The sequence below is a fragment of the Vreelandella aquamarina genome (genome assembly GCF_020075495.1).
GTDB classification, from domain to species: Bacteria; Pseudomonadota; Gammaproteobacteria; order Pseudomonadales; family Halomonadaceae; genus Vreelandella; species Vreelandella aquamarina_A.
The window spans coordinates 57672-104870 of the sequence record NZ_JABYQT010000010.1; the positions used below are offsets into that span (position 1 = coordinate 57672).

The 47199-nt window shown below is 56.6% G+C and carries 39 protein-coding genes and 1 pseudogene (1 of these 40 cut by a window edge); 39 read left to right on the forward strand and 1 reads right to left on the reverse strand.

Annotated features, from left to right (window positions below; all coding sequences use genetic code 11):
- The 11 genes from murJ to HW452_RS14410 form a co-directional block, all read left to right on the forward strand.
- Window positions 1-155, forward strand: the 3' end of a protein-coding gene (gene murJ, locus HW452_RS14360) for a murein biosynthesis integral membrane protein MurJ (RefSeq protein ID WP_224106783.1). The gene continues 1435 nt to the left of window position 1, outside the view; only the last 155 of its 1590 coding nucleotides appear in the window; its start codon lies off the left edge, out of view; the stop codon is at window positions 153-155.
- 125 nt (window positions 156-280) lie between these two features.
- Complete coding sequence (gene ribF, locus HW452_RS14365) at window positions 281-1348, forward strand: bifunctional riboflavin kinase/FAD synthetase (RefSeq protein WP_224106784.1); 1068 nt, start codon at window positions 281-283, stop codon at window positions 1346-1348.
- 7 nt (window positions 1349-1355) lie between these two features.
- A complete protein-coding gene (ileS, locus tag HW452_RS14370; RefSeq protein WP_224106785.1) occupies window positions 1356-4187 on the forward strand; it encodes an isoleucine--tRNA ligase in 2832 nt (943 codons plus the stop codon).
- The gene (gene lspA, locus HW452_RS14375; protein ID WP_224106786.1) at window positions 4180-4725 is read left to right on the forward strand and encodes a signal peptidase II; all 546 of its coding nucleotides are present in this window, start codon (window positions 4180-4182) and stop codon (window positions 4723-4725) included. The genes ileS and lspA overlap by 8 nt, the downstream gene beginning before the upstream one ends.
- A gap of 66 nt (window positions 4726-4791) precedes the next feature.
- Window positions 4792-5238, forward strand: coding sequence for an FKBP-type peptidyl-prolyl cis-trans isomerase (gene fkpB / locus HW452_RS14380; protein ID WP_224106787.1), 447 nt, complete (start codon window positions 4792-4794; stop codon window positions 5236-5238).
- Between the two features lie 37 nt (window positions 5239-5275).
- Window positions 5276-6253, forward strand: coding sequence for a 4-hydroxy-3-methylbut-2-enyl diphosphate reductase (ispH, locus tag HW452_RS14385; RefSeq protein WP_224106788.1), 978 nt, complete (start codon window positions 5276-5278; stop codon window positions 6251-6253).
- A gap of 34 nt (window positions 6254-6287) precedes the next feature.
- A complete protein-coding gene (locus tag HW452_RS14390; protein ID WP_224106789.1) occupies window positions 6288-6692 on the forward strand; it encodes a type IV pilin protein in 405 nt (134 codons plus the stop codon).
- Window positions 6693-7112 (forward strand): type IV pilus modification PilV family protein, encoded by a 420-nt coding sequence (locus HW452_RS14395; protein WP_224106790.1) that lies wholly within the window; start codon window positions 6693-6695, stop codon window positions 7110-7112.
- A complete protein-coding gene (locus HW452_RS14400) occupies window positions 7112-7570 on the forward strand; it encodes a PilW family protein (protein ID WP_224106791.1) in 459 nt (152 codons plus the stop codon). The genes HW452_RS14395 and HW452_RS14400 overlap by 1 nt, the downstream gene beginning before the upstream one ends.
- The gene (locus tag HW452_RS14405; protein ID WP_224106792.1) at window positions 7567-8076 is read left to right on the forward strand and encodes a pilus assembly PilX family protein; all 510 of its coding nucleotides are present in this window, start codon (window positions 7567-7569) and stop codon (window positions 8074-8076) included. Before HW452_RS14400 ends, HW452_RS14405 begins: the two co-directional genes overlap by 4 nt.
- Window positions 8077-8140: 64 nt before the next feature.
- Complete coding sequence (locus HW452_RS14410) at window positions 8141-9163, forward strand: tryptophan--tRNA ligase (protein WP_224106793.1); 1023 nt, start codon at window positions 8141-8143, stop codon at window positions 9161-9163.
- 71 nt (window positions 9164-9234) lie between these two features.
- On the opposite strand, the gene HW452_RS14415 is transcribed toward HW452_RS14410, so the two are convergent.
- On the reverse strand, window positions 9235-9753 hold the full coding sequence (locus HW452_RS14415) for an Hcp family type VI secretion system effector (RefSeq protein ID WP_126950157.1): 519 nt from the start codon (window positions 9751-9753) through the stop codon (window positions 9235-9237).
- A gap of 626 nt (window positions 9754-10379) precedes the next feature.
- Between HW452_RS14415 and tssB the strand changes: the two genes are divergently transcribed.
- From tssB to HW452_RS14555, 28 genes and pseudogenes are all read left to right on the forward strand, one after another.
- Entirely contained in the window at window positions 10380-10883 is a 504-nt protein-coding gene (tssB, locus tag HW452_RS14420) for a type VI secretion system contractile sheath small subunit (protein ID WP_224106794.1), read from the forward strand.
- Window positions 10884-10939: 56 nt separating this feature from the next.
- Complete coding sequence (tssC, locus tag HW452_RS14425; RefSeq protein WP_224106795.1) at window positions 10940-12418, forward strand: type VI secretion system contractile sheath large subunit; 1479 nt, start codon at window positions 10940-10942, stop codon at window positions 12416-12418.
- Between the two features lie 15 nt (window positions 12419-12433).
- Window positions 12434-12865, forward strand: coding sequence for a type VI secretion system baseplate subunit TssE (tssE, locus tag HW452_RS14430; RefSeq protein ID WP_224106796.1), 432 nt, complete (start codon window positions 12434-12436; stop codon window positions 12863-12865).
- An 18-nt stretch (window positions 12866-12883) separates the two neighbouring features.
- Entirely contained in the window at window positions 12884-14647 is a 1764-nt protein-coding gene (gene tssF, locus HW452_RS14435; RefSeq protein ID WP_224106797.1) for a type VI secretion system baseplate subunit TssF, read from the forward strand.
- A complete protein-coding gene (gene tssG / locus HW452_RS14440) occupies window positions 14611-15633 on the forward strand; it encodes a type VI secretion system baseplate subunit TssG (protein ID WP_224106798.1) in 1023 nt (340 codons plus the stop codon). The genes tssF and tssG overlap by 37 nt, the downstream gene beginning before the upstream one ends.
- A gap of 3 nt (window positions 15634-15636) precedes the next feature.
- On the forward strand, window positions 15637-17016 hold the full coding sequence (gene tagH, locus HW452_RS14445) for a type VI secretion system-associated FHA domain protein TagH (RefSeq protein ID WP_224106799.1): 1380 nt from the start codon (window positions 15637-15639) through the stop codon (window positions 17014-17016).
- Window positions 17013-17564 carry a type VI secretion system lipoprotein TssJ gene (gene tssJ / locus HW452_RS14450; protein WP_224106800.1) on the forward strand — a complete coding sequence of 184 codons (552 nt, stop codon included), beginning with the start codon at window positions 17013-17015 and terminating at the stop codon, window positions 17562-17564. The genes tagH and tssJ overlap by 4 nt, the downstream gene beginning before the upstream one ends.
- Window positions 17564-18898: a type VI secretion system baseplate subunit TssK gene (gene tssK / locus HW452_RS14455; RefSeq protein ID WP_224106801.1), complete on the forward strand. Its 1335-nt coding sequence runs from the start codon at window positions 17564-17566 to the stop codon at window positions 18896-18898. Before tssJ ends, tssK begins: the two co-directional genes overlap by 1 nt.
- 3 nt (window positions 18899-18901) lie before the next feature.
- A complete protein-coding gene (gene icmH / locus HW452_RS14460; RefSeq protein WP_224106802.1) occupies window positions 18902-19744 on the forward strand; it encodes a type IVB secretion system protein IcmH/DotU in 843 nt (280 codons plus the stop codon).
- An 8-nt stretch (window positions 19745-19752) separates the two neighbouring features.
- Window positions 19753-22407: a type VI secretion system ATPase TssH gene (tssH, locus tag HW452_RS14465; RefSeq protein ID WP_224106803.1), complete on the forward strand. Its 2655-nt coding sequence runs from the start codon at window positions 19753-19755 to the stop codon at window positions 22405-22407.
- 3 nt (window positions 22408-22410) lie between these two features.
- Window positions 22411-24015: a sigma-54 interaction domain-containing protein gene (locus HW452_RS14470; protein WP_224106804.1), complete on the forward strand. Its 1605-nt coding sequence runs from the start codon at window positions 22411-22413 to the stop codon at window positions 24013-24015.
- Entirely contained in the window at window positions 24012-24665 is a 654-nt protein-coding gene (gene vasI, locus HW452_RS14475) for a type VI secretion system-associated protein VasI (protein ID WP_224106805.1), read from the forward strand. The genes HW452_RS14470 and vasI overlap by 4 nt, the downstream gene beginning before the upstream one ends.
- Before the next feature lie 10 nt (window positions 24666-24675).
- Window positions 24676-26139: a type VI secretion system protein TssA gene (gene tssA / locus HW452_RS14480; RefSeq protein ID WP_224106806.1), complete on the forward strand. Its 1464-nt coding sequence runs from the start codon at window positions 24676-24678 to the stop codon at window positions 26137-26139.
- A 37-nt stretch (window positions 26140-26176) separates the two neighbouring features.
- On the forward strand, window positions 26177-29824 hold the full coding sequence (tssM, locus tag HW452_RS14485; protein ID WP_224106807.1) for a type VI secretion system membrane subunit TssM: 3648 nt from the start codon (window positions 26177-26179) through the stop codon (window positions 29822-29824).
- Window positions 29808-30395, forward strand: coding sequence for a GNAT family N-acetyltransferase (locus tag HW452_RS14490; RefSeq protein WP_224106808.1), 588 nt, complete (start codon window positions 29808-29810; stop codon window positions 30393-30395). Before tssM ends, HW452_RS14490 begins: the two co-directional genes overlap by 17 nt.
- Before the next feature lie 36 nt (window positions 30396-30431).
- Window positions 30432-30749 carry a type VI secretion system PAAR protein gene (locus tag HW452_RS14495; protein ID WP_224106823.1) on the forward strand — a complete coding sequence of 106 codons (318 nt, stop codon included), beginning with the start codon at window positions 30432-30434 and terminating at the stop codon, window positions 30747-30749.
- A gap of 1 nt (window position 30750) precedes the next feature.
- Complete coding sequence (locus HW452_RS14500; protein ID WP_224106809.1) at window positions 30751-32838, forward strand: type VI secretion system Vgr family protein; 2088 nt, start codon at window positions 30751-30753, stop codon at window positions 32836-32838.
- The gene (locus tag HW452_RS14505) at window positions 32835-33608 is read left to right on the forward strand and encodes a DUF4123 domain-containing protein (protein WP_224106810.1); all 774 of its coding nucleotides are present in this window, start codon (window positions 32835-32837) and stop codon (window positions 33606-33608) included. Before HW452_RS14500 ends, HW452_RS14505 begins: the two co-directional genes overlap by 4 nt.
- Entirely contained in the window at window positions 33605-37150 is a 3546-nt protein-coding gene (locus HW452_RS14510) for a toxin VasX (RefSeq protein WP_224106811.1), read from the forward strand. Before HW452_RS14505 ends, HW452_RS14510 begins: the two co-directional genes overlap by 4 nt.
- Complete coding sequence (locus tag HW452_RS14515) at window positions 37143-38138, forward strand: hypothetical protein (RefSeq protein WP_224106812.1); 996 nt, start codon at window positions 37143-37145, stop codon at window positions 38136-38138. The genes HW452_RS14510 and HW452_RS14515 overlap by 8 nt, the downstream gene beginning before the upstream one ends.
- 262 nt (window positions 38139-38400) lie before the next feature.
- Window positions 38401-39840 (forward strand): annotated as a pseudogene (gene tssI / locus HW452_RS14520) (type VI secretion system tip protein TssI/VgrG); the annotation flags it as partial.
- 14 nt (window positions 39841-39854) lie between these two features.
- Window positions 39855-40703, forward strand: a complete 849-nt coding sequence (locus HW452_RS14525; RefSeq protein WP_224106813.1) for a DUF4123 domain-containing protein — start codon at window positions 39855-39857, stop codon at window positions 40701-40703.
- Window positions 40703-41932 carry a LysM peptidoglycan-binding domain-containing protein gene (locus HW452_RS14530; protein ID WP_224106814.1) on the forward strand — a complete coding sequence of 410 codons (1230 nt, stop codon included), beginning with the start codon at window positions 40703-40705 and terminating at the stop codon, window positions 41930-41932. Before HW452_RS14525 ends, HW452_RS14530 begins: the two co-directional genes overlap by 1 nt.
- Window positions 41929-42318 carry a hypothetical protein gene (locus tag HW452_RS14535; protein ID WP_224106815.1) on the forward strand — a complete coding sequence of 130 codons (390 nt, stop codon included), beginning with the start codon at window positions 41929-41931 and terminating at the stop codon, window positions 42316-42318. Before HW452_RS14530 ends, HW452_RS14535 begins: the two co-directional genes overlap by 4 nt.
- Window positions 42319-42594: 276 nt before the next feature.
- A complete protein-coding gene (locus tag HW452_RS14540; RefSeq protein ID WP_224106816.1) occupies window positions 42595-43365 on the forward strand; it encodes a hypothetical protein in 771 nt (256 codons plus the stop codon).
- 44 nt (window positions 43366-43409) lie between these two features.
- The gene (locus HW452_RS14545) at window positions 43410-44588 is read left to right on the forward strand and encodes a hypothetical protein (protein WP_224106817.1); all 1179 of its coding nucleotides are present in this window, start codon (window positions 43410-43412) and stop codon (window positions 44586-44588) included.
- Between the two features lie 94 nt (window positions 44589-44682).
- Window positions 44683-45876 carry a hypothetical protein gene (locus tag HW452_RS14550; RefSeq protein ID WP_224106818.1) on the forward strand — a complete coding sequence of 398 codons (1194 nt, stop codon included), beginning with the start codon at window positions 44683-44685 and terminating at the stop codon, window positions 45874-45876.
- A gap of 94 nt (window positions 45877-45970) precedes the next feature.
- On the forward strand, window positions 45971-47167 hold the full coding sequence (locus HW452_RS14555) for a hypothetical protein (protein ID WP_224106819.1): 1197 nt from the start codon (window positions 45971-45973) through the stop codon (window positions 47165-47167).
- The last annotated feature ends 32 nt before the right edge of the window (window positions 47168-47199 follow it).

The following is a 47199-nucleotide window of genomic DNA, read 5'->3' on the forward strand; positions in this document are numbered from 1 at the left end:
ATGTCGTCTCGCCGCCATGGCAGGTGTGGCTGGACTTCAGTCTGTGGCAGCGCGTGGGCTGGGTGGCCATGCTGGTCGGCCTGGGGGGCTCGCTCTACTTTATCTGGCTGGCAGCGCTTGGCTTGCGGCTGCGCCATTTCAAGATGCAGAGTTGAATCTTGCGGTTGATGCAGAGAGAGTTGGACATTTAGTGCGGCGGGTTCGCTATAATCAGGGGTTTTTACGCTTCGCCAACGCCTGAAGAGGCGGGAAAGGGGCAAACTACAACGGCTGAGGTGCCATGCGCGTCATTCGAGGTCTGCACAATCTGGCAGCGGTCAACCAGGGCTGCGTGGCCACCATCGGTAATTTCGATGGTGTGCACCGCGGTCATCAGGCGATCCTGCAGCAGTGCCGTGAGCACGCTGCCCGCCTGGGCGTGCCGTTAACGGTGGTAGTGTTCGAGCCCCAGCCGCGTGAATATTTTGCCGGTGATCAGGCGCCCCCCCGACTGACGCGCCTGCGCGAAAAGGTGCGCCTGCTGGGTGAGCATGGTGCCGAGCAGGTGGTGTGCCTGCCCTTCAACAACGCGCTGCGTAGCCTGACCGGACGAGAGTTCATCGATCAGGTATTGATCGAGGGGCTGAACGTCAAACATCTGGTGGTCGGCGATGACTTTCGCTTTGGCTGTGATCGCCAGGGTGATTTCGCGCTGCTGGCAGCGGTGGGGCGTGAGCGCGGCTTCGGGGTGGAGCATACCCGAACCTTTACGGTCGAAGGCGAGCGCGTGTCGAGTTCACGGGTGCGCACGCTGCTTGCCTGCGGAAACTTTGCCGCGGCGGCAACCCTGCTGGGCCGCGCCTATTCGGTAGGTGGGCGCGTAGTGCGCGACCAGCAGCTGGGGCGCACCATCGGCGTGCCCACCGCGAACCTGCCGCTGCTCCCCAAGCCCCTGACCCTGCGCGGCGTCTACGCGGTAGCAGTCTCGCTTGAAGACGGCAGGCAGTACCAGGGCGTCGGCAATGTCGGTTTTCGGCCTACCGTCGGTTCCAGGCGGCCGACCCTCGAGGTTCATCTGTTCGATTTTCAAGGCGACCTCTATGGTCAGCGCATGACGGTATATCCCTGTGCGCGCCTGCGCGGGGAGGTGAAATTTGACGACTTCGACGCGCTGAAAGCACAAATCGAGCGCGATCAGTGCCAGGCGCATCGCTACTTTGCGACGGCAGTGACTGACCGTAATCACGCGCTACCGCTGGCCTCGGCCCCCCTTGGGCGTGAGGCGGTGGTTGCCGAGAAAGTGGCTTTCAAGACAACTTCTTCTGATTCTTCTTCGGCGGATGACGCTGCCGATGCTAACAACGGCTGACCGAACCATGGACTATAAGCACACGCTAAACTTGCCTGAAACCGACTTTCCCATGCGCGGCATGCTGCCCAAGCAGGAGCCGGGGCGGGTGTCCCGCTGGCAGGACATGAACTTGTACCAGCGCCTGCGCGAAGCGCGTGCGGGCGCGCCGCTGTTCGTTCTGCACGATGGCCCTCCCTACGCCAACGGCAGTATTCATATCGGTCACGCCGTCAACAAGATCCTGAAAGACATCATCGTCAAATCGAAGAACCTGGCGGGCTTCGATGCCCCCTACGTGCCGGGCTGGGACTGCCACGGCCTGCCGATCGAGCACAAGGTGGAAACGACCCACGGCAAGCACCTGGCGCCGCAAAAAGCGCGTGAGCTGTGCCGGGAGTACGCGAGTGCCCAGGTCGAGACGCAGCTGGCGGATTTCGTGCGCCTGGGGGTGATTGGCGACTGGAATCACCCCTACCGCACCATGGAGTATGCCAACGAAGCGGGCGAGATTCGCGCACTGGCCGACATGGTCGATGCTGGGTTTGTCTTCAAGGGTCTGAAGCCGGTCAACTGGTGCTTTGACTGCGGCTCGGCCCTGGCCGAAGCGGAAGTCGAGTATCAGGACAAGAAATCCGATGCAATCGATGTTGCCTTCCCGGTGGAAGACGCCGAGAAACTTGCCGCCGCGTTCGGCCTGAGCGCACTGTCCAAGCCCGCCGCTGTCGTGATCTGGACCACCACGCCCTGGACCATCCCCGCCAACCAGGCGCTTAACGTGCACCCCGAGTTCACCTACGCGCTGGTGGATACCGGCGAGCGCTTGCTGCTGCTGGCCGAAGAGCTGGTGGAGAGCTGCCTTGAGCGCTTTGGCCTGGAAGGCGAGGTCATCGCTACCACCCAGGGCGAAAAGCTTGACCTGATCAACTTCCGCCACCCGTTCTATGATCGTCTGTCGCCGGTGTATCTGGCGGATTACGTCGAGTCGGAAGTGGGCAGCACCGGTATCGTTCACTCCGCGCCGTCCTACGGCCTGGACGACTTCACTACCTGCCGCGCCCACGGCATGAGCTTTGACGACATGCTGAACCCGGTGCAGGGCAACGGCGTGTATGTCGATGACCTGCCGTTCTTTGGCGGCCAGATGATCTGGAAAGCCAACCCCAACATCATCGAAAAGCTTGAAGAAGTGGGTGCGCTGATGGCGCATAAACCCATCGTGCACAGCTACATGCACTGCTGGCGCCACAAGACCCCGGTCATCTACCGTGCAACGGCTCAGTGGTTCGTGGGCATGGATATCCAGGGCAAGGATGGCAAGACCCTGCGCGAGCGTGCCCTGGAAGGCATCGAGGCCACGCAGTTCACGCCTGCCTGGGGCCAGGCACGCCTGCACAGCATGATCGCCAACCGCCCGGACTGGTGCATCTCGCGCCAGCGCAACTGGGGGGTGCCGATCCCGTTCTTCCTGCACAAGCAGAGCGGCGAGCTGCACCCGCGCACCGTCGAGCTGATGGAAGAGGTGGCCACGCGCGTGGAAGCGCAGGGCATCGATGCCTGGTTCAGCCTCGACCCTGCTGATCTGCTCGGCGCCGAGGCGGCGGAGTACGACAAGGTCACCGATACGCTGGACGTGTGGTTCGACTCCGGCACCACGCACCGCCACGTGCTGCGCGGTTCGCACCCACACGGTCACGAGAGCGGCCCGCGTGCCGATTTGTACCTGGAAGGCTCGGATCAGCACCGCGGCTGGTTCCACTCGTCGCTGCTGACCGGCTCGGCCATCGACGGTCATGCACCCTATCGTCAGCTGCTGACCCACGGCTTTACCGTGGACGCCCAGGGTCGCAAGCAATCCAAGTCGCTGGGTAACGTGGTAGCGCCGCAGTCGGTGATGGACAAGCTCGGCGCGGATATTCTGCGCCTGTGGGTAGCCTCTACCGATTACTCTGGTGAAATGGCGGTTTCTGACGAGATTCTGAAACGCACCGCGGATGTCTACCGGCGTATCCGTAACACCGCACGCTTTCTGCTCTCCAACCTCAACGGCTTCAACCCGGCAACGGATCAGGTCGCCTTTGGCGATATGCTGGCGCTGGATCAGTGGGTGGTGGACCGCGCGGCCCAGCTTCAAGGACGCATCGACAAGGCCTACGAAGAGTATCGCTTCCTGGATGTCTACCAGCAGGTGCACGGCTTCTGTGCCCGTGAGCTGGGCGGCTTCTATCTGGACGTGATCAAGGACCGCCAGTACACCACCCAGGCGGATTCGCTGGCACGGCGCAGCGCCCAGACCGCGCTTTACCATGTGGTCGAAGCGCTTTCCCGCTGGGTCGCGCCGATTCTTTCGTTCACCGCCGAAGAGATTTTCGAGCATATCCCTGGCGCGCGCGGCGACAGCGTGCTGCTGGAAACCTACTACACCGGCCTGGGTACCCTGGAAGAGGGCGCCGAGCTGGGCCGCGCGTTCTGGGAGCAGGTGCTCGAGGTCAAGCACGCGGTCAACAAGTGCCTGGAAGATGCACGTAATGCCAAGGTGATCAAGGGCAGCCTGGCAGCGGAAGTGACGTTGTATGTCAGCGATGAGCTCAGCGCTACCCTGGCCAAGCTGGGCGATGAGCTACGCTTTGTGATGCTGACCAGTGAAGTGCATCTGGCACCTTTGAGCGCGGCGGAAAATGCGGAGAGCACCGAGCTTGACGGTTTGAAAGTGGCAGTCAGTGCAAGCGATCATCAGAAGTGCGAGCGCTGCTGGCACCACCGCGCTGATGTCGGCACCCATGCAGATCATCCGGACCTGTGTGGCCGCTGTATCTCCAACCTGCCCGAGGGCAACGGTGAGACGCGCTACTATGCCTGATACGCTATCGAGCAGTGATGAAACCCTGAAGCGCCCGCCCATGCGCCAGCCGCTGCGCTGGCTGTGGGTGGCGGTGGCCGTTATCGTGCTGGACCTGGCCACCAAGGCGATTGCCAGCAGTCAGTTGGGGTATCTGCAGCCGGTGGAAGTGCTGCCGTTTTTCAACCTGACGTTGATGCACAACACCGGGGCGGCGTTCAGCTTTCTGGCAAGCCACCCCGGCTGGCAGCGTTGGTTTTTCGCCATTATTGCCATAGGGGCAAGCGTAGGCCTGACCATCTGGCTTTCGCGGGTCAAGGCGGATGAAACGTTGCTGGCCATTTCGCTGCCGCTGATCATCGGCGGAGCCTTGGGCAATCTATATGACCGCCTGATGCATGGCTACGTGGTCGACTTTCTGTCGTTTCATGTTGCCGGCTGGTACTACCCGGCATTCAACGTGGCGGATATCGGCATTACGCTGGGCGCCATTGGTCTGATCTGGGAGTCGGTAATGGGCGACCGGCGGCGCAGAAAGGCCGCCCGCGCGAGTGTCTAGGCACCCTCATCATTCAAGCCCCGGTGCTGGTGCTGGCCGGGGCGTTACCCTACAGCGAGCAGTCTCATGAGTGAATACCTGATTGATGACGGCATGGAAGTGACCCTTCACTTCACCCTGAAGCTTGAAGATGGCACGGTGGTCGACTCCACCAAGGAGAAGGCGCCAGCCACCTTTCAGTACGGGGATGGCAATTTGCCGCCAGGCTTCGAGCATCCCATCAAAGGCATGGCCGCCGGCGAAACTGGTGCCTTTGAAGTGCTGCCCGAGCACGCCTTTGGCCAGCATAATCCGCAGAACATCCAGACCCTGAAACGGGCCGACTTTGGCGATGAAACGCCAGAAGTCGGCATGGTGATGTCGTTTGCCGACAAGGCAGGAACGGAATTGCCCGGTGTGGTCAAAACCATCGAGGGCGAGCGGGTCGAGGTAGACTTCAATCACCCGCTGGCCGGGCGTACCCTGACGTTTGAGGTCGAGGTACTCGACGTCAAGCCGGTCACCACGCATTAATTCACCAAGCGATGCCCTTGCGCATCAAGGCGCTACTATGCAACCGACGCAAGCACAGCCCATTCAGATCAAACTAGCCAATCCGCGTGGTTTTTGTGCCGGCGTGGATCGCGCTATCGATATCGTCAATCGGGCACTGGATGTGTTCGGGCCGCCCATCTACGTCCGCCACGAAGTGGTTCATAACCGGTTTGTCGTGGAAAGCCTGCGCGAACGTGGCGCGGTGTTTGTCGAAGAACTCGACGAGGTGCCGGATGACGTGATCGTCATCTTTTCCGCCCACGGCGTCTCCCAAGCCGTGCAGGCAGATGCCGAGCGGCGTGGCTTGAAAGTGTTTGATGCTACCTGCCCGCTTGTCACCAAGGTGCACATGGAAGTGCTGCGCTACGCCAAGCGTGGCCAGGAGTGCATCCTGATCGGCCACGAAGGCCACCCGGAAGTGGAAGGCACCATGGGTCGCTACGACACGACCCACGGCGGGCATATTTACCTGGTGGAGGATGAGGAAGACGTGGCCAAGCTTACGGTCAACGACCCTTCGACCCTGGCCTTCGTGACCCAGACTACCCTTTCCATGGATGATACGGCCAAGGTGATCGATGCGCTGCGTGGGAAGTTCCCCGAGATCAGCGGGCCGCGCAAGGATGACATCTGCTACGCCACACAGAACCGCCAGGACGCCGTGCGCGAGCTGGCAGCGGACAGTGACCTGGTATTGGTGGTGGGTAGCCCCAACAGCTCCAACTCCAACCGCCTGCGTGAGCTTTCCGAGCGCATGGGGACGCCCGCCTACCTGATCGACAACGCCGACCAGATCGAGGGCGAGTGGCTTGAAAACGTCAGCCGCATCGGTGTCACGGCCGGGGCCAGCGCCCCGGAAGTATTGGTGAAAGGTGTGATTGCCAAGCTGCAGTCCTTGGGCGCTGCAGTGCCTGAAGAGCTTGAAGGGCGCGAGGAGAACATCACCTTTTCCATGCCCAAGGAACTGCGCGAGCAGGTGATCGTCAGCAGTTGATGGGCCGATGCCCGGGCCGAGACAGGAGCTTCATTTGACCCAGGCGGTTTATGCGTTCGCTGTACGCGCTGGCCATCCTTCGAAGGACCAGCGCGGCTTCACGCTCATCGAGCTGGTCGTGGTGATGGCCATTCTTGGCCTGCTCGCTGCCATGGCCTATTCAGGCGTTACCCGTCAGCAGCAGGCTGCCCTGCGCACCGATGCCCGCGCCGGGCTTTTGCAGGCCGCGGCCGAGCTCGAGCGCTGTCATCGCCGCAGGTTTACCTATCACGATTGCACGATTACGCCTGAGTCGCCCACCGGGCATTATACCCTTGCCCCGTCACACGTTACCGCGCGCTACTACTTGATCAGTGCCGCTTCCTCCAGGGAGGATGGTTGCGCAACTGCCCTTACGCTCGATAGTCGTGGAGAGCGCCTGCCCGAGACCTGCTGGTAAATGGCGCGCCAGACGGGATTTACGCTCATCGAGGCGCTGATGGCCCTGGCGCTGCTGGCCTTCGGACTGATGGGCGTGGCCGCCATGCAACTGACCTCGCTGCATGGCGCCATGGCGGGGTTTCAGCACTCGGTGGCAAGTCTTGCCGCCCTCGATGCCCAGGAGCGTGCCTGGGGGCGGCTCTCTCGTCTGCAGGGCTGTCGGCGTATCGACGTGGCAGCGCTGGAGGGTGACTGGCAGGCGCAGTGGTTTAATGACTCGCGCGCACCGCTCGGGGAGAGCGTCGGCAGCCTTCGGCGCACTGTCGTGGCAAGCGGCTGCGAGATGACGGTATCCATCGTGATGAAAGCGCGTGACCCTGACAGTATCGATGAGCACGTTGACTACGTCTTCCTTCTCCCGACGCTGGAGGAGGGCTGATGCGCAAGGGGTGTGCGGCGGGTTTCACGCTGGTGGAAATGATGGTGGCCCTGGTGATTGGTAGCGTCATCATTCTGGGCGCCGGTCAGCTCGTGCTCTCTCTGTTTACCACCTTCGAGCGCGTTGAAACCTTGAGCCGGCAGCAGGAGGCACTGATCTTTGCCACCCAGGCACTCACGCGGGATATCCGACACGGCCAGGCGCATCGTTATGACATCAGCGACTCACTGGCCGATGATGCCACCTGTGCGCTGCGCCGGGATGCTCAGCCGTTGATCGAAGGCCTGCATAAAGGCCACCGCGGCTGCAGCGCAATCGAGCTTTGGGATAAGAGCAACCAGGGAGTGCCGGGCCTTTACCGCGTCACGCTCGAATTCGACGATAGGCGCAGGTTCAGCTGGCATGTCATGCAGCGCGACCAGGTTGTGTCACGCACTCTCCCGGAGGTCGGTCGATGAAACAGCAACAGGGTGCCGCGCTGGTAGTGGTCATGGGGCTGCTTGCCGTCGGCCTGCTGGTGGGTATGGCCAGCCTGCGCTCGGCACTGGTGGATGAACGCTTGGCGGGCAACTACCGCGCCCTGGTTCAGACACAGATGGTGGAGGATAGCCTGCTGGTGGCTTTAGCCGCCAACGCGCATGCTGCGCAGCGTGACATCGAATTTGACCGTCTGGCAGCCACGCTGGGCCATGGTGAGCAGGCTGTACTCCAGGGCGAGATGCTGGAGCGGCTGCTGGACGTAGCCACGCTCCGCGCCCTTGCCCGTCGGTTACCGTTGGGTCCGGAGGAGGCAGGCACCACCTCATCGGCAGGCGGGCTCGCGCTCACGGTGCAGAAACTGGATAGCAGACGTCTGGCGGTTTTGGTGGGCCACCAGATAAAGGAGGCTACCCGCCCTCGGGCACAACTGGTGTTCATGCAAACCGACGCCGCGCCAGGCTGGCAGCTGGCGCGTTTTCAATGATGCCATTCGCCACGCGATAGGTGGCGCGTTATCATAGAATCATTTGCCCAAGAGCCTGAATACAATGAGTCAAACTGCGAAAACCCGTGTGCTGACGGGGATTACCACCTCCGGTACGCCACACTTAGGCAACTACGTGGGAGCCATCAAGCCCGCCATCGAAGCAAGCCAGGATCCGAACGTGCAACCGTTCTATTTTCTGGCGGATTACCACGCGCTGATCAAGTGCCAGGACCCCAAGCGCGTCCAGGCGTCGCGCCTGGAAATTGCCGCCACCTGGTTGGCGCTGGGGCTGGATACCGATAACGCGATCTTCTATCGCCAGTCCGACCTCATTGAAGTCCAGGAGCTTTCCTGGTTGCTCTCCTGTGTCTGCGCGAAAGGCTTGATGAATCGCGCCCATGCCTACAAGGCGGCAGTAGCCGAGAACGAACAGGCCGGTAGCCAGGACGCCGACAAAGGGATCACCATGGGGCTGTTTGGCTACCCCGTGCTGATGGCCGCCGACATCCTGATGTTCAACGCCAATAAAGTACCCGTCGGACGCGACCAGATTCAGCATATCGAAATGGCGCGCGACATGGCCGGGCGCTTCAACCACCTCTATAAAGGCCAGTACTTTACCCTGCCGGAGGCCGTGGTCAGCGAGAAGGGGGAAGTGTTGAAAGGGCTCGATGGGCGCAAGATGTCCAAAAGCTATGACAACACCATCCCGCTGTTTTCCACCGAGAAAAAACTGCAGAAACTGGTACGCAAGATCAAGACCAACTCGCTGGAGCCTGGCGAGCCCAAGGATCCGGATGCCTGTACGCTGTTCCAGATCTATTCAGCCTTTGCTTCCGATGGCGAAACCGCCGCAATGCGTGAGCAGTACGCCGCCGGCATCGGTTGGGGAGATGCCAAGAATCAGGTGTTCGAGTATCTCAACGCGCACCTGGCCGAGCCTCGTGAGCGCTACACAGCGCTGATGGAGGATCCTGCGTATATCGAAAGTGTGCTGCAAAAAGGCGCCTTGCGCGCTCGTGAGGAAGCTGCTGCCACCATGGACAAACTGCGCAGCGCCGTAGGCCTTGGGCGCTTTGTCTAAAAGGTGGTACCGACCAATAAAAACCCCTTCCAGTGGAAGGGGTTTTTTTAATGCGAGCATCAAACGAAGGCTTAGCCTTCGATGGGCGCGCGCCAGTCGTCCGAGCCAGAAGTACCGGCAACGGTGTGTTCCCAGTCAATCTTGCGGTACGCCAGAGAAACATCCATCAGCTGGGTAAATTCAGCCTTGTTGATGTCCTGAGCGTGCGGCATACGCAGGTTGATATCCACGATCGTGGCATCGGTCAGCGTGGTGGTGAAGAAGTGCTCCTGCTTACCTTCAACAGAGGTGCGGTACCACTTCAGCGCAACGTTGGGCAGCATTTCACCGGACGCAAGGGCGTTGTACATCAGCGGCACGGCCTTGTTCAGGGCAACGGTGAACACGAACGGCTTGTGCGCGCGCTGGCCGGAAGGCTGACCTGACTGCGGGTCGGTGGGTACAGTGACGACGTGCTTGAATTCCTGAACCAGCATTTCGTCTTCGTGGCCTTCCACGTAGATGTTGCCTACGGAATCAGGGGTGAATGCACCGGCAGTGATGTTGCCCTGAGTCTGGCCTTCGATGCTGATATAACATGGTGTTGGCATGATCTGCTCCTTGACGAAAAAGTCATTGATGTCCAACGGACACCAGATTTATAGCAATCCACATGCCACTATTTTTTTTATTTTATATTTCATGACCTTATATTTTTTTCATTCTTTTTTATTAATTTTGATTGGGCAATGGGTTGCTTGCCAGAAGGCAACTTGTTGCCTGTCTGGCAATGAGTTGCCTGGTTTAAGCGGTAATCAAGAAAGCGAACACCTTGATTACTTTGGAGTGTTTCAAAATGTGATTAAAAAGTAACTTTATGTTTATTTTTTGCGTGTTTTTCGTTTAATGGTACTTTCACTCTGTGCCATAAATTGCGATTTGTTCCTCCCTTTCAGGCAGCGCCTTGTGCGTAAAAGCTGACATCTGGTTAAGAGATTGCCGACAGTTTTTGTAAGAAATTTCTTACAAATGGTTCCTGTTTTATCTATTTGAATTTAGTTTTGAGTCTATTTGTCCCGATATGCGTCTAAAATCAGCATTAAAGACAGATTTTAATTGTCGAAGTGTTGTCTCATTTTAATAGCTTAAGTAGAGAATTCATTCTTATTTAGCTAACGTTACCTGATCGAGAATTTTATACGGTTACATTCAGACACTTCTTTCAAGGTAGACTGCTATGGCTAAACAAGGGACCGTTGCGCCTAAAGAGCGCATCAATATCAAGTACGTGCCGGCCACAGATGGTCAGCAGGCTGATACCGAACTTCCATTGAAGCTACTGGTAGTGGGCGACTTCAAGGGTGGAGAGGAAGAAACACCTATCGAAGAACGCCAAGCCGTTTCGGTTGATAAAAACAACTTCCAATCGGTAATGCGTGAAGCGGGGCTAACGCTTCAGACAGCAGTGCCCAATCGTCTGGACGACAGTGAAGAGCCTGGCGACATGCCGGTTGATCTGACGTTCAAGTCCCTGGAGGACTTCTCTCCGGATGCCATCGCCAAACAGGTTCCCGAGCTGCGCAAGCTGGTTGAACTGCGTGAAGCACTGGTTGCCTTGAAAGGCCCGCTGGGCAATGTTCCCGCCTTTCGTGATCGTTTACAGAAGCTTCTTGAGAACGATGATGCCCGCCAGCAGCTGCTAAATGAACTTGAGCTGCTCGATTCAGATCGCAATCAATAACGGTTATCGCCAACCGCGCATCTATCAAACCGGTAAAACGATTTCGAGGCACAGCGATGAGTAAAACGGCTAAGCAGCAAGCAACAGTGACAGAAGCAGCGGAAGGCTCGCTTCTGGATCAGGTGATGGCGCAAACACGCATGGCGCCAGCGGATGAGGGATATGACGTTGCCAAGCAAGGGGTGGCGGCCTTCATTGCAGAGCTTTTAAACAGCAACGATGACGCACCCACGGTCAACAAGTCGCTCGTCGATAGCATGATCGTCGAGCTTGATCGTAAGATCAGTCATCAGGTCGATGAAATTCTGCACGAAAGCGAATTTCAGCAGCTTGAATCTGCATGGCGCGGCTTGAAGCTCCTCGTTGATCGCACTGACTTCCGTGAAAATATCAAGCTGGATGTCTTGCACGCGACCAAGCAAGAGCTGCTTGATGATTTCGAGTTCGCCCCGGAGATCAGCCAGAGCGGCCTTTATCACCACGTCTACAACGCGGGCTATGGTCAGTTTGGCGGCGAGCCTGTTGCCGGTATTATCGGGCACTACGATTTCACGCCCTCAACACCGGATATGAAGCTTCTGCAGTATTCTGCCGCGGTCGGGGCAATGGCGCATGCGCCCTTCATGTCATCGGTGGCACCCTCCTTCTTCGGTATCGAAAGCTTTGAAGAGCTGCCCAACATCAAGGACTTCAAGGCAATTTTCGAAGGGCCGAAATATGCCCGTTGGCGCAGTCTTCGCGAGTCTGATGACGCACGCTACCTGGGGCTGACCGCTCCGCGTTTTCTGCTGCGTACGCCTTACGATCCGGTCGAGAACCCCATCAAGACCTTCAATTATCGTGAAACCGTCAGCGAAGATCACGAGCATTATCTGTGGGGCAACACCGCTTATCTGCTGGCTGAGCGCCTGACGGACAGCTTCGCCAAATACCGCTGGTGCCCCAATATCATCGGCCCGCAAAGCGGTGGTGCCGTTGAAAACCTGCCGGTTCACACCTACGAGGCGTTTGGTCAACTGCAGGCCAAGATTCCTACGGAGGTCCTGATTACCGACCGCCGCGAGTTCGAGATGGCCGAAGAGGGTTTTATCTCGCTGACCATGCGCAAGGGCAGTGACAACGCAGCGTTCTTTTCGGCCAACTCGGTACAAAAGCCGAAGGTATTCCCCAATACCGCCGAAGGCAAGATGGCAGAAACCAACTTCAAGTTGGGTACTCAGCTTCCCTACATGTTCATCATCAATCGCCTGGCGCACTACGTCAAAGTGCTGCAGCGCGAGCAGATTGGTTCCTGGAAAGAGCGTCAGGATCTGGAGCGTGAGCTTAACGCCTGGATTCGCCAGTATGTTGCCGATCAAGAAAACCCGCCGGCAGATGTGCGCAGCCGTCGCCCGCTACGCGCGGCCTCCATCCAGGTGTCCGATGTTGAAGGCGAGCCGGGCTGGTATCAGGTTTCCATGTCAGTACGCCCGCATTTCAAATATATGGGGGCTAACTTTGAGCTATCACTGGTCGGACGTCTCGACAAGGAATAAAGGGCTGGTGGAGTCATGGCAACTGACAGTAGCGGATTGTTAAGCAGTCGGTTGTTTGAGCGCCTCGCTACGCCCCACCAATCCGTGCCTCTTGAGGAAGAGGCACGGTTGGTAGAAGTGGTCGAGTCGATCAAGCGCCACCTGGTTGAGTTGCTCAACAGCCACCCTGGTAATAACGCCTGCGCGCCCGATCTGGGACTGCTTGACTTCAATGACGCCACCATTGGTGTGCTGGACCTGGAGCTCAACATTCAGCAGGCCATTCGCCAGTGCATCGAGCGTTTCGAACCACGAGTGCAGCGGGTAGATGTCGAGTCGCTGCCCAATGCAGGTGATCCGCTGCAGCTACGCTTTCAGGTGCATGCCACGGTTGCGTTAGGCAGGGAAAGTGCGCTGACCACCATTGACCTGGTGTTAAACAACAAGCGTTATCAGTGTCTCAATTGATTGACCCGAGGGGCACGCATGCTCAACCGTTATTATCGTGATGAACTCAATTTTCTAAAGCGCCAGGGGCGTGAGTTTGCACAGTCAAACCCGAACCTAAGCCGGTTTCTATCCGAGCGCAGCACGGATCCGGACGTTGAACGGCTGCTGGAAGGCTTTGCCTTTCTGACCGGGCGCATGCGGGAAAAAGTGGAAGATGAGTTTCCGGAGCTTACCCATTCACTGATCAGCATGCTGTGGCCGAACTACTTGCGGCCGGTGCCCAGCATGACGGTTGTGCAGTTTACCCCCATGTGGCACTCCCTGAGCCAGCATCAGCAGGTAAACCGGGGAACCGAGCTTGCCAGCAACGCTGTCGAAAATACGTCTTGTCTGTTTCGCACTTGTCATGACGTCACGCTTTATCCGCTGGAGCATGCGGGCGTAGAGGCGCGGCATACGCGGGAAACCTCACTGGTCGAGCTGTCGATGGATGTACACAGTGACCAGCCCATGAAGGATATGGGCATCACGTCATTGCGTCTGCATCTGGGCGGCGATACCTATACGGCGCGTACGCTCTATCTCTGGATGAGCCACTATCTGACTCGTCTTGAAATCGACATTGATGGAAAGCGTCAGACGTTGCCAGCCAATGCGTTGAAGGCTGTCGGGTTCGAGCGCGACCAGGCGCTTCTACCCTATCCAAGCAACGTGCATCAAGGGTATCGCATACTGCAGGAGTATCTCTGCTTTCCAGAGGCGTTCCACTTCTTTGATGTACAGGGCCTGAATCAGGTATTACCTGATGCGGCTGCCACGCGGGTCACGCTCCGCTTTATCTTTGCGCGCCCGCTGCCGACCGATGCGCGTATCCAGAACGAGCACCTGGCCCTTTACTGCACGCCGGCCATCAACCTCTTCGAGCACGATGCTGAGCCTATCGACCTGACGGGCGAACGCAGCGAATACCGTATACGGCCCAGTAGCAAGGCCCCGTCACACTACGAAATATTCAGTGTGGATAGCGTAGTGGGGCGCTTGGAAGGTGAGCAGAGCACGTCGAAGACCGCTGTACGGCGGTATGTGCCGTTTGAAAGTTTTCAGCATCAGATCGAGCGAGACAAAGGGCGTCAGGCACTCCATTTCCGTGTGCGTGTCGGAAACAGCCTGCGCAGCGATGGTTTCGATCACGATATTGCATTTATACGTGAGGACGAGCAGGCGTGCCAGGGGCGGCGAGAGACTATTTCCCTTGCCCTGACCTGTTCCAATCGCGAGCTACCGGAGCGGTTGACCGTTGGCGATGTGTGCGTTGGCACAGAAAATAGCCCCTCGTTCGCCACTTTTTCCAATATTACTCGGCCCACGCCGGTACTGCGACCCGCCATTGATGACGGCCTTTTGTGGATTTTGATCTCGAACCTGTCGCTTAACTATCTCTCTCTGCTCAATCGCGATGCGCTGTGTTCGGTATTGAGGGCGTATGACTTCCGCGCTCTGGTAGATCGCCAGGCAGAGCGCATCGCCCAGAAGCGCCTGTCCGGGATCGTGAGTATCGACACCCAGCCAGTTGATCGTCTGCGCAAAGGGCTGCCGGTACGTGGTTTGCGCTCTGTCATGACACTGGATCAGGACGCGTTTGGTGATGAAGGCAGCTTGTACCTGTTTGGCAGCGTGCTTGCCCGTTTCCTGTCGCTTTACGCCAGCATCAATTCGTTTCATGAGCTTCAAGTCATCAATCGCCATAACCAAGAGCGCTATGTATGGAGCTTACAGGAAGGGCAGCAGCCACTGATGTAGCGCTGGCGCCCTTGCTCGACAAGGCGCGACGCTACGAATTTTTCCAGCTGGTCGAGCTGCTGCACCGTCATCACGGCGATGATCAGGAGCGGCGGCATGGCGGTAGCGTGCCGTCATTTCAGCGCGTGCGCTACAGGACCTCCGCGTCGCTCGGTTTTCCGGGAAGTGACGTGCTGGCACTCGGGGTCGATAAGCACGGCCAGTATGAGATGGAGGTAAGTTTTCTGGGGCTGCAGGGCGCTCAATCGCCTTTACCCAGTTACTACCTGGAAGCGCTGGCTCACGAGTCCGCGCACAAGGAAGGAGCGGCAGGCGACTTTCTTGATTTCTTCAACCATCGTCTGCTGACCCTGATGCACCAGAACTGGCGGAAATATCGCCACTACGTGCGCTATCAGGACAATGCACAGGATGGCTTTTCAGCGGCCGTATTTGCGCTGGTAGGGCTTGCCGATGACAACCTGCGCGGCGAGACGCCCATCAACTGGAGCAAGATGCTGGCTTACGCCGGGCTTCTGGCAGGGCGTTCGCGTTCACCAGATGTGGTCACCGGCATAGTCAGCCATTGCTTTGATCTGGCTCGCGTGGAAATCGAGGAGTGGGTCCACCGTTGGGTGGAGATCCCTCTGAGCCAGCGTAGCCGCATGGGACTTTCAGGCATGACGCTGGGTGAAGATATGGTTGCAGGTGAGCGAGTAGCCGATGTGAATGGCAAATTTGCGCTTTGCCTTCGCGGGTTGAGTCTTGAACGCTTTCGCGACTTCCTGCCCGATGGTGAAGAGCATCAGCCGTTGAAGACACTGGTCAGCTTTGTACTGCGCGAACCGCTCGCCTACGACCTGGAACTGGAATTGCTGGAAAGCGAGGTCAAGCCCATGCGCCTTGGCGATGCCGGGTCCTGCCAGCTGGGCTGGACCACCTTTGTAGACCCTGATGGTGACGATGCCTCGACACGTCGCCGTGTACGCATTCAGATGATGAGTTAACGCATGCAAGTCGATCCGTTTGATGCCGTGACCTTAGTAGTGGTGAACAGCGAACAGCTGGAAGGCCGTTCGTCCAGTAGCTATGTCTTCCAGGGCGAGGGGGGAACGCTTGGCAGCAGTGATTACGACGACTGGTTACTGCAGGACCACGCCGGAAGGGTACGTCCCCAACATGCCGAAATTACCAAGATCGACGGCAAGTTCTGCCTGATCGACTGCAGCGGCCATACCTTCATCAACCGCGCCACGCTGCCTGTCGGGCGCAATCGTAAAGTTGCCCTGCGCGATGGTGATGAACTGACGATTGGCGTGTATCGCATGAAGGTGCACACCGGCGACCGGCATGCCTGGCAACCTGGTGTGCATTCGCTTACCACGCTGATCGATGAGGAGCATGACGACGTCACGGCCTATGAGCACGCTGTATGGCCTATGGGAAGCGAGCCAGCAGAGCGTCATCAGACCCAGCAGGACGACCCGATAGAAGCGTTGGGTGGTGTTGTTCCCGGCTCGCTGCAGCATGACCCTATGATCGCGCTGGATAAAGACGCTGCACCGCCAGCCACCCTGGAGCCACTGGATGCAAGTCCCAGCGCGTATCGCAGCCACACTAACGAATGGCGCCAGCAAGAGCAGCGCGACGAAGCGGTACGCCTTCCCGATATCAAACCCTTGAATGGCATCACAAAACAGAGGAGCAGTGGCATGGATGAACGGCAGCTAAACGACTTGGAACGCTCTGTTGGCGAGCAACTGGAAGATCGCTGGCAGCAGCCCACTACGCAGGCGCTAAGCCATGTAGGTGCCGACCCGCTGCTGAGGGGGCTGGGACTCGATCTGCCATTCCAGAACAGCGAAGAGCAGCAGGCGTTTCTAGAAGAAGCAGGCCAGACATTGCGCGCCACCATTGATGGCCTGCGCCGACTGCAGCAGAGCCAGAACGATAGCAAGTACCCGCTTCGCGACCGTCGCTTGCAGCCTATCGAGGACAATCCTCTGCGTCTGGGCCTTGCGTTTGAAGAGACGGCGGAGACCATGTTCTCGGCACAGCGCAGCCCCGTTCATCTATCGGCCCCGGAAGCGGTGGCCGAGAGCCTGCGCCATCAGGGCCAGCATCAGGCGGCGGTCGAAGAAGCCATCGGCCAGGCGCTGGGCGCCATTCTTGATGCCTTCTCGCCCGAGGCGCTGCTCAAGCGCTTTCATGCCTATCGCGGCGCTGGCAATCGAATCGAGGACGAAGGCGGCTGGGCCTGGGAAATGTACCAGCACTACTACCGCGAGCTGAACTCTGGTCGCCAGCAGGGCTTTCAGAAGCTTTTCTGGGAAGTGTTCGAGCAGGGATATGACCAGTCAGTGCGTCGCCAGCAGCGGGAGGAGGCATGAGTGCGCCTGGCCTGAACATGACGGTCGTGCGCCTTGTCGGGCTGTTCTGCCTGTTGCTCCTGCTGGCCGGTTGCGCATCTACCCGGGAAGCGGCAGGCAAGACGTGGCAGGTAATGCGTGATCCCTCCATTCCAGTAGGCTATCCCGAGGATCGTCCGACGACGGTGGATATCAGCATGGTGGCCGAGCCTAATGTGAACCCCAACGTGGAGGGAGATGGCACGCCGCTGCGCTTTCAGGTGCTGCAACTCAAGGATGACTCCATGCTGATGGCGGCGGACCTGAGCCAACTGCATGCAGACCTGGAGGCCGCGCTGGGCACGAACTACCTGACTCACGACGACTTTACCCTGCTGCCGGGACAGTGGAAGTTCTACGAACCGTTCGCGGTTGATGAAGAGACACGCTACATCGGGCTGATCGCCTTTTATGCCACGCCCAACGAGGCGGAATGGAAAAAGGTCGTGAAAGTCACCAGCCGTGGGGAGCACTACCACCTGCTGGTTCACCTCCGTGACAGTGAAGTAGAGCTAAGGAAGGAAGAGTAATGGCTAGCCGCAATCGAGTGGTATGGAGCGAGGGCCTGTTCATCAAGCCCCAGCACTTCCAGCAGCAGCAGCGCAGCCTGGAAGGACTTCTGGATACACGCCTCAAGGGGGTCAGCCACTACCTCTACGGATTCTTATCCCTTGAGCTGAATAACGAATTTCTCAGCTTTGGGCGCATAGCGATCAGCCGGGCCAGCGGCGTTACGCCCGATGGTATCGCTTTTCACCTGCCCGCAGACGATGTCGAGCCGACACCGCTCGAGATCGATGATGCAAGCATTACCAACCAGGTTGTGTACCTGGGCCTGCCGTTGGCCACCGACGGCGTGGGTGAAGTGCGCTGGCCAGAAGATGATTTGCCTGCACGCTACCGCCTTTCCTCGCGCAGCGTGCGCGACCTTCACTCTCAGGATGGGTCCACCGCCGAGCTTGAAGTTGCACGGGTTTCACCGCGTCTGCTGCTTGAGCGCGATGACCGCAGCGGCTATGCCTGCCTTGCCGTGGCGCGCATCGTCGAGCGCCGCCCGGATGGCAGCCTGGTACTGGATGAACAGTTCCTGCCCACGCTGCTTAACGTACAGGCGGCTCCTGGCTTGCAGCGGTTCGTGGGTGAAATGGCGGGCCTGATGCGTGAGCGGGCGCGCAATATCGCCCAACGGCTTTCCACTCCCCATCAGGCAGGCGTTGCGGATGTATCTGACTTCATGCTGCTGCAGCTCCTCAACCGTGCCCAGCCCCGCTTTCAGCATCTGGCGCGCCTTGGGCAACTGCATCCGGAGCGTCTCTACGACACCATGCACGAAATCGCCTGTGAGCTGGTGACCTTTACCGATGAATCTCGGCTGCCGCCGGAGTGCCCGGCCTACGATCACGACCACCCTGAACGGGCCTTCAAGCCGCTGATGAAGATGCTGCGCCAGGCGCTTTCTACCGTGCTTGAACCACGGGCAGTGGCGATCCAGCTGCAGTCACGCCGCTTCGGCCTGCTGGTGGCGCCGCTTTCCGATCTCAGCTTGATCGAATCTGCCGAGTTCATCCTGGCCGTGCGTGCCGACATGCCCAATGAGCGTCTGCGCAAGCTGTTTCTGCAGCAGACCAAGGTTGCAAGCGTCGAGCGCATTCGCGATCTCATCAGCCTGCAACTGCCTGGCGTACCGCTCGAGCCGCTGCCGGTGGCCCCCCGCGAGCTGCCTTATCACGCCGGCTACACCTACTTTCAGCTGGACCGCCAGAGCGAAGCGTGGGGAATGCTTAACGGCGCCAGCGGCTTTGCGTTTCACGTAGCCGGGGAGTTCCCGGGTCTGGAAATGCAGTTCTGGGCGATCAGGAGTTAAACCATGCAACATCTCGTCACCGATGGGCAAGGCTCGACACGTGGCCGCACAGCGCCACATAAGATGCGTCACGAAGACCTCATCAACGAGCGCGGCCTTGAGCATCTCATCCATAGCCACGCCGAACAGCTCGATGCTGACGAAGACTACTGGTTCCGGCTGCGGGGGCACAACCTCAACCCCTTGGTGGATGCCGCCAGCAGCCTGCTGGGCATGGTGGTTCGTGTTCGCCAGCTCGACAGCGCAGGCGATGTCGAGCGCCTCTACCGCCAGGTGGTCGATGAAATTGCCGCCATCGAGATCGAGCTGACCGAACAGGGCTACGACCGTGCCACGCTGCTCGCCTACCGCTATGTACTCTGCTCGTTTATCGATGAAGCGGTCATGGGCATGCCCTGGGGGCGGCAAAGCAAGTGGGCTGAACACTCGCTGCTGACCCGGTTTCATAACGAAACCTGGGGCGGGGAAAAGGTGTTCTCCATCCTGGCGCGCCTGCAGCAGGAACCCCAGCGCTATCGAGACATGCTCGCCTTTATTTACCTGTGCCTGTGTCTTGGGTTCGAGGGCCGTTATCGCGTCATGTCTCACGGGCGCGATGAGTATGAGCAGATTGTTCGTGCCTTGGGGGATCAGCTTTCATCGCTTGAACAGCCCGCTGAAGACACCCTGACGCAGCCGCTCAAGAACGTGGTGCAGGGACGTTCGCAGCGCACGGCCAGCTTCCCGACCTGGGGCATCTTTGCGCTGTTCACTCTGGCCATGGTGGCGGTATATCTGGGCTTCTCCTGGTCGCTCGATCAGCAGGCCGAACAGATCACCACGCTTCTCAACCAACTTTATCGCTAGGAGTTACCATGCTCAGGGTAGAGCTACCGGCACTTATTGATCGTCTTAATACCATTGCTCGCCAGGGGCTCGAGCAAGCGGCCGTGCTATGCGCCCAGCAGCAGGCGCCTGAGGTTACCGCCGGGCACCTGCTTCAGGCACTGCTCGACCAGCCGCTGTGTGACGTGCGCTGCATCTGTGACACCCTTGAGATCGATACGGCTGCCTTGCGCGCGCAGTTGGCTGAAGAGACGCGCCCGCCGCGCAACCTGGAAGTAGCGACTCCCAGCTTTTCACCGCTGCTGGTCGAGCTGCTCCAGGATGCATGGCTTTTGGCATCCACTGAGTATCAGCATCAAACCTTGCGCAGTGGCGCCATATTTACCGCGCTCTTGCACAACCCGGAGCGCTATCTGGGCGCCGGTTCGGTACGGCTGCTTGCCGAGATCAACCGGGAAAACCTGCGCCGCCATCTTGATCGCCTGACCGCTGATTCGGCAGAAGCACCTAAGGAAGCTGACGCCAACGCCCAGCGTACTGGCGCGTCTGGCCCAAGTGATGACAGCGCGCTTGGCCGCTTTGCCACCTCGCTGACCGAACAGGCGCGCAACGGCGAGCTGGACCCGGTGCTTGGCCGTGATCCTGAAATCGACCAGATGCTCGATATCCTGGGACGCCGGCGAAAGAACAACCCTATCGTGATCGGCGATGCCGGCGTTGGTAAAAGCGCTGTGGTGGAAGGGCTGGCTGCTCGTATCGTGGCAGGCCAGGTGCCCAGCGCACTGGCTGGTGTCGAACTGTTGACGCTGGACCTGGGCGCTCTGCAGGCAGGGGCGGCCGTAAAGGGCGAGTTCGAAAAACGCCTCAAGGCGGTGATCGATGAAGTCAAGAACGCCCCGCGCCCGACGCTGCTGTTCATCGATGAAGCGCATACGCTGATCGGTGCGGGTAACCAGGAGGGCGGGGGCGACGCTGCCAATCTGCTGAAGCCGGCGCTGGCGCGAGGCGAGCTGCGCACGATTGCTGCAACCACCTGGCGCGAGTACAAGAAGTACTTCGAGAAGGACCCGGCGCTTTCGCGGCGTTTCCAGCCCGTGGCGCTTTCCGAACCCAGTGTCGAGCAGGCGCTGATGATTCTGCGCGGGCTGCGGGACGTGTATGAGCGCGCTCATGGCGTACTCATCGGTGATAGCGGCCTGCGCGCTGCAGCGTCGCTTTCCGCCCGCTACCTGGCCGGACGCCAACTGCCCGACAAGGCCATCGACGTGCTGGATACGGCGTGTACGCGCTTGGCACAAGCGCTGGATACACCGCCGCGCAAGCTGAGTCACCTGCAGAGCGAACACACCGCGGCTCTGCGCGAACGCGATCAGCTGGCCCGCGAACAGCTGCTGGGCCGTGAGCCGGATGCCTCGACGAGCCAGGCACTCAGCGAACGCCTGGCCGCACTAGAAGCTGAACTCGCCACCCTGGAAGCTGCCTGGCAGGAACAGCGTGAATGCGTCGATGCCATTGTCGCGCTGCACCGCCAACTGCTGGATGCCGATGCCGATGTCGCAAGCGAAAGCGACCAAGACGATGAGCAGCCGACAGAGCCGCGCTCGCCCGAACAGCTACACGCCGAGCTTGCCGAGCGCGAGCAGCAGCTGATGCGCCTGCAGCAGTCCCATGCGCTGGTGAATCCAAGCGTCGAAGAGGCCCAGGTTGCCCAGGTCATCGGCGACTGGACGGGCGTACCGGTCGAGCGCATGACCAGCGACGAGCTGACGCGCCTGACCGAACTCCCCACCCATCTGGGCAGCTTGATCAAGGGGCAGGGCATCGCGATCGAGCGGGTGCATCGTCACCTGCTGACCGCGCGTGCGGACCTGCGCCGCCCGGGACGCCCGTTGGGCGCTTTCCTGCTGGTTGGTCCAAGCGGCGTGGGCAAGACGGAAACCGTGGTGCAGATTGCCGAGCAGCTATACGGCGGCCGTCAGTTTTTGACCACCATCAACATGTCCGAGTATCAGGAGAAGCATACGGTCTCCCGGCTGATCGGCTCGCCCCCGGGGTACGTCGGGTTTGGCGAGGGCGGGCTGCTGACCGAAGCCATCCGTCAACGCCCTTACTCAGTGGTGTTGCTGGATGAAGTGGAGAAAGCCCATCCTGATGTGCTGAATCTTTTCTATCAGGCGTTCGACAAGGGCGAGCTTGCCGATGGCGAAGGGCGGCTGATCGATTGCAAGAACGTGCTGTTCTTCCTCACCTCCAACCTGGGTTACGAGGCGATCGTTGCCCACGGTGAAGATGCCGCTGCCCTGGATGAAGCGCTCTATCCTGTTCTTGCTGACTTCTTCAAGCCCGCACTGTTGGCGCGCATGGAAGTGGTGCCTTACCTGCCGCTCGATGGCGATACGCTGCGTGATATCGTCAAGGCCAAGCTCACGACACTGGCCACACGCATCCGTGAACGCCATCGCCAGGCCGAGGTAGTGCTGGAAGACGCCCTGGCCGAAGCCATATGTGCACGGGCCACGCGCAGCGAAAACGGCGCGCGCATGCTGGAATCGGTCATCGATGGCGAATTGCTGCCGCCGCTTTCAAGGGCACTGCTTGAGCGCATGGCGCGTCGCGAGACGGTCTCCAGTGTGGTGCTGGGAGTCGACCCCCAGGACGGCACCTTCACTGCAGAGGTTGCCTGACCCATGACGCCGCCCGTTGCCCCTACTGCCGAAAGCCCGGCGCTATCCGTCGAGCTTTCGTCCATGCCATTGGCGCTGACCCTGGTGGAGAGCCACTGTGCGGCGGCGCTACGTCAGCGCTCGTCGACGCTGTTAAAGCGTCATCTGGGGCTTGCGCTGGCGGAGTGCCTTTACATCGATGGCAGTGGGCGCTGGCTAGGCCGTGATGGTGATGAGGGCCAGTTCGACTGCGGTGATTTTCATCACCCTTATGCCCACGTTATCCGCAGTGGCAAGCCGCTGACACTGAGTGTTGCCGATGCACGTATTCGCCTGGATCATCCCGGCTTCCAGGCTCAGGTAGCATCGCTTGGGGCCGCGCTGCACCTTCACATTCGACCGCTGCGCGGGGTCGATGGTCGGCGTGAATGGCTCGGAGTGATGCTGCTGGCAGGAACGCCGACAAGACTTTCGGTGTTGGCGGAAGACCCGGGCATGGCAGCGTTTGAAGCGCTGCTGTGCCGGCTATGGATGCGTCTTGCCCGCGAGCAGGGCGAGCGGCACCGCTCGCGGATTCTGCAGGACTCCCTGGCCAAGCTCAACGATGGCACGCGGCGCCAGGCACTGGCTGACCAATTGGCCGAGGATCTGCTCGGCCAATCTGCCGCCATGCAGGCCCTGCGCCGACATATCGTACGGGCGGCAGAAACCAACCTGGCGGTACTGTTACAAGGCGAAACCGGAACCGGCAAGGATCGGGTGGCGCGCGCCATGCATCAACTATCGGCGCGGGCGAAAGGTCCTTTCATGGCGATCAACTGCGCCGCGATTCCCGAAGCGCTGCTGGAATCCGAATTGTTTGGGCATGGCAAGGGCGCTTTTTCAGGGGCGGATCACGCCCGCGAAGGGCTTATCAGTCAGGCCGATGGCGGCACTCTGTTTCTCGATGAGATCGGCGACATGCCGCTGGCGCTGCAGGCCAAGCTGCTGCGCGTACTCGAAAGCGGCCGCTATCGCCCGCTGGGGGAAAACGAGGAGCGCTGTGCCGACCTGCGCGTGGTAGCGGCAACGCATCAGCCGTTACGAGAGCAGATCAAGGAGCAGCGATTTCGTGCTGATCTCTACTACCGTCTGGGGCAATTCCCAATCACCCTGCCACCCTTGAGCGAACGCCGGGACGATATTGCCCAACTGGCGCAGTCTTTCATCACCGATTTCTGCGCACGGGAAGGGCGCGACGAGATGGGCATCACGCCCGCCGCGCTGCGCCTGCTTTACCGCCGGGACTATCCAGGCAACGTACGCGAGCTTAAGAACGTGATCGATTACGCCTGTGCGATGACACCCCATGGCGCTGACATCGACACCTATCTGCTGCCCGGCGAACAGAAAAGTCAGATGGCAGGCAACCGCCTGGAGGACGTGGCGGCGCCGGCGGAAGAGATACCGCTTGCACTGCCGAGCGACATCGATGACTTACGCCAGACGATGCGCGATATCGAATCCACCATTATTCGCCAGCGATTGCGCCTGTTCGGGGGCAATCGCGCCCAGGCAGCGCAAAGTCTCGGGCTACCCAAGCGAACGCTGGCCCATAAATGTCAGCTACTGGAACTGGATATCAAATGAACGCGATGCTGCTAAAACGCCAGTGGACTATCGGTGGCTTGCTGACGCTCTGCCTGCTGGCCTGCGCGCCTTCCCAGGCCGATGAGCAAGACGCGCGGCTCAAGAGCGCGCAGGCCTGCGCAGAAGAAACTTCTCGTCTGGAGCGCCTGAACTGCTACGACGCGCTCTTTCTGGAAGCCAACGTCAGCGTTGATGACGATGAGCTGCCCGCGCTGTGGCAGGCCATCGAGCGCCAGGAGGCCGCCCGGTCGGATGAAAACGTGGGGCTGATGACGCAAGCCGCCGGGGATAGTGTGCTGATCAGCGTACCGGCGCTTGGCACGACGCCACCAAGGCCGCTCATGGTGATGGCCTGCGAAAGGCTGATCACGCGCTTCCAGCTGCATCTGCCCACGCCTATCAGCGGTGCCCGTGTAGATCTACGGCTCACAGGAGGAGGGCGCACGGTGCAGCAGCAGTGGCGCGTACGCGACGGTGGCCGGGTAGTCAGCGGCGGACGCGGCTTGCCCGCCATCGATACGCTGCGCCAACTGCTGGATGCCGAAGAAGTGACGCTGCAGAGCGACGTCACGGCGCTGGATGGGCTGCGCTTCAACGTGGCGGGTCTGCGCCAAGAAATTGCCCCGCTGCGCGAAGCGTGCCGCTGGTAAGGGAGGTTTCATGCGAATTACTGCCGAGTCACACCTGGCCCCCTTGCTGGCTCCTCTACCCGCCAACGCCGAGGGCGCCTTGGTGGGCGAGCCGGTGGAGGATAGCAACGACTATCTGACGCTGGATGAGGAAATGATGAAGATTGGCTCGCTTCAGCACGCCAATGTGGAGTGGGAGACCGCCGAGACGCTGGCCATCCGTATGCTGAGCGAGCGCAGCAAGGATCTGAAAGTGCTGGGCCATCTGATGCACTGTATGCAGCACGGAGGCAGCGGCGTGCGTTTTGCGCTTTCACTGCGCCTGCTTGCCCGAAGCATCGCCCAGCCCTGGTGGGAGCACGCCTACCCGTTTGCAGGCAAGCGCGGTGCCAAGATGCGTCCGCGGTTGTTTCAACAGCTGATTCAGCGCAGCGTCAAACTCGTATCGACACTCGATTTTCACAATGCCGAGGATGAGTTCGACGCCTGTCAGGCTTCGTTGACCGAACTTGAATATCAGGTGGCCGAGAAGTCGCTGCCGGATGATGCACTGGCTGAACTAAGCCGCCAGCTAAAGGCCAAGCGGCCAACCCAGCAGGCAGCTCAGAGTGCTTCTCAGTCATCGGCTGGCGAGCAAGCGACAGCTCAAAGCCAGCCGGCGGCTCGTCAAGAGCAGGCGGCCGCCACGTCTTCGGCGGCCAAGGCACCGGAGCTGCGCCTTGAGGCGGGCAACGAGCGCTCGAATCGGCAGGCATTGCTCAAGATGGCAGAGTTTCTAAGTGAGCAGTCACCGGGTGAGCCGCTGGCCTACCGCCTGCGTCGCTATGCGGTATGGAGCACGATTCAAGCGCTGCCCTCGGCCAAGGAGAACGGCAAGACCGAGCTTGCGCCGGTATCGGCGGACCGGGTTGCCGATTACCGCGAAGCGCTTTCCAAGGGCGGCGACAATGAGCTGTGGCAGCGTATCGAAAATAGTCTGGCGCTAAGCCCCTACTGGCTGGAAGGCCACCGTCTGAGCGCCGGTCTTGCCAAGCAGCTTGGTCACACCCGCTGCGCCGAGGCGATCCGTGATGAAACGCAGCGGTTCGTGGAGCGTCTGCCGGGTATCGAGGCGCTTACTTTCAATAGCGGCGCTTTATTCGTCGATGAAGAAACGACGCGCTGGCTATACAGCAACGAAAACAGTGGCGGCGCGGCTGGCGGCGGTAGCGAGGCTTGGCATACCGGGCTTGAAGAGGCACGCGAAGCGGTGGCCAAGGGCGATCTCGCCGCCGCGCTCAAGGTGCTCGACCAAGGCTTGAGCAATGCCCGAACGCCGCGAGAAAGCGCGTACTGGCGCCTGGTCAGCGCGGATCTGCTGCAGGAAACCGGGCTTGAAAGCCTGGCGCAGCAGCACTACCGCACGCTGCATCAAACGGTAACGGAACTGGCACTAGAGCAGTGGGAACCCGCGCTGGTATCGCGCCTTAACGCTGCGATTCAGGAAATGCACTGACAACGGTCAATATTAAAGGGACGAGGGATAAAGGCTAATGTGGTCAACCATAACGTCGAAGCTGAGCCGCTGGGTGCCTGGTTTGTCGCGGGCGCAAACAGCAAAGAATCGGGCCAATGCACATGGTAACAAGGCCAAGGGGCTTTTGCGCCTCTCAACGCTGCTGTGGGCAGCGCTGCTGCTCATCCTGGTAGTGGCTATCTGGTGGTGGGGGCCTGGCTGGGAAGTGCGCGGCGTGATGCCGCTGGCACCGCTGACCAACCGCCTGCTGGCAACCCTTGCAGTCGTCACGGTAGTGGCGGTTATCTGGGGAGTACGCCTTGCCCGGCGCCTGCGCGCTCTGGATGATGAGCGCCAGTTGGAAGAGTCGCGCCTGCAGGACCCTATCATGTCCCAGGTGGAGCGCCAGGAAGACTCGCTCAATCAGGTCCTTACTGAGCTGACCGACAGCCTGGGTGGCAGCAACAGCCGTTATCGCCTGCCCTGGTACCTGGTAATGGGCGTCGAGAACGCTGGCAAGACCAGCCTGATCAACCGCTCCGGCCAGAACTTCGCCCTGACCCACGTCATGAAGGCCTCGGGCCAGAGCAGCAAGCAGGGCCAGCTTGGCTTTGACTGGTGGATCGGTGACAAGGCGGTGCTGATCGACCCGGATGGCGAGCTTCTGACTCAGGGCGCGATGGAAGGTGGTGAGCCCCAGGAACTGCAGCGCCGACTGTGGGACCACTTCGTCGGCTGGCTGGAGCATAATCGCCCCCAGCGCCCGTTGGATGGCGTGGTGCTGGTACTGGACCTTGCCCGCCTGAGCCATGCCCAGGTAGCCGTTCGCAAGGCCTACTCGGCGCTGCTGCGCAGCCGTCTGCGTGAGCTGATGGAGCGCCACGGCACCCGCCTGCCGGTTTACGTCACATTCAGCAAGATGGACCTGCTGCACGGTTTTGATGACTTCTTCCGCCACTACTCCCGCGCAGCCCGCCGGGCGCCGCTAGGCTTCACGTTCACTCCGGCGTCCATGAATACCCCTGGCAAGTGGGAAGCGGAATTCGAAGCCGATTACGACGCTATGCTGGCGCGCTTGAATCAGTTGATGCCTACCATGCTTTCCGAATGCCGCGACCGTGAGGAGCGCGAGTCGGTGTTTCGTTTTGTACGCCAGTTGGCAGGGCTGCGTGAGGTGCTGTTTGGCTTTTTGACCGAAGCGCTCTCCAGCGACCGCTTTTCAACGGCGGCCATGGTGCGCGGTACCTATTTCACCTCGGTGTACCAGCAGGGCGTGCCGGAAGACCCGTTCGTGGATGCCGCGGCACGGCGCTATGGGATGGATGACAGCGTTCAACCCGCCCACCGGGCCACGCGCAGCGCGCTCTACTTTACCGAAGAGCTGTTCGAGAAGGTCATTTACCCCGAAGCGGGTCTGGCTGGCGACAACACCCGCGTGACCCAGCGGCGCCAGCGCGTGCGCAAGGCAAGCCTGGCGGCGTGCTTGGTGCTGGGCGTTATTCTGGTCGGCGGATGGACGCACTTCTATCAGAAGAACAGCGTGTCGCTTGCCGCGGTTGAGCAGCGTGCGGAAACGTTCCTGGCCACTCAGCCGGAGGCGTTCCAGAGCGATGACCCCACCGGTTTTGAACTTCTCGACCCGCTCGACCGGCTGCGCCATGCCCTGGAAACCTTTGACGGATACCGCACACATACGCCGTATCTGGCGGACATGGGGCTGTATCAAGGCCATGTGATTGGTGCCCAGGTGGAGCGTGCCTATCTTGCCATGCTGGAGCGACAGTTCCTGCCGGCGCTGATGATCGGCATCATGGACGACATGAACCGCGCCGAAGACGGCAGCAACGCCAAGCTTTCGCTATTGCGCGTGCTGCGCATGATGTCGGATGCCAGCGGCCGCCAGCCGGAGCGCGTCGAACGCTTCATGGCCCAACGCTGGCAGGGTTACTTCCCCCAGCAAGGTGAGGTTCAGCGGCGCCTGTTGATGCACTTGGATTACGCACTCGAGCATAGCGACCTGGAAGGCCGCATTGCCGAAGGCAGCCCGAGTGCCGAGCGGGCCATGGCACCGCTTCAGGGAAGCATCGCCGCCGCCCAGCAGGAGCTTTCGCGTCAACCTATCGATGAGCGCGTCTACGCCGCCTTGAAGGCTGCTGGAAACCGCCAGGGTGAGCCGCTGGATCTACGCCGCAGCGTGGGCACGCTGTTCAATACCGTGTTCATGTCGCGCAACGATGACCCGGAGAATGTACGCCTGCCGCACCTGCTCACCCGCGACGGCTTCGAGAACTACTTCCTCCAGGAGCTCGACCGCGCTACAGAGCTTGCCCTGATCGATGCCTGGGTGCTCGGCCAGCGCGACAACATCAACTTCAGCGAAGCCGACCGGCAGCAGCTGCAGGCGGCACTGCGCGAGCACTACGTGGCGGATTACCATGCCAGTTGGCGTGATGCCCTGCGCGATACCCAGCTGGTGCCGCTGCCGGATATCCATCAGGCCATCGTGGTGGCGGATGCGCTGGTGGGCAGTCAGCGCCCGCTCGACCGGCTGCTGGCCGCGGTGGAGCGCAATACCAGCCTCTACCCGGAACTTCCAGAAGATGACGAGCAGGCTCGCGAAGCGCTGCGCCAATCCCAGCGTTATCAACTGGCATTTGCCATCGAGCAGCCGTTCACGCCGATCAATCAGCTGAGCCAGGCGCGCAACGACAACCCTTCTTCACTCGAAGAGATCAAGACCGCCGTGACGGCGCTGCGCGATTACCTGATGGAGATCGAAGAGTCGAGCAATGCCGGGCGTGCTGCCTTTGTCAGCGTGCGTGACCGTCTATCGCTGCGCGGCAACGACCCCATCTATAACCTGCAGCGCATTGCCGACAGCACGCCAGAGCCGGTGGGCCGCATGCTGCATAACCTGGCTGACCAGAGCTGGCAGCTGATGATGGCCAGCGCCACGCGCCACCTTGAAAGCCAGTGGCTGGATGACGTGGTCGCACCCTACCAGGAGCGCCTGGCAGGCCGTTACCCGCTGGCGCCCAATGCCACGCAAGAAGTGGCGCTGAGTGATTTCGAGGACTTCTTCGCCCCGGGCGGCACGCTGGATACCTTCTACCAGGATAGCCTGCAGCCTTTTATCGAAGGCGCGCCTGAGTACCTGGTGGATGCCGACGGCAATTCGCTGCTGCGCGATAGCCTCTACACCGCCATTCAGCAGGCCGAGCAGATTCGGCGCGCCTACTTCAGCCGTGACGGCGCGCTGGACGTGGAGTTTGCCCTTGAACCCGTCAGCCTGTCGCCGGACAAGCGTCGCAGCGTGATCAGCGTGGACGGCCAACTGATCGAGTATGCCCACAGTGCCAGCCAGCGAGTGTCGATGATCTGGCCAAACGCGCTGCGTGGCGGGACGGAAAGCCGAATCACCATGGTGCCTAGCGAGGTGAACCGCTCGCCGAGAAGCGTTGCCCAGGATGGCGCCTGGGCGTGGTTTCGACTGCTGGAGCAGGCTGATATCACCAGCGTAAGCGAACGCGAGCTGGAGCTTCGGTTCAACGTTGACGGCGGCACCATGCGCTACCGCCTGTTTGCCAGCGGCGCGCCCAACCCCTTCACGCGTCCGCTGGCCGCAGGCTTCCAACTGCCGTCCGCCCTTTATGCTGAGCGAGGTAGCAATGCTGACCAAACTTAAGCAGCTGTTTATCTCCGATAAAGACAAGCCGGCGGCGCGCCACAAGCGCAAGGGCGCAAAGCGCTCACGCCCACTGATGGACGCGCGCAACGAGGATATCGACAGCTTTATCGAAGCGGTATATCAGGCCGATGCCAAGGGCCACTCCCCTTGGGTGCTGCGCGATAAAAGTGTGCTTGAAACGCTGCGCCGGGCACTTGAATTCACCGTCAATCGCCAAGTATGGATGCAGCGGGAAAATGGCCAGGTGGCCCACTGGCAGGGCCGCCTGCTGGCGCTGCGCCATGGTGATGGCCCGCCGCTGGGTATGGTGCTGGCCTGCCGGCCGGATGATGAAGCCGCCTGGCAGCTCAAGTTTTTCTACATCAGCCGGGAGTGGAAGGGCAGCGGCCACGGCACCCGTCTGCTGATGGCGGTGCGGCGAAGCCTAAGTGGGGTGCCGCTGCAAACGCGCCTGCCGCTGGCCTGTCATTCGGCCATCGACAGCCTGGAGGCGGCGGGCTTCAGCCGCCAGTACGTGGATGCCCTGGAAGTGGCGAGTTACGAAGCCCCCGCCCAGTGGGATGAGTAACCCGTCAGCACAACACGAAAGCGACAAGCAGGACGAATACGCGGAACCGGAACAGGAGCAGCGACAATGGGCCAGAAATTTGTACTCGTAGGCGATATGGGAACCGACCACGATGGCTTTCCCCCGACGCCCGTCACCGCCGGTAGCGGCACGGTGATCATGGATGGCAAGCCGGTGGCCCGGGTGGGCGACCCGTTAGAGCCCCACGACAAGCCCAATCATCCCAAGCACCCGCGCGCGATTGCTCAAGGCTCCGGCACGATTTTGGTTGACGGCAAGCCGGTGGCTTTAACCGGCCACGCGGTCGATTGTGGCGGCGTGGTGATTGGTTCCGGTTCAGGAGAGGGCAGTTAAGATGGCAAGCACCGGACTGCAATTCACCCTCACGCTAACCGGCGTTGACGATATCGCGGTCATCGACTTTACCCACCGCGAAGCGCTCTCCCAGCCCTTCGAGCTGGTACTCAACCTGGCCAGCCGCGACGGCAGCCTGGACGCCGCCGAGCTGCTGGACCACGAAGCCACGCTCACCATCTGGCAGGATGGTGAAGCGCTGCGCCAGGTGCACGGTATCGTCAGCGAGTTTGGCCGCGGCGACCGCGGCCACCGGCGCACCTTCTACTCCCTGGTGCTGCGCCCCGCGCTCTGGCGGCTTTCACTGCGCCACAACTCGCGCATCTTCCAGAAAGTCGACCCGCTCACCATCATCAATACCCTTCTTGATGAGCGCGGGATTACCGACGTGGCCTTTGCCGTTACCCGCGAACTGCCGGAGCGCGAGTACTGCGTGCAGTACCGCGAGACCGACCTGGCGTTTATCGAACGCCTGGCCGCCGAAGAGGGCCTGTTCTACTTCCATGAGTTCGAAGAGAGCGCCCACCGGCTGGTATTTGCCGATGACCCTCAAGTATTGGCGAATTTGGGTGAGCGAACCTACCACAGCCGCGCCGGCGGCACCGCGCCCACGCGCCATGTTCGTAAACTCAGCCACACCGCCCGCGTGGCCGCGGCTACCGCCTCGCTTAAAGACTACAGCTTCAAGAACCCGGCCTACGCCCAGCTGCACGAACACCTGGGCCGCGACGTGGACGCCCACGGCCAGCAAACCGACTACGAACACTTCGATTACCCCGGCCGCTACAAGGGGGATGCTTCGGGTAAACCGTTCACCCGCATCCGCCTGGAACAGCTGCGCCGCGACGCGGTCACCGCCAACGCCGAAAGCGACCTGCCGGAACTCGCCCCCGGCGTGCGCTTCAGCCTGACCGATCACGACACGCCAAGCCTCAACCGCGACTGGCAGGTGGTAGCCGTACACCACACCGGCGAACAGCCCCAGGCGCTGGAAGAAGATGGCATGACGCACAGCGATGCCAGCGGCATGACCCGTTACGCCAACCAGGTCACCCTCATGCCCGGCGACGCCCCCTGGCGCGCCACGCCCAACCCCAAGCCCCGCGTGGACGGCCCCCAGGTCGCGTTCGTGGTCGGCCCGGAAGGCGAGGAGATTCACTGCGACGAGTACGGCCGGGTGAAGGTCCAGTTCCCCTGGGACCGCTACGCCGAACCCAATGACACCGCCAGCTGCTGGGTGCGCGTGGCCCAGGGCTGGGCCGGTGGCGGCTACGGCAGTATTGCCATTCCGCGCATTGGTCACGAAGTGATCGTTTCCTTTCTGGAAGGCGACCCGGACCAGCCGCTGGTCACCGGGCGTACCTATCACGCCGTCAACACCGCCCCGTACCCGCTGCCCGAACACAAGACGCGCACCGTCATTCGCACCCAGAGCCACAAGGCCGAAGGCTTCAACGAACTGCGCTTTGAAGACGAGGCGGGGGAAGAGCAGATCTGGCTCCACGCCCAGAAGGACCTGGAGCTTCTGACGCTCAACGACCGCACTGAAGAGGTCCAGAACGACAGCCACCTCAAGGTGCACAACGACCGCATCAGCGAGATTGACAATGACGACCACCACACGGTGCACGGCAACCGCTACACCCAGGTGAACGGTGATGATCACCTCACCGTGAACGGCACCCGCCACGACCACATCGGCCAGGCGCAGCTGGTGGAAGCCGGGCAGGAGATTCACCACAAGGCGGGCATGAAGGTGGTGATCGAAGCCGGCGCCGAAATCACCCTGAAAGCCGGCGGCAGCTTCCTGAAGATCGACCCCAGCGGCGTCACTATTGTCGGCCCGCAGGTCAAGATCAACTCTGGCGGCAGCCCCGGTTCGGGGAGTGGTCAGGCGGCGCAGGCGCCGCAGTTGCCTGGGCAGGCAACGGCAGAAACACATGAAAATGTCACCTTGGGGCCTGTGTTCGGTAAGCGGCTAGACCAGGCCTTGGCAGATGATATTCCTCTAATTGAACTCTGCCAGTTGCAAAAAGATGGAAGCTGTCCTCTAGCTGACTGCCCCTGCAGAAATAATGCCGCGTCATGAATATCGTCACAGCACCTACATTAGCGAAACTGCTTGCCCGTACCCGTGGGCTGAATCATTGGCTGATATTGGAGGAAACCGGCAAAACGTTATCGACGCTTTATCGTGATTTTGCTCTTACGGATTACGATCTGCTATTCCTTCAAACGCGCTATGCAGAATTTCTGAAACGCAGCCCTGTTGTGGTACCACTACAAGAAGCGACGAAAAATATATTTGATACCTTCGCTACCGATTCAAGGAAAAGTATTGCACCTGGCGTAGTAGTGGCCAGTGCTGCATCGCAGCAAGACGTATTGCATCATTTAAGAAAATGTTTGGAAGTAACCTTTTACGGCAACAGGAAAGGCATGCTGCGTTTTTATCATCCCGATATTGCCGCCGTGCTTTTTACTAAGCCAGAAAACGTCAGTGCCCAATGGTTTGGGCCAATTGAACAATGGATATGGCAAGGTGAAGAAAAGAGTACGTTGCCGACTGCCATTCCACAGTGGCAAGCCTTGCAATCTAATGATCAAACGGCTGCAACAGTTAAAGAAACTGATCGGGTATTGCGCCTTTCAAGGCATCAAGAGCAAGCGCTTGAGCGATATATTCGATTGATGCGAGCTTGGAAACAGTATCGACAGCCTGGAGAGTCGTTAGATGATGTGGCAGTACGCTGTCGCTTCTTGAAAAGCGATATGGCCATGCAAGCGATATACCCAGAACTTTCAACTAAACACCAAATTGAAACACCGGCTAGCTGTACGGCAGGGAGCGAGACATGAGCCAGGAACTGAGCCAGCATAAAGCATGTGAAGAACCTAAACTCTTTATCCAGGTCTTGGGTACGGAGCATCCCGAAGGCCATCGGTTCGTGTTTTTTGACGAAACAGACCAGCAAGAGCAAGTGGCGCTAGTTGAAAGTGTGGAAGAGGAAGATTTACCCAAACCGTTAAGCCGCATTCATAGCTGGGAGTGGGAGACGGAACCTGCGCGTAATGTTTGGTTAGAAATAGACAGCGAAGAGGGTGACTCTATTCAGGTACCTCTATTTCGTGAAGTAGAGGGGACGTCTTGGCAAGAGTCTGAAACCGAAATCGCTTTCCAGCATTATGTCGTACAGCCAGTTATTCCAATGGCTTCCTGGCGTTCTGTACAAGAGGATAGCATTCATGCTTTGCCTAGCCGTCCTGGCTATCTCTACCTGTATTACCAGGAGCGGATCTGGCGAGAAATTGAAATAGGGGTATCAGAAGACGGGGAGTGGCAATTCAAGGATGTACCTCTGGCGTCGTACCGACAAGACGATAATAGCTTTTCAGAAAATGAGAGGCCCCCAACCGGCATTTCGCTAAAAGAGATATGGCTACCTGCCCGCGAGAATCAGCACTGGTTGGCAGGGGAAATAAAAGCAGCTTTTTCTGATGTGCAGTGGTCGGCCGCACGATTGAACTATGTGGAGGCCAACCCCGATGCCTGTGCCCAGCGCTTTCAATCAGTAACGCTAAATGAGCCGCAAGATAATGCTGAGTCAGGATATTTATTTAGTGCCGAACAGCTGCCTCCTCAGCGTGAGCGCACCATGGTACTGGAAGTACAGCTTTCACATCCGCCTATGTGGAGTGAGGACTTGGTAGGGAATACTGTGACTGAGCTCTACCAGTTAGCTAAAGAGGAACAGCAGCAATTCAAGGCGGGCGAAACCGCTATTTCTCAGGAGTGGCTGGGGACGCAACGCGGAGGCAAACCGCTGGATATGGAAGCAGGCCTGCGGGCGGCTGCATGCCAAGATGTCAACGGGTCGAATCTATCAGAGTTGCAAGATGATGAGGAAGGTAACCTTGTATGGGAGAGTCTTCCAGAAGGTAAAGATGTATTTGAGGATGCTCGTCAACGACATATCCCTGGCTTGGTGCTCAATGACCCACTGTTTGATCTTCGTCATGCTCTGAATCAAACCCAGCAGGCGTTTCAATTTCTCTCCTTATGGTTAGAGCAATGTGCGTCGCATCCCCACTACCGCAGTGCGCTGTTGGTTCAGAAGCGCATTCGCCCCAGCACGATAGGTGGGGAAGATAACCCGCTTTATAGCTACGCAAACGAACCCGAATTAAGGGACATGACAGGGCCTTTCCATACCGCCATTGCAACGCTAGCTAGAGCTCAAGCGCATCATATGTGCCAACGTTACCAAAATCACTTGGCTGAGCTGATAGGGCAAGTTCATTGTCAGCATGCGCTTGCAGATTATTTCAGCTTGGAAGGCGCGGATTATATAAGTGGATTTTGCATTGCAGAGCAGTGCTTTACAGCATTAAGTCTGAATTCTCAGCATGCCGACCTATTAGCAAATCAAGAGGATATCGATAACGAAGTAAGTGAAGGATTAAGCTCTGTCCAGCAAACGCTGATTGGTTTGCTAGAGGAAGGTAGCAGCGCACCGCTGCATCGTATGTGCTTCCCTGATACAGCTAGCCATCCTGTCGAAGAGCCTTTCGTATTAGCTGATGAAGAAACCAATGATGGCAGTGGACGTTTTCGGGCTAAAGCTTTGTCAGATGAGAGCCAGCGAGCTGATTCCCCTCCTCTTGAAGGCTTGCAAACCACGGAAGTGTCGTTACTCGCTGCCGCTGCGCGCTTTAATACCGTTGGTGAATTGAATCGCTGGTCAGGCGCAATGGATAACATTTTTGGACGTATTGCTGACAGTGGTAAAAGCGTATTAAGCCAGATAGCCGACCAAGGAGAACGTACGGCAATGGCTGCCAGAATTTACATGCCAGCCTTTAATGCATCACGAGGAGCACTTCATACACTGCTGGGAGATTTGACCTTTCAGCCGCTAGGCAATGTGGATATGAGCCGTTACGCATTACTAGGCGTTGAAGATGTAAGGTCAGGAATGCTATTCGGGCTTGATAGTGCTGATCGTACGTATATTGCGCGTAATAACCATCGTCAATTTTATGGGGAGATATATCGTACTTCTAATGGTGAATTGCTAGGAGGCACCAACCAAAGCCGGTTACGCTCAATAAAAAATATCGGCGAAGCCCGCGAGGTGCGCTTTATTTTTGCCCCCATCGATTCTGAAGCAGCGGAAATGGTTAGACAGGGGCGCGAACGAATTGGTTTTACTGAGCGAGCGATTGGTGCAACACGCCTGCCTTATTTAATGGTTGTTTTCCAGGCGTTAAATTTGGGTCAAAGTAGTGTTGTTTTGTTTGAAAATTATAACCATAAAAAACTATTGGGTGTTGTATCGGCAATAGTAGATTTGGGGTTAGCTTCATTGAATTTGAGCGACTATATGTCACGTCGTTACCAAGTTCCTAAACCTATTGTTAGTGTTAGTGAGTTAAGTCAAAGGGTGGTAATAAAAAATGGTCAAGCTAGTTTTCTAACTCGCTTGTTTCCCAATTTAATTCGCGTGAATTGGGTTTTAGGTAAATTTGCAGGCGTGTTGGCGGCAGGTACAATGGTCTGGGAGTCATTAGAGCGTTTAAAAGAGGGCAACACAGGTGCTGCAATCGCCTATGGAGTCGCAGCTGCCGGTGCGACAATGGTACTCCTTTTTAGCGGTCCAGTTGGCTGGGTGGGATTGGCATTGCTAGTTGGTGGTGCTATCAGCGGTATTGTGCTTACTGATGGGCCAATTAAGCAGTGGCTGAAACATGGCCCTTTTGGTGAACAGCGTGGTTTAGCGCCATGGCTGGAAGACCCTGAAGAAGCTTGTTATCGTCTTGAAAATCTGTTGGCTAATATTACGATTACTGGCCGCCGGATTACTCCACAAGAGCGCACAGCATTAATGGATAAGTTGAGCGCAACCCATAATCAATCTGCACCAACAGCTTATACAATGGGACACGTATGGCGAGAGCAACTCCAACAGCTACAGCATCAGTCTATCAATACTGTGATTGAAGTGCAAAGTTCTTTGCCAGGAATGGGCATTGAGCTACAGGATATTGCTATTATTAAACGTTTGAAAGGAAAAACGCATAATACACCGGCTTCTCAGGGGTGGTCGAAGCAGTCTGAGTTACAAATAACTCCGCTGCTAACAAAAATCTCTAACAACTCAGTTAATTACTTTGTGCATACTCCAGCAGAAGTGCGTGCTTGGGCGAATATTACGGGAACAGCATACCGTTGGGAAGTCCATGTGCAATTTAGGGAAGTAGCACAAATACCCTTTTTATCAACCAATCGTTTTTATCCTGCCCCTAAACCGCTCAAGGCTATGCCAAGCGATATATCAGCCGTTTTTAGTGGTGTATCACTTAATGAAGATTTCTGGGTAAAGGAAGTTTTTGATGTCTAAATATTTTAGAGCCGAAAATTACTACGCTAAGACCTCATATAAGCCTACGAAGCGTGTTTCATGGGAACAAAGCAATCTTGATGTAGGGAATATTAATGCCTTGCGTTTATCCTGGTACCGACGCACTCAGGATAATGGCGCAAGCGATGAGTATGGATATAATAATATTGAAATCTCAGAGCGTTGGGAAAATAAACGTTTGAGCTTAAATGTTGAAGATGATGATATTTTTAGAGCTATAAATGTTCACTATGATAACGATAGAATCATGCCTCCAAATTATAACTTTTTCTCGAAGATTTTATTTATTGCTATGGCATTTGGAAAAGTCGGTTTTTATGTTTTTACAGCAACATTTTTTTTTGTTTTGCTTGTTTTGATAAGCTCTTGGCTCTTTGGTGGTAAAAGTAGTGAGTATTTAATGTCAGCTGTAAAATCTAGTTTTTTATTCTCTTTTTCAATAGTTTTTTTTTCGTTGCTTCTTTGGAAAGGAGGGAGACTACTAGAAAATAAATTTCCGGATATTGTTTATGCTATGCGAAACAAGCCATTATGGCAGCTCAATCGGAAAAACGGTCTATTTATTATCTATGATCCTAAAAAAGCATGGGAAGAACGCCTTTCTGCCCCTTTCTATGAATTTGACGCCTACCTTGAAAGCTCGCCGGATACCCAAGGTAGCCCTACCTATTCACTGATGCTCTATCACCCTGAAACGGGGGTTCGCCAGAAGCTGGATGCGCAGTTCCCGCCTACCAATATGCCCGGCGAATTAGTGGCTGCATGGCAGTTTATCCAGCGTTATATGGATGTTTCCCAGCCATTGCCGGATGTGCCTGCCCTAGAAATACATCGTCATAAAGATCCCACCACAGCAGCAGTAGATAAGCGAAAAGGCAGGAACCCACGCTATTGGCGAGATATGACTGAAGCGGAGGTAGAGAAAATTCAGGAAGAAAAATATCGCAAAAATATTCGTTTGCGGTAGTTTGATAAGCCGAGTAGACAACGTGTATGAGCCCGTAAAGACTATGTATCAAGTCTATCGCTAAGTATTTGTCTTAACGGTCTTGTCTTTTTAGGCGGTAACTATTCTTTAAGACATAATGCTAAGAATATCAGAAATAAGTAACACCGCCTGGATCGGGTTGATGGAGCTTGCGGTATTTAACTGTTACGAACATCGCAAGGGCTCACCCTGAGAGATAAGTACCCTTTGGGCCTTTCCATTAAGATAAGCAAGCTTCTAGACCGCCCGCGTGGCCGCGGCTACCGCCTCGCTTAAAGACTACAGCTTCAAGAACCCGGCCTACGCCCAGCTGCACGAACACCTGGGCCGCGACGTGGACGCCCACGGCCAGCAGACGGACTACGAGCACTTCGATTACCCCGGCCGCTACAAGGAGGATGCCTCGGGCAAGCCATTCACCCGCATCCGCCTGGAACAGCTGCGCCGTGAAGCAGTCACCGCCAGCGCCGAAAGCGACCTGCCGGAACTCGCCCCCGGCGTGCGCTTCAGCCTGACCGACCACGACACCGACAGCCTCAACCGCGACTGGCAGGTGGTGGCAATACACCACACCGGCGAACAGCCCCAGGCGCTGGAAGAAGATGGCATGACGCACAGCGATGCCAGCGGCATGACGCGCTACGCCAACCAGGTCACCCTCATGCCCGGCGACGCCCCCTGGCGCGCCACGCCCAACCCCAAGCCCCGCGTGGACGGCCCCCAGGTCGCGTTCGTGGTCGGCCCGGAAGGCGAGGAGATTCACTGCGACGAGTACGGCCGGGTGAAGGTCCAGTTCCCCTGGGACCGCTACGCCGAACCCAATGACACCGCCAGCTGCTGGGTACGCGTGGCCCAAGGCTGGGCCGGTGGCGGCTACGGCAGTATTGCCATTCCGCGCATTGGTCACGAAGTGATCGTTTCCTTTCTGGAAGGCGACCCGGACCAGCCGCTGGTCACCGGGCGTACCTATCACGCCGTCAACACCGCCCCGTACCCGCTGCCCGAACACAAGACGCGCACCGTCATTCGCACCCAGAGCCACAAGGCCGAAGGCTTCAACGAACTGCGCTTTGAAGACGAGGCGGGGGAAGAGCAGATCTGGCTCCACGCCCAGAAGGACCTGGAGCTTCTGACGCTCAACGACCGCACTGAAGAGGTCCAGAACGACAGCCACCTCAAGGTGCACAACGACCGCATCAGCGAGATCGGAAGCGCAGACCACCACACGGTACACGGCAACCGCTTCAGCCAGGTGGACGGCGACGACCACCTCACCGTGAACGGCACCCGCCACGACAACATCGGCCAGGCGCAGCTGGTAGAAGCCGGGCAGGAGATTCACCACAAGGCTGGCATGAAGGTGGTGATTGAAGCCGGCGCCGAGATCACCCTGAAAGCCGGCGGCAGCTTCCTGAAAATCGACCCCAGCGGGGTCACCATCGTTGGTCCGCAGGTCAAGATCAACTCGGGGGGCAGCCCGGGTTCTGGGAGTGGACAGGCGGCGCAGGCGCCGCTTCTCACGCTCAATGCTCAGGCTGAGCAGCATGAGGCTGTTCTTCCTGTGTTCCCTAATTCGTCACAACATTTGAAGCAAGCTGCTAAAGAAGGAAAATTACTCAGTGCTCAATGCTATCAGCAGTTAGATGGTAGCTGTCCTTTAGCTTCATGCCCATGCAAATAAATCAAGGTGCTGCAATGAGTGATTCGCCTTTAAAGGAGATGTTGCATAAGCAAGAGAAAGAATCGGTATTCATCCTGCTGGATGGAGCGATCTTTCCAGCCATGCAAACTATATATGACTATGAACCATCACCTCAGGTTTCGCCTATATACTATGGAACTCGGCATGAGGCATCAATAGATGTAAGCCCCTGTTTATATAAACCAAAGGCGAAAAGTAAAATTTGGGATCATGAAAGTGATTGGCGAAAAAATGGAATAGTTATTGTAAGTGCTTACTCCTTTTTTGAAGTGCTTGAGTACCTGCAGAGCTTAATAAGCGTACGCCTTCCGAATGATCAAATAGCTTATTGGAGATTTTATTCTCCAGAATGGTTCTCAAAGGTAATGAGTTCCATGAGCAATGAAGAGTTTTCAAGTTTTAATGACCCTGTTAGCCAATGGGCAGCGTACGCCGATGGCCACTGGGAATTATATAGTTCAACCAGCCATAATTTTTATGAAGCTAAAAAAGAAGAAGGATGGTTTCAGCTGTCTGAAAATTGCATAAATAAGATAAAAAGCGTAAAAAAAAGAGATTTTTATATTCATTTGGAAGAAACGCTTACTAAAGAAATAAACGAAAAAAACATTGAAGAAATATGTAGGAAAGATATTGTAAACATCGTTTCTATGGCTGAAAGCCTAGGGTTTAAAAGTAATTCAGAAATTGAGTGGTTTACTATTGTAAGTTATAAATACCCTGATTTAATGAAAAGAGCTGGTGTTAAGGAATTAATTGAGGATACTAAAGTAGCCGCACTTGAACGACAGTTTAAAGTTGAAGAAGCTATTTGGGGAATTGAAGCAGAGAGGGTGGATTGATGAGCTATACAGTGAAAAGTGGTGATACGTTAAGCGGAATTGCCAGAGAAAAAGCGATATCGATTTCTTCCATTATGGAGCTTAACCCTACACTGGATAATCCAAATCAACTGCGAACAGGTATGGAGTTAACTCTTCCAGAAACTAGCGAAATAATCGACAGCAGCTGTCCAGATGACATCATGGCTGATAGCCCTTGCGTAGAACAAGAAGAAGTCGAGCCAGGATTCTATATTGTAGAGCGCCCACAAACAGTCGAAGAAATGAAAAATCACCTGTTTTCAAGCAATCTTAGCAGTGAAGTGAATGCTATGCTTGAACGATTAAATCCTCAGCTAGGTGAAGGAGTCGTTCCTGGACAAGTTATCGTTCTAAGCGATCCAAGAAGTATGCAATGTACGCGTGAAGAAACTCTCCTAATGCAAGTTGCTAGTGACGTTAATGAGATTAATGCTGATTTAACCCATGAAGAAGCTCAACGTACGGTTGACTACTATAATTTATTAGGAGCAGCAACGGGCGGCGCTGGAGCCGCTATCGGTAATACTGCGGCTGGTATAAACAATCATACCCGACAGGTTAAATCTAAGTTAGAACAGCTAGAACAACTATATCAGCGTACATACGAGCGCACAGGAAGGCTCAATAGCCCAGAGTTTTTTGCTAGTCGGCGCGCTTTATTTAGTGAGCTAAATACTTTACTTGATCGTGTAACACGTATGGGGTTAGGGATACCGGAACATCCTAATTTACGCCATGCGCTTGGAGTGACAACCAAAACAACGTTACACCACTGGCGACAAGCCGGATCGTCAGCATCGGGAATACCCGGCGGCTATGCAGATAATTATATGGGTATTGCCAATGCAAGTAAGTGGATAAGTAGGTCTGGCTATATAGGGTTAGGGCTTAGTGCAGTATCTTCAATTTCGAATACAGCTGAAGCCTGCACAACAGGACGTGATGAAGAGTGTCAAATGGCTCGAATTAGAGAGGGGGCCAGCTTTGGCGGAAGCTTTATTGGTGGGGCTGCCGGCGGTGCTGCAGCAAGTTATGTTGCTGGGGGAGTTTGCTTGGCGTTGGGTGTTCCTACTGGCGGATTAGCAACGCTTGCGTGTGGGGTCGTACTGGTCGGTGGAGCAGGCTATATAGGTGGCGAAATAGGTGGCGAAATAGGGAAAGGCGCAGGTGAATGGGGGGGGGCAGCTTATATATGGCAATTGAAATGATTGATTTAGAATTTGTATTTTTTGCTTTTTCAGCACTGGCGATAGTGGTTGGTGTCTTAACACTTGTAATATGGGGAGTAATATTGCTTTTCTATATGGAGAAAATAGACAGTTATTTTGATAGCCCTGATTTTCCTCATAGAGGGCTTAAAGGTTTATGGCCTTGGGAGATGGGTCGTGCGGCAAGTTATGGCGTTTTTGTTTTGTTCCATAATTCTAGGTTTGTACGTAGAAAATTCCCACATGCCCGTGAAGAAATCAATATTAGTAAGCTACCTAAAAAAATAAAAATTATGGTGCTTTTCCCAATGTATACTTATATTCCTTCTGCTTTGTTTATACTGGCGGGAGGGATGTTACTATATATAAATAAGTGGTTTTTTTGATGTTATGAAATTTTTTTATAAAGTTAATTGATATTGAAGAGTGCCAAATGACTCGAATTAGAGAGGGAGCAAGCTTTGGTGACAAGCTAGCAGATGGTGCTGCAGGCACTGTAGCTAAAAGGATTTGTTTGGCGTTGGGCGTTTCACTGGTAGCTTAGCAACGCTTGCGTAACTATATGGCACTTGTTTTAGCACTATATGGATATCAGACAGCCAGCTTTCAAACGTTCCCGAGCTAGAAGCGCGGCCGCCCCACGACTTATTGGCGCGACTTGTATGCCCATCACAGTGGTTAGCCTTGTCGCCTCTGTTTTCTTTCAATACTTAGCAACCAATAGCCGCGATGACGGCTTCTCTCTCTGGATGCAGTTTGGCCCCTTCGGCAGCCGTCGTGATGAACTGGAATCGCGATTGGCTCAGCTTGCAACTCAAGAAGATGAAAAGGATTCAGTCGCTATTTATGACTACTTGATACAGTTTAGAGGGGCCAGCCCTCACCAGACCTATCTTTACCTGCTGCAGGGGTTGCATGATACCTATGCTGAACTGGTATCTCCTAAAACGCTAGTTGAGCTAGCACCCCGTTTTGCAGACTGCGATATCGCGGTCAAGTTCAGCTGCGCTGGATTACGCTATGGCGAATTTCAGCTACCCCCTTTAGGAGTCAGCGCCGACTACTTAGCACCGGTACCCGATATGGGGTTCACCTATCAGTATTACCCTGTCGTAAAAGGCCAACGCTTGGTGGCTTCCGCAGAAGCGGAAGACCCTGAAGATAATGCAAGCCGTTATCTAGGGATCAGTTTGCCTCGCGAATGGCAAAGCACAGGTATTCCTCGTTCACATTTAGGCGTAGACCCAAACTGGCTGCGCACTAGTCGTAAGCGTTTCCAGCATGAGCCTGATTACACGCGTGAGTATCACCAAAAAGCCAATCTGGTGCGTCTGTACCTTGACAATCTAACGGGCCAGGGCTCCATTCAGTTTTGGGATCGGGCTAGCAGAACCTATCGACCTATTGAGGACGAAATGACCTTTACTACATAACCCTCGTCGTTAACTTGGGTATGGTTCCAGCAGGGAGCCCGCTAATGAGTTTGCAAAACGAGTCGCTAACGTCAGCGGATGGTTACGCCGAAACGGCCTATTGTGCTTATGCTATCCCCGAGCAGAGTTATGCTCCCCAAAATGAGAAATTGCACGGACGTATTCTGGAAACGCGCCTGCCTTGGGGAAACTATTTAGGGATAAATCCTACTACCAATCAGTATTCGGAAAGCTGGTTTCAAGAGTATAAATATATTGGGAATGACTATCATGACTACACCATGATTAATGAGTCGCGTTGGTCACAGCGTGTTGATGAAAATGTTAACGATTTTTATCGTTTTATTAGATTTATTTTTGTTATTTTTTCTCACTTACTTAGTTTTAAAGGAGGGGGTGGATGGTTCATTTTTGGTGTAATGGCAGTATGTACTGTTCTGTTTATCTTTGCTGCCGATTCTTTACTGCAAGCACTTTTTCCGCTGGCAATTGTTACAGTAATATGTGGTACTGCGACCTTTCTCCGCCAACTTTGGGAAAAACATTCTATAAAGTTTTATAAGGGGAATCGCAATTGGTCGGATGACTATGCCTTTTGTCGGTGCACAGGTATGGTTAAGACTGATATAGGAGACTTTCCTTTTTATGAATTTGATACCTACATTGAAATGCGGGTAGGTACACAGGGTTCACAATTTCACTCCCTAAAACTGATCCATCGTTATCCCCATCGTAGTCGCCTGCCGAATAGTGCAAGTTTACTTGAATTTGATTTTACTGTTGGTGGCAGCATCGCCCAGCTATACGCCGCCTGGGATATGCTACAGCGCTATATGGATGTGTCCCAACCATTGCCAGATATCCCTCAGATTGAACCCTTTCGTCATCTCGACCCGACCACCAAAGCCTATGATGAAGCGGGTAAGCGCGGTCGACACGCGACTTATTGGCGTGATTTGTATGCCAATAGCAGCGAGGAAGAACTCAAGGCACTGCGTGAAGCACACCGTGTTGAAGTCGATAGTGCTGCTTGGGGCGGTCGTCCGGATCTGATGGAACTTTCGGTGCCTAACTACCGCGAGACTCGCAAGGGTGAGCCAGAAGACGTGAATGCCTTTGGCCGCTTCCCCTGGAAGGCGGGAAAGTTTGTTGACCGTCCGGAAGCAGCGCCGCCCTCCGGGCACGTAGCCGATCATCAAAATAACGACGACACCGCACGCTAATAGCACTTGCGGCAAGCATTTCTTTATTACCGGCCGGGGAGGTGGTGTATGCTTTCCTCGGCGGTATTTTCGAATAGAATCAGTAGAGCTGTCGATGAGCTTGCAAAACGAACCGATAACGCACACGGGAGGCTACGCTAAAACCGCCTATCGTGCTGATGACATCCCCGAACAAAGTTATGCTCCTCAGAACGAGATGCTGCGCGGGCGTATTCTCGAAACCCGCCTGCCTTGGGGCAGCTATCTGCATATAAACCCTACCACTCATCAGTACTCGGAAAGCTGGTTTAGAGAGTATGAGTATATGGGGAGTGATTATCATGGTCATACCATGATTAACGAAAAGCGCTGGTCGAAGCGGGTTGATGAAAATATTGGGATTCTTTATCGGTTAATACGGTTTATTTTTGTTATTTATTCTCATGGTTTTAGCTTCATTCGAGCTGGTGGAGGAAAGGGAGGGGGATGGTTGTTTGCAGGTATAGCGGCAGTTGGCACTCCACTATTCGTCTTTGCAGCAGATGTGTGGATACAGGGGTTTATACCTCTTGCCACTGTATCTGCTTTTTGTGGTGTCGCTACTCTTCTACTGCAACTCTGGGAAAAGCATGAGTTAAAATTCTATAAAGGCAACCGTAACTGGTCAGATGACTATGCTTTTTGTCGATATACCGGCATGGTCAAATCGTCTCGAGGTGATTTCCCTTTCTACGAGTTTGATGCCTATGTTGAAATGCGGGTGGGTACTCAAGGCTCACAGTTTCATTCTTTCAACCTGATTCATCGTTATCCTCATCGAAGTCCAGATCCTTTTACCAAAAATCCGCTGGAGTTCAGCTTTTTCGCAGATGGGAGTATCGCCCAGCTATACGCCATTTGGGATATGCTACAGCGCTACATGGATGTTTCTCAGCCACTCCCGGACGTTCCTGAACTAGAGCCTTTCCGGCATCTTGACCCGACCACCAAAGCCTATGATGAGGCAGGTAAACGTGGCCGCCCCGCGACCTACTGGCGCGATTTGTATGCCAATAGTAGCGCGGAAGAACTCAAAGCGCTGCGCGAGGCGCACCGTACAGAAGTGGATAGCGCCGCCTGGGGCGGTCGTCCGGATCTGATGGAGCTTTCGGTGCCTAACTACCGCGAGACTCGCAAGGGTGAGCCAGAAGACGTCAATGACTTTGGCCGCTTCTCCTGGAAGGCGGGGAAGTTTGTTGATAGGCCGGAAGCAGCGCCGCCCTCCGGGCACGTCGCCGATCATCAAAATAACGACGACACCGCACGCTAATAGCACTTGCGGCAAGCATTTCTTTATTACCGGCCTGGAAGGTGGTGTATGCCTTCCTCGGCGGTATTTTCGAATAGAATCAGTAGAGCTGTCGATGAGCTTGCAAAACGAACCGATAACGCACGCGGGAGGCTACACTGAAACCGCCTACCGCGTCGATGCTATTCCCGAGCAAAGCTACGCCCCACAAAATGATAGGCTGCGTGGGCGCATCCTCGAAACCCGACTGCCTTGGGGTAGTTATCTAGGTATAAACCCTACTACTTATCAATACTCTGATCTTTGGTTTCGGGAGTATCAATATATCGGCGATGATTATCATGACTACACCATGATAAATGAGTTACGTTGGTCTAAACGAGTTGATGAAAATGCTAATGACCTATATCGAATTGCTAGGTTCTTTTTTATTATTTTTTCTCATCTTTTTAGTTTTACTGGTGGAGGTGGTTGGGTCTTTACTGGTATTGCCATTTTCGTTTCGGTTGTAGGGACAGTAGGACAACTATTTGTCGATGAGCCCAGCTTTCCCTTACTTATTATCGGCATGCCCCTAACTATTGGAGGTATTTGCGGTGTTGCGACTCTTCTCCGATGGCTTTGGGAAAAACATGAGATAAAGTTTTACAAAAGTAACCGTAACTGGTCAGATAATTACGCCTTCTGTCGCCAAACCGGTCTAGTCAAGACTGAGATTGGCAACTTCCCTTTTTATGAATTTGATGCCTATATCGAGATGACTGTAGGCGCCCAAGGATCACAATTTCATTCGTTTAAACTTATCCATCGTTACCCCCATCGCAGCCGGTTGCCGCATACCAAAGACCCGCTGGAGTTCAGTTTTACTGTGGATGGCAGTATTGCACAGCTATACGCCGCCTGGGATATGCTACAGCGCTATATGGATGTGTCTCAGCCGTTGCCAGATATTCCCCAGATTGAACCCTTTCGTCATCTCGACCTGACCACCAAAGCCTATGACGAAGCGGGTAAGCGCGGTCGACACGCGACTTATTGGCGTGATTTGTATGCCAATAGCAGCGAGGAAGAACTCAAGGCAATGCGCGAAGCACACCGCGCCGAAGTTGATAGTGCCGCCTGGGGCGGTCGCCCGGATCTGATGGAGCTTTCGGTGCCCAACTACCGCGAGACTCGCAAAGGTGAGCCAGAAGACGTGAATGCCTTTGGCCGCTTCCCCTGGAAGGCGGGGAAGTTTGTTGATAGGCCGGAAGCAGCGCCGCCCTCCGGGCACGTCGCCGATCATCAAAATAACGACGACACCGCACGCTAATAGCACTTGCGGCAAGCATTTCTTTATTACCG

Coding starts and splice junctions, on each gene's coding strand:
- ribF (WP_224106784.1), top strand. CDS start 281: ATGCGCGTCATTCGAGGTCTGCACAATCTGGCAGCGGTCAACCAGGGC.
- ileS (WP_224106785.1), top strand. CDS start 1,356: ATGGACTATAAGCACACGCTAAACTTGCCTGAAACCGACTTTCCCATG.
- lspA (WP_224106786.1), top strand. CDS start 4,180: ATGCCTGATACGCTATCGAGCAGTGATGAAACCCTGAAGCGCCCGCCC.
- fkpB (WP_224106787.1), top strand. CDS start 4,792: ATGAGTGAATACCTGATTGATGACGGCATGGAAGTGACCCTTCACTTC.
- ispH (WP_224106788.1), top strand. CDS start 5,276: ATGCAACCGACGCAAGCACAGCCCATTCAGATCAAACTAGCCAATCCG.
- HW452_RS14395 (WP_224106790.1), top strand. CDS start 6,693: ATGGCGCGCCAGACGGGATTTACGCTCATCGAGGCGCTGATGGCCCTG.
- HW452_RS14400 (WP_224106791.1), top strand. CDS start 7,112: ATGCGCAAGGGGTGTGCGGCGGGTTTCACGCTGGTGGAAATGATGGTG.
- HW452_RS14405 (WP_224106792.1), top strand. CDS start 7,567: ATGAAACAGCAACAGGGTGCCGCGCTGGTAGTGGTCATGGGGCTGCTT.
- HW452_RS14410 (WP_224106793.1), top strand. CDS start 8,141: ATGAGTCAAACTGCGAAAACCCGTGTGCTGACGGGGATTACCACCTCC.
- HW452_RS14415 (WP_126950157.1), bottom strand. CDS start 9,753: ATGCCAACACCATGTTATATCAGCATCGAAGGCCAGACTCAGGGCAAC.
- tssB (WP_224106794.1), top strand. CDS start 10,380: ATGGCTAAACAAGGGACCGTTGCGCCTAAAGAGCGCATCAATATCAAG.
- tssC (WP_224106795.1), top strand. CDS start 10,940: ATGAGTAAAACGGCTAAGCAGCAAGCAACAGTGACAGAAGCAGCGGAA.
- tssE (WP_224106796.1), top strand. CDS start 12,434: ATGGCAACTGACAGTAGCGGATTGTTAAGCAGTCGGTTGTTTGAGCGC.
- tssF (WP_224106797.1), top strand. CDS start 12,884: ATGCTCAACCGTTATTATCGTGATGAACTCAATTTTCTAAAGCGCCAG.
- tssG (WP_224106798.1), top strand. CDS start 14,611: ATGGAGCTTACAGGAAGGGCAGCAGCCACTGATGTAGCGCTGGCGCCC.
- tagH (WP_224106799.1), top strand. CDS start 15,637: ATGCAAGTCGATCCGTTTGATGCCGTGACCTTAGTAGTGGTGAACAGC.
- tssJ (WP_224106800.1), top strand. CDS start 17,013: ATGAGTGCGCCTGGCCTGAACATGACGGTCGTGCGCCTTGTCGGGCTG.
- tssK (WP_224106801.1), top strand. CDS start 17,564: ATGGCTAGCCGCAATCGAGTGGTATGGAGCGAGGGCCTGTTCATCAAG.
- icmH (WP_224106802.1), top strand. CDS start 18,902: ATGCAACATCTCGTCACCGATGGGCAAGGCTCGACACGTGGCCGCACA.
- tssH (WP_224106803.1), top strand. CDS start 19,753: ATGCTCAGGGTAGAGCTACCGGCACTTATTGATCGTCTTAATACCATT.
- HW452_RS14470 (WP_224106804.1), top strand. CDS start 22,411: ATGACGCCGCCCGTTGCCCCTACTGCCGAAAGCCCGGCGCTATCCGTC.
- vasI (WP_224106805.1), top strand. CDS start 24,012: ATGAACGCGATGCTGCTAAAACGCCAGTGGACTATCGGTGGCTTGCTG.
- tssA (WP_224106806.1), top strand. CDS start 24,676: ATGCGAATTACTGCCGAGTCACACCTGGCCCCCTTGCTGGCTCCTCTA.
- tssM (WP_224106807.1), top strand. CDS start 26,177: ATGTGGTCAACCATAACGTCGAAGCTGAGCCGCTGGGTGCCTGGTTTG.
- HW452_RS14490 (WP_224106808.1), top strand. CDS start 29,808: ATGCTGACCAAACTTAAGCAGCTGTTTATCTCCGATAAAGACAAGCCG.
- HW452_RS14500 (WP_224106809.1), top strand. CDS start 30,751: ATGGCAAGCACCGGACTGCAATTCACCCTCACGCTAACCGGCGTTGAC.
- HW452_RS14505 (WP_224106810.1), top strand. CDS start 32,835: ATGAATATCGTCACAGCACCTACATTAGCGAAACTGCTTGCCCGTACC.
- HW452_RS14510 (WP_224106811.1), top strand. CDS start 33,605: ATGAGCCAGGAACTGAGCCAGCATAAAGCATGTGAAGAACCTAAACTC.
- HW452_RS14515 (WP_224106812.1), top strand. CDS start 37,143: ATGTCTAAATATTTTAGAGCCGAAAATTACTACGCTAAGACCTCATAT.
- HW452_RS14525 (WP_224106813.1), top strand. CDS start 39,855: ATGAGTGATTCGCCTTTAAAGGAGATGTTGCATAAGCAAGAGAAAGAA.
- HW452_RS14530 (WP_224106814.1), top strand. CDS start 40,703: ATGAGCTATACAGTGAAAAGTGGTGATACGTTAAGCGGAATTGCCAGA.
- HW452_RS14535 (WP_224106815.1), top strand. CDS start 41,929: ATGATTGATTTAGAATTTGTATTTTTTGCTTTTTCAGCACTGGCGATA.
- HW452_RS14540 (WP_224106816.1), top strand. CDS start 42,595: ATGCCCATCACAGTGGTTAGCCTTGTCGCCTCTGTTTTCTTTCAATAC.
- HW452_RS14545 (WP_224106817.1), top strand. CDS start 43,410: ATGAGTTTGCAAAACGAGTCGCTAACGTCAGCGGATGGTTACGCCGAA.
- HW452_RS14550 (WP_224106818.1), top strand. CDS start 44,683: ATGAGCTTGCAAAACGAACCGATAACGCACACGGGAGGCTACGCTAAA.
- HW452_RS14555 (WP_224106819.1), top strand. CDS start 45,971: ATGAGCTTGCAAAACGAACCGATAACGCACGCGGGAGGCTACACTGAA.